Source organism: Pseudoalteromonas sp. BZA4 (genome assembly GCF_040104395.1).
GTDB lineage: Bacteria > Pseudomonadota > Gammaproteobacteria > Enterobacterales > Alteromonadaceae > Pseudoalteromonas.
The window spans coordinates 57,672-115,342 of record NZ_JBECOT010000008.1; the positions used below are offsets into that span (position 1 = coordinate 57,672).

The following is a 57,671-nucleotide window of genomic DNA, read 5'->3' on the forward strand; positions in this document are numbered from 1 at the left end:
GACTTTTTAAGGCCATCCATTACTTGCTCGATGCTACCTACTTTGATGCTTGATGTTTTATCAAAAGATTCGATAGCATCGTTTAGCATAGCTTGCACTTGTTTAGACTGTGAAAAACAGCTGTACATAGGGTAGTCTGCAAAGTCGCGTTTACTAATGTCGCTCTTATGCGCAAGTGGGTGGTTTTTAGCTACAAAAATAATCAGTTGATCAGGTAAATGTATATCACTACCAATGCTGTTCATTGCCTGCGAGCATACGCTAATATCAATTTCACCTAATTGCAGTTTACGTACAAGTTCACTTTGCTCTTGTAACTGCATCTCGATTTTTACATGCGGATACTGCGCTAAAAATTGGCCGCAAGAAACAGGCACAACCGTACTTGCTTTGTTGGTATAACCAATAACTAATTTTTCGCTAGTGCAACCGTTTAAAGATTCGAATAAACGTTTTTTGGTTTCTTCAAGGTTGTCGAGGGTTTGTTTAGCGTACTCAAGGAAAAGTTCACCTTCTTTGGTTAACTTAACTGAGCGTGTAGAGCGGGTAACGAGCTCATAGCCAATTTCATCTTCGAGCGTCTGAATACTGCGAGTTAACGCTGAAGTGCTGATTTGGGTTTTTTCTGCAGCTTGGCGGAAATGCCTTAGCACCCCGAGTGCCACAAATTGTTCAAGTTGTTCAAATCTCACTTTAATAGTCCCTTGTTATGAGTAAGCCTTTTACGTCCAGGCAATATTATACTTCACCTAGGCATAGTAAATTATTGTACCTTTTTTGGGAAGTGTTTTACAGAAAAGTTACATCTAGTCAGGGTAACGGTCTTTAATCTCTAAGAAAAGTGGTAAATTTTCAAGTAATAAGTCGACTAGAATTGGATCAAAATGTTTCCCGCGCTGATCTTTTATGAGTGTTAACGCCTCTTCCAATGGCCAAGCCTTCTTATAACAACGGTCGCTACAAAGGGCATCAAATACATCGGCGAGGGCGGTTATGCGGCCAACTATATTGATATCGTCTGCCATTAAACCTTGCGGATACCCTGAACCATCCCACTTTTCATGGTGTTGGTAAGAAATTAAAGCACCGCATGTCAATATCTCGTTACTTGAATTTTTTAATATTTCATAGCCGATTTCTGCATGGGTTTTCATTATTTCCCACTCATCATCAGTGAGCTTACCAGGTTTATTCAATATGCTGTCTGGAATGCTGATTTTACCAATGTCATGTAGTGGTGAAGCAAGCTTAATGATTTCACATTGAAATGGGTTAAGCTCTGAAAGCTGAGCAAGTAACTCACTATATAAAGCAACACGTTTAACGTGAGAGCCGGTTTCTTTAGAGCGTTTTTCTACTGCCTCTCCAAGAATGTACGACAGCTCTTTTTGCGAATCTTTGACCATTTCTCTGAGTTTTAAATTATCGTAAGCAAGCGCGATATTGTTGGCATAAAACTCTAACAGTTGATGTTCTGTGGCCTGTAACTTACTGCCTTTATGAACATAAAGCATGGTTTCAAGGCCGGCTTTGGTAGGAAAGTAACCAATATAATCATTACTTGTTTTTAGTGATGATTTTCGCTCATGTGCATCTATAAATAAGTTTTTTACTTCATCAGGAATGGTGTTTTGCTGTGGTGTGGGGCCCACGCCAGAAGCTGCGAGTAGCTGGAAATCCTTTGCTGGAGAGGATTGTAAGTTAACGGCTGCAGCACAATAAATTTGCGTGTCATTAATGCCCATCACGTTAGTGACATGGCTTAAAATTGTTGAAGCAAATTCATGAACACTGTCACATTTTAAAAAGTTAGCAGACGCGTTGATGATCTGCTCAAGACCATGCTTGTGGCGATCAATAATTTGAATATCGCGGTGTGCTCTTAAGGCGGAGTAAAGCAAGGTTTTAATTTTAATCGCGGTGAGCTCAGTTTTGTTTTTATAATCGTTGATGTCGTAATCGCGTATAATCGCTTCTTCTGGGGCTTCACCTGGCTGACCTGTGCGCAGAATTAAACGAATATCGTGGTTTTCTATTTCATCGCGAATGTATTGAATAAGCTCAAGACCAGCATGGTTGGTTTCCATTACCACATCAACGAGGGCAACAGAAAAGGGAATATCTTTTTTTAAAAACTCTTTTGCTTCGGCCGCAGAGTAGGCGTCATAAAAGCGCAGACCTTTATTTTCGAAAGTGAAGCCAGCTAATACTAGTTTCGTAACTTGATGGATATCTTCTTCATCATCAACAACAAGAATATGCCAGTATTCAGGCTCTTCAGTTTCTATATTATTTTCTTCTAACTGTTCTTCAGAAAATAAGAAATCATCCACAAAAACACCACTTATTGTTGTATCTCATACAATAAGTATAGAGGCAGAAATTTACTCTGCCTTATCTGAAACTGGTTTTTTTTCGATATTCTTTAATTCGATTTCAATAGCATCACAAGAAATGTGGATCTCATACAAAGAGGTGAGAAGTGATAAGGCTAAGCAAGCGAGGCTGATACCAAATAAAATGATTCCTGTGGTATTAAATTCTATAAATAATGCAAACATTGATAAGGTACACATCAGAAAAGAGGCAACACCATAAACCTGCATCACCCTAATGAGTTTAATGCGTTTTCTTAAATTGGTAATTTGTGCAACAACTAATGGGCGGATACTTTCCCCTTCACGTGCATTGAGCTCTCGAATAAGCTGAGCAAGCACCAAAAAACGGTTGGTGTAAGCAAGTAACAGTAAGGAAATTGCTGGGAATAACAATCCCGGTGTTGTTAAAGTCATGTGGCTACCTTGAAATAAGCATTGCAGCGAAGTTAGTTGCTAGCGTAGTTTAGGATTTAAAGATAGAAAAGTAAAAGGGAAGTGATTTGCAAAACAATAATTTAAATCAACCTGCTAAGCAGGACCCATTCGCTTGGGTGAAAGTGTTTCAGGCTGAAAATGGCTTAGAAGCCAACATTATTAAAGGGCTTTTAAAAAGTAAAGGGATCGAATCGCAACTGCAAGGTGAGCTTTTACAAGGGGCGCTTGGAGAGATCCCATTTGAACAAACAGGGGTCGATATACTCGTTTACGCATTAAAAGAGCGCCAGGCGCAAGAAATATTGCTAAACTACCGGCAATTAAAACAATCGGCTCCTGACTGGGTATGCCCTAAGTGTCATGAGCTTAACGGAGCAACATTTGAAATATGTTGGTCTTGTGGGACTGTAAAGAATGACAAAAGCGAATAATTTTCAACGTATTAGAGAATTAAACTATTTGCAAAAAGCGGTATTAGGTGGCGCATTACTTGAGCGTATGCTGCCTAATTACAGCTTATTTAGTGAAGCAACAGGGTTTGGTGATGCCGCGGTTTTTCGTAGCGCATTAAGTGTCTGCTGGGAAAAAATCTTACTTCCAAAAAGTAAAATCAGCCTTGAAAAGCAAATTGAAAAAATAGAGCCGAATGTGCCAGAGCTTACTGACTTTGACATGTTCGGGACTTATCCCGCAATCGATACAGCAACCGCTTTACTTGGCATGTTGCACGGTTTGATAGCTAAAGATGAACAAGAGTTTTTAAATATTAGTAAAATTTCACAGGCTTCAGTGGCTCGTTTTATTGAATATCAACTAACAGTAGATGGTGAAATTGCTGATAACAAAGCTGTTCGTGAACACCCTCTAATGCAGTATGAAATTGATGTACTTGCTGAGCTTATTGATTTTGTAGAGCAAATGGGCCGAATTACCTCCCAGAACGTAAAAGAGCTTAAGCAACTTGCAGTATCTGACGGCCAAACCAACATCGGTATTGCAATTTAATATTCAGTAATGCGTATTTTCACTGTAAAATACGCGTTTGTTTTTTCTTGGCGGAGTAATTGATGCGAATTTTAGGTATTGAATCATCATGTGATGAAACGGGTATTGCCATTTATGATGATGAACAAGGCTTATTAGCACATCAACTGTATAGCCAAGTAAAAGTGCATGCCGATTACGGCGGTGTGGTACCTGAGCTTGCGTCACGCGATCACGTACGTAAAACCTTACCTTTGATTGATGCTGCTTTTGCACAAGCTGGTTGTGGCCCAGAAGACTTAGATGGCATTGCTTACACCGCAGGCCCTGGACTTGTTGGTGCACTCCTTGTGGGAACCTCTATTGGTCGCTCATTGGCCTATGGTTGGAATATTCCTGCTGTTGCTGTTCATCATATGGAAGGCCACCTACTTGCGCCAATGCTTGAAGAGGACAAACCGGAATTTCCGTTTATCGCACTACTGGTGTCTGGCGGTCATACTATGATGGTTAAAGTATCTGGCATTGGTGAATACGAAGTGCTGGGAGAGTCAGTTGATGACGCTGCCGGTGAAGCATTCGATAAAACCGCGAAGTTATTAGGTCTTGATTACCCTGGTGGCCCACGTCTAGCAAAACTTGCGGAGCAAGGTACGCCTGAGCGTTTTGTATTTCCACGTCCGATGACTGATAAACCAGGCTTAGATTTTAGCTTCAGTGGCTTAAAAACAGCGGCGTCTCTTGCGATTCGTGATAGCGATGATGACGAGCAAACCAAAGCTGATATTGCTCATGCATTCCAAACAGCGGTAATAGATACCCTAATCATTAAATGTAAGCGTGCATTAAAGCAAACAGGTATCAAACGTTTAGTGATTGCCGGTGGTGTAAGTGCAAACGTGCAATTGCGTGCGCAACTTGAACGAGTAATGCAAGGCATGAAAGGGCGCGTTTATTACCCGCGCACAGAGTTTTGTACAGATAACGGCGCTATGATTGCTTATGCTGGTATGCAGCGTTTGAAAGCAGGTCAGTTTGCTAGCCTTGATATGAAAACTAAGCCGCGCTGGCCTATTGATTCACTCGAAGCACTTTAATTTATAACACTATTCCTGTTCTGGGGCTTTTTTCTTAGCCCCTACTTTAGGCTCTTCCCCTGCCATCAAGCGAGTAATATTTGCTCTGTGACGGAAAATTATCAACACGGTTAAAAAGGTAACTGGCAAGGTATACAAAGGTTTTATCCACCAAGTATAAAGAGGTGCTAATGAAACCGTAACCAGTGCCGCAAGCGATGAATATCGTGTGATAGCAACAATTATGAGCCAGGTTGCGATCAGCATCCCACCTAGCGATAAACCAATGGGTAATAACGTGCCAAAAGCGGTCGCGACAGCCTTACCACCTTTAAAGCTAAAAAACAGCGGATACATATGCCCTAAACAGGCTGCCACACCAATTAAACCTAGCATTAGCGGGTCTATTTTTAAAAAGTAGGCACCCCAGACAGGGATGGTTCCTTTTAAAATATCAAAGACAAGAACTAAAACAGCGGGGACTTTTCCACCAAGGCGATAAACATTTGTAGCACCAGGGTTATTCGATCCATGACTGCGTGGGTCTGGTAGTTTAAACAGCCGTGATACAAGGATAGCGGAAGAGACCGATCCCAGTATGTAAGCTAAAACTAACATTAAAACTTCTAACACGCGCTTCCTTATTTTTTAATCTGCACTTTTGGGCTATCATTGGCGGCAAAACCATCTGCCGCTCTCATCGAGTAGTATGTAAGCACCATATTGCAATGCATCTATCCGTTATTGTAGGGGTAATTTTTATATATTAAAACAGTATGACAGCTTATATAGCGCATTATTGTTATCAATAAGCGTTTAGTATGAGGAGTTGTTTTAATATTCATGTCACTTGGAGTATCAATGGACAAGGTATATATATCACAGCTACATGTAGACACCATTATTGGCGTGTATGATTTTGAAAAAGAAAGTAAACAAAGCCTGTATTTTGATATCGAAATGTTATGTGATATTTCTGCCGCAGCGGCAACTGATGATATAAATTTAGCACTTGATTACGCCAAAGTGAGTGAACGAGTGATTGAGCATACAACGGCAAAACCAGTTGAGTTACTTGAAACTTTAGTTGAGCAATTAGCTGCCATTATTTTAGCTGAGTTTGCGACTAACCAAGTCACTATACGTGTCAGTAAACCAGCCGCAGTGCCACAAGCGCAAACGGTGGGAGTTGAGATCACCCGTCGTAAGGCAAACTAACATGGCGCAAATTTTTATAAGCTTAGGCTCTAATGTCAATAAAGAGCATTATCTTCGACAAGCGCTTATTGCCTTAAAGCCTCACTTTCCAGACTTTATACATTCGTCTGTTTATGAAAGTGAAGCGGTGGGGTTTGCAGGTAGTAATTTTTATAATTCAGTGGTCGCAGCAAAAACAGATATGCCATTAGCTGATCTATGTAAACTACTGAAAAAAATTGAACTTGATAATGGCCGCACCCGTGAGGATAAAAAATTTAGCCCTCGCACATTAGACCTTGATCTATTGTTTTATGATGACATTATCTGTGATTCGCCTGCGCAATTACCGCGGGATGAAATAACCAAAAATGCCTTTGTATTGCAGCCTCTTGCTGAGATAGCTCCCGATTTTTATCACCCCGTAGCTAAGCTAACTTTGGCTGAGTTATGGAATAATTATAACAACCCACAACAAAAACTATGGAAGGTGGAGTTTTCTAACCCATGAGTATTATTGAGATAATTGTTTTAGCCTTAATTCAAGGATTGACTGAGTTTTTACCTATTTCGAGCTCAGCACATTTAATTTTACCCTCACAAGTTTTAGGTTGGCACGACCAAGGCCTAGCATTTGATGTTGCGGTACACGTAGGTACGCTAGGTGCTGTGGTACTGTATTTTCGTAAAGAAGTGGTGGATATTCTCGGTGCGTGGTTTAAATCGTTTGGTTCACAAGGCGCAACCGACGATAGTCGTTTAGGCTGGTGGATTATTGTTGCGACCATTCCAGCATTATTAATTGGTTATTTATTTAAAGATTTTGTGGAAAGCTACTCGCGTAATGCCTGGGTTATTGCTACTTCAACCATCGTATTTGGTTTGTTACTTTGGTATGCCGATGTAAAAGCAAAGCAAGTTAAGAATATTTACCAAGTAAACTTTTTCAGTGCGCTTTTATTAGGCTTTTCACAAGTTCTCGCTATGGTATTTCCTGGCACATCCCGTTCAGGTATTACCATTACTGTGGGCTTGATGTTGGGTCTAAACAAGCAAAGCGCTGCGCGCTTTTCGTTTTTAATGTCAATTCCAGTAATTGCAGCAGCAGGTTCATATTATGTGTATCAGTTGGCTACAGCGGGTGAGGCGATTGATTGGCATGCAATTTTACTAGGCGCAGGCTTATCATTTGTGTCGGCTTATGCCTGTATTTTCTTTTTCTTAAAAGTGATTGAGCGCATGGGCATGATGCCATTTGTTATCTATCGCTTACTATTAGGTGTAGGTTTGTTTGCATTCTTAATACTGTAAAATAGGCTTTAAACTTAATTAAAAAACACCTCAAGTTGAGGTGTTTTTTTATGTTGGCTATTTGGCAATACTCTAATGCCGTGTAGTAATGGTAAGTAAAGCTTATATTTGGCATTATAACGCCTTACTTATCTCTTATTCATTTTGCTCAGGACAGTAGATGCATATTCACATTCTTGGAATTTGTGGCACCTTTATGGGTGGTATTGCCGCAATCGCTAAATCATTAGGTCACACAGTGACAGGCTCTGATCAAAATGTGTACCCGCCGATGAGCACGCAATTAGAAGAGCTAGGAATTACGCTCACCCAAGGTTATGACGTTGCCCAACTAGAACCCGCGCCAGATATGGTGGTGATTGGTAATGCTATGAGCCGAGGCAACCCTTGTGTTGAATACGTTCTTGATAAAGGCTTGCCTTATACTTCTGGTCCAGAATGGTTAAAGCATAATTTACTGCAAAACTCGTGGGTGTTGGCTGTGGCCGGAACACACGGCAAAACGACTACAGCCAGTATGCTGGCATGGTTACTAGAATACGCAGGAATGAAACCGGGCTTTTTGATTGGCGGTATCGTACAAAATTTTGGGGTGTCTGCCCGTGTTGGCGAAACGCCATTTTTTGTTATTGAAGCCGACGAATACGACACGGCATTTTTCGATAAACGCAGTAAATTTGTTCATTACTTACCGCGTACCTTAATTCTAAATAATCTTGAATTTGATCATGCTGATATTTTTGAAGATTTAAACGCGATAAAGAAACAATTTCACCACTTGATGCGTACATTACCCTGTAGTGGCAAAGTGATTTGGCCAAGCCAAGATGAAGCATTACAAGATGTGATTGAACGCGGCCTTTGGAGCGAGAGCGAAACACTCTCGGGTGATTGGGATTACCGCTTACTTAAAGCTGATGGTAGCGAGTTTGAAGTGCTATTAAATTCGCAAGTGCAAGGTGTTGTCAGCTGGCAAGCCATGGGTGAGCACAATGTCAAAAATGCCATTATGGCCATTGCAGCAGCCAGACACGTAGGCATCGCGGTATCAGTCAGTATTGCAGGCTTAGCTGAGTTTATCTCTCCTAAGCGCCGTATGGAGCTTAAAGCCGACGTTAACTCAATAAAAGTGTATGACGACTTTGCCCATCATCCAACGGCAATTAAAACGACCTTAGCAGGGCTACGTGCAAAAGTAGGCACTGATAAGATAATTGCTATTTTAGAGCCTCGTTCAAACACAATGAAAATGGGCGTGCATCAACAAACCCTGATTGATTCACTCGATGCAGCAGATGATGTGTATTTATTTGAGCCAGAAAATTTAAGCTGGTCGTTAAAAGAATACGCAGACAAAGCAGGTATGCATTGCATGAAAAGCACTGAGGAAATCATTACTCAGGTTGTTGGCAACAGTGCGCCGTCACAACATATTTTAATTATGAGTAATGGTGGTTTTGAAGGTATTCATCAGCGTTTAATCACTGCCCTTGAACAAAACTAACCAGTATACGGAGCTTAACTGTATGCAATTTAAAGATAAAATAACGTTAGCTTTTAGTGGTGCCTCTGGGGCTCCTTATGGCTTAAGGTTATTAGAAGTATTACTTGAACAGCAGTTTCAGGTGTATGTACTGATCTCAAGTGCGGCAAGAGTGGTCTTTGATACAGAATCGAATATCAAACTTTCAGGTAATGAAGACAAAGCGACGGAGCAGCTTAGTACACTTTTTAATGCCGCTCCTGAGCAACTAAAAGTATTTGGTAAAGACAACTGGTTTAGTCCTGTTGCATCTGGCTCAGCCGCGCCGAAAAAAATGGTGGTGTGCCCTTGTAGTGCAGGTTCAGTATCTGCAATTGCGGTCGGGGCATCAGATAACTTACTAGAACGCGCCGCTGACGTGGTTATTAAAGAGCGTGGGCAGCTGATTTTAGTCCCGCGTGAAACGCCATTTAGCGAAATCCACCTTGAAAACATGTTGAAGCTAGCACGACTAGGCGTAACTATTATGCCTGCGGCACCGGGGTTTTATCATCAACCAGAGCAGATTTCCGATTTGGTTGATTTTATGGTGGCGCGAATTTTAGATCATTTAAACATTGAACATACTTTGACGAAACGTTGGGGTTATGGAGAGGGCAAACAGTGAGCGAAAAAACGATCGCATTAAATATTGAAGGCCTAAAAAAGGTTTATAAAAATGGTGTTGAAGCCGTAAAAGGCATTGATTTACAAGTTCAGCAAGGCGACTTCTTTGCCTTACTTGGACCAAACGGGGCAGGTAAATCAACCACTATTGGTGTTATCTCATCGTTAGTGAATAAAAGTGCCGGTCGTGTCCAGGTATTTGGTCACGATATTGATACAGACCTTGAAGCTGCTAAGTCTGAACTTGGCTTAGTACCGCAAGAATTTAATTTCAGTCAGTTTGAAACACTAAATCAAATCTTAGTTAACCAAGCAGGCTATTACGGTGTACCAAGAAAGCTGGCACATGAGCGTGCTGAAAAATACTTAAAGCAGCTAGGTTTATTTGAGAAAAAAGATAAACAAGCGCGCACCCTTTCAGGTGGTATGAAACGCCGTTTAATGATTGCTCGTGCACTGATGCATGAACCTAAATTACTCATTTTAGATGAACCAACAGCGGGTGTTGATATTGAGCTACGCCGCTCTATGTGGGATTTTCTTCGCGAGATTAATAAGCAAGGTGTGACCATCATCTTGACCACCCATTATCTAGAAGAAGCCGAGCTGCTATGTAAAAACATCGCGATTATCGACAGTGGTGTGATTGTTGAAAACACCACCATTAAAGCGTTACTTGCCAAGCTTGATAAAGAAACTTTCGTACTTGATTTAAAGCAACCAGTGCAGCCAATTAGCATTGAAGGTTATAAATACACACTGACCGATGATCACACTTTAGAAGTTGAAGTGGCGAAGTCTCAGGGCTTAAACCAGGTGTTTAGTGCACTGACTGAACAAGGTAATACTGTGCTGAGTATGCGAAATAAAGCAAACCGTTTAGAAGAGCTGTTTGTAGGGTTATTAGAACAAGGGCGAGGCGAATAATGTTTAAATATGGAGTAGCGCTAAAAAGTATTTGGATCAAAGAGTGTATTCGCTTTTTACGTATTTGGGTGCAAACCTTAGTTCCGCCGGCAATCACGATGAGCCTGTATTTTGTGATTTTTGGTAATCTGATTGGTTCTCGTATCGGTGATATGGGTGGCTTTAGTTATATGGAGTTTATTGTCCCGGGTCTGATTATGATGTCGGTGATCACCAACTCTTACTCGAATGTTGCCTCGAGTTTTTATTCGACTAAATTTCAAAAAAGCATTGAAGAGCTCTTAGTTGCACCAGTGCCAAACTACATCATTGTACTTGGCTACATGGGCGGTGGTATGACACGAGGTATGCTGGTTGGTTTAATTGTTACCTGTGTCTCTTTGCTATTTGTTGATATTCAAATTCATAATATTTTTGTGATTATGGCTACGGTTATTTTAACGTCGGCTGTATTTGCATTAGGCGGACTTATCAATGCAATTTATGCTAATAGCTTTGATGATATTAGTATTATCCCGACCTTTATTTTAACGCCGCTGACTTATCTCGGTGGGGTGTTTTACTCTATCACCTTGTTGCCAGAATTTTGGCAAGGCGTATCGCAAGTAAATCCAATTATTTATATGGTGAATGCATTTAGATATGGCTTCTTAGGTGTGTCTGATGTCGACTTATCGGTAGCATTTGGTGTACTTGGTTTATTTATTGTGGGTTTATTTACGTTAGCGTTAACCCTTATTAGACGTGGTGTGGGGCTTAGACACTAATGACGGATGCAAATTCGAGAAGTATTGTATCGAATCAACCTGGCTTACATGAAAAGCTAGACGAAATAGTTTTAAAGCACTTAAGTGCTGAATTTAAAAAGCCGATTGCAGAACATACGCAAGCGGCTTTTGATCAGGTAAACGAAAAGGTGCAAGCATTTAACGGGCCTATTATTCTTGATTCCTGTTGTGGTGTGGGTGAAAGTACTGCTAACTTAGCTAAACGTCACCCTGATGCATTAGTGATTGGTATTGATAAGTCATCACATCGTTTAGATAAGCATGATATTGAATACAAGCAAACAGATGCAGGGCAGTACATTTTAGTACAAGCTGATTTAAACGATTTTTGGCGCTTAGCAGTGGCTGCAAACTGGCAACCTAGTCATCATTACCTGTTGTATCCAAATCCTTGGCCAAAAGCAAAGCACTTGCAAAGACGCTGGCACGGCGCTGCAATTTTTCCGTATATCGTTAAATTAGGGGGCCGCTTAGAGCTGAGAAGCAACTGGGATATATACGTAAAAGAGTTCGCTCGCTCATTAGAGCTTGCTGGGCATAAGTGCGATGTTGAGCTGTATGAAAGCGATACTGCAATTACTCCATTCGAACGTAAATATTGGGCCAGTGGTCAACAAAGCCACCGTTTGGTGATCAACCTTTAATGAATATAGGGGGTCGGTGGTGCAAAATGACTCCCTTGCATTAAAGTAACACCCGCACGAGCAAGCGCATCTGCTATTTGTTCGTTATCAACTTGCTCAGCAATTACATCTAACTTTAGTTGCTGAGCATATTTCACCAAGTTTTCAATAAATAGATAGTTATCTGTATTGGTATGAATTTGGCTCACCAACCCTTTATCTAGCTTCAAGCCATCAATTTCTAGCTTCCTAATGTGGGGTAAGTTTGAAAAGCCCGCGCCGAATTCATTGATAATAACCTGAGCACCTTTATTTTTTAGGGTGTTAATAAAGGTTTTTACTTCACTAAAGTAAGCGATAGCATCACGCTCATAAAACTGAAAAATAATATTATGAGGCTGCGGATAGCGCCTAAGTTGTAACTCTAAAAACTCGCTTAAGCTTGGGTCGAGAATATCTTGTGCGGTAATGTTGATACTCCAGCGCACATTGGTTTTTCTAAACTGCTCAATGCATCGAGTGAACATGGTGCGTCTTAAAAGACCGTCCATACGTGAGCGCTTTAGTACCATCATAAAGTAATCTGGCGCATGAATACGACCTGTAGCACTGGCCATTCTGGCAAGGCATTGATAATGGTCAATGTGTTTGCTTTGGTTATTATAGACTGCTTGAAAGTAAGGTACGATACGGTTGTTATCGAAGGCTTCTTTTACTTCTTTGGCAAGCGTAACATTGCTTCTAAATTTCTCTTCAACCTGCTTAAACACATTTTCATAACGTACAATACGCTGATTATTAAGCTTTGCTTGTTGCAGCGCAACATGGGCGTTTTCAATCAACATTGACTTATTACCCGTGGCGATACCTGCGTACAAGCTCACGTAGATATAAGGCTCTTTCAACGCAGGAATAGCATAGTTAAAAGCATTAATTACATCATCGATATTACGCTCATCACTATGCGTTCGTAATAGCGCAATTTTATTAGTTGCTAACCGATAGACAAACCCTTCGCTAGGCATCCTTGATTGAAAATAGCTAAGCAAGTTAGCCATTACTTTGTCGCTCACTTCAGTGCCATAAAAACTGCTAATATCTTCTAGCTCATTAATGGCAATAACTGCCAGCTCCATACGGTGTTTGGTGGTTTTCTTTATGTAGTATTCCAGCGCGACATGGTTCGCAAAGCCGGTGCGGGCATCTGTTGATAGGGAGCGTTTTAGTTGTAAAAAATACAGCCCAGCAATTAGCGCTGCAATAAAGAAAAAGAAGCAGCCTGTGATCATTGCACGGGTCACACTGTGCTGCAGTTGCTGATTTAAGTCACCAATGGTTATGTCGGCACCAGTTATATAGGTGTGACCATTATCATCGACAAAAGTCACAAAGATGCTTTTAAAATAGCCCCATTGATCTTTTGATACCTCAAATACCGGCTCTGTTGAAAAAAAAGCTTCTTTGTTAAGTTCTGTCGCTTCAGGGTAGGCATCTAGAAACTGCGTTACGCGGCCATTGTTTTGATCTTTTTGCGTGTAACTCGAGGCACTAAAATAGACTTTGCCGTCGCGCAGTACCATTGCGTACACATAGGCAAGCTGCATTTGTTTTGCATACTCAGATAGGGCTCGGCTTTTGTCTTTATATATTGCCGAAGAGATTGGTAAGCCCGCATTAACTATATTGTGGTAGTCATCACCTAGGATATGTTTGACACTGACCGCGGCATTAAGCAATTTGGTATCGATATTTTCCATGATCTCACTACGCGTGGTTTCATAGGTATAATAGATATAGCCAAATAAGCTTATAAAAAATGCGGCGAAGCCATATAGCAGCCAGCTGGTTTTTTGCATTCCTTTGGGCATAGAGGTTCCCTTAGCAGTTATCATTTGATTATACTCAAAAAAAGCGTGCCTGATAGTATAAAATGACTGCAAAACTCATTAACTGATCACTTTTTTGTCATCGAAATTAGCGCTTTTTTGCTTTAAACGAGACATTTTCGTGATATTCCAGTAAAGTTAGCCAATTTCGTAGAAACAGTGCCGCAAAAGTGCTTACCTAGATGTCCCATCATCGGGTGCATTTTTAGCTGCTAATTATGGGTATTAGGATGGATCAAAAGCGTTGTGCCGTCGCCTCTAAAGAAAGCTTGATTCGTATTTTTACGGTGCCAGAAGCACCAGACTCGACATTAAGTAAAATCGAATCTGAAATTTCTAGCAACTTAGCTGGGTTCTTAAATGAGAACATAGCTGCTATCGAAAAGCCTTTGCACGAAATTGAAAAAGACTTTCAAACGGCTACTATTCCAGAAGAGCCGACCTTTGTTTCAGACTATGCTCAAGACATTATGGAGCAGTTAGTTGCCCATTCTGTGCATACCGCTGCGCCGAGCTTTATTGGTCATATGACCTCAGCATTACCGCATTTTGTGTTACCGCTTTCTAAGTTAATGGTTGGTCTTAACCAAAACCTAGTAAAAATTGAAACTTCTAAGGCATTTACGCCTCTAGAAAGACAAGTTTTGGGCATGATGCATCACCTTGCATATGGTGAAGACGACAGCTTTTATAGTAAATGGATGCACAGCGCGAAAACGTCATTAGGCGCATTTTGTTCAGGTGGCACTGTTGCTAACATTACTGCACTATGGATTGCCCGCAACCGTTTATTAAAAGCGGATGGTGACTATAAAGGTATTGCTGCACAGGGTTTAATCGCTGGAATGCTGCATTATGGTTATAAAGGCTTAGCTGTGCTTGTTTCTGAGCGAGGCCATTACTCATTAGGCAAAACCGTTGATTTACTGGGTATTGGTCGCGATAACATTGTCGCAATTGCAACTGGCGAAAATAATAAAGTCGATGTTGATGCGATGCGTAAAAAGGCTCATGAGCTTGAAGCCTCTGGCATTAAGGTAATGGCACTCGTGGGTGTTGCTGGGACGACTGAAACAGGCAGCATAGATCCACTAAATGAAATGGCTGATTTGAGCGAAGAACTTGACTGTCATTTTCATGTCGATGCTGCATGGGGTGGTTCAACCTTATTATCTTCAAATTACCGCCACCTATTGAGCGGTATCGAACGCGCTGATTCAATAACCATTGATGCACACAAACAAATGTATGTACCAATGGGGGCTGGTCTGGTGTTATTTAAAGACCCAGCTGCGACGGATGCTATTGAGCATCATGCGGAATATATTCTTCGTAAAGGCTCAAAAGATTTAGGCAGTCATACCCTTGAGGGCAGCCGCCCAGGTATGGCAATGTTAGTGCATGCTTGCTTACGTGTTATTGGCCGTAAAGGCTACGAGATGCTAATTGATCGCAGTATCGTGAAAGCTCGCACTTTTGCCGACATGATCAAGCAGGATGAAGACTTTGAACTAATCTCAGAGCCTGAGCTTTGCTTATTAACCTATCGTTACGTACCAAAAGAAATCCAAGCGAAGCTTAAAGATGCTGACGAAGAAACGAAATTAGATATTTACGCTTCGTTGAATCGCTTTACTGCAAGCATGCAAAAACGTCAGCGTGAAGCGGGTCGTTCTTTTGTATCGCGTACTCGTTTAACTCCTGCAAAATATGACCATCAACCTACCGTGGTATTTCGCGTCGTACTAGCCAACCCGTTAACCTCTAAAGCAATTCTAAAAGATATTTTAGCGGAGCAAAAAGAGCTGGCGAAAACTGATCCGGTATTTAAAAAATATTTAAGTAAGTATATGGATTAGAAAAGGGAGCGTGATGCTCCCTTTAAAAGCGATTTATACTGCGTTATTGATTTTAACAATAGAACCACTATTATTTGCAATCAATGCCTTGCCTAAATCGCTTTTTATTCCAACTGAAACTCGCATCTTGAGGTGGTTTGGGTATATTCACTAAAGCAGCTTGCTTTAATCATATTACTGATAATCGCTTGCGAAGGTTTAATTTTTTCCATCGCCAAAAACTCATCTGGCTGGTGGGCTTGGTTAATTGAGCCGGGCCCCATGACGATGGTTTCACAGCCAAGCTGTTGAATAAAAGGGGCTTCTGTACAATAGTTTACAGCGACAGCTGGTTGACCTGAGACTTTTTCGGCCAGCTTTACAAGTGCTGTATCAGTGCTACCACTAAATGCTGGGATAGGTTCATGCATGTCGATAACGCTCACTGCATTTGGGTATTGGGCATTAATCTCTTCTGCGGCTGTTAGCAAAATCGCTTGTAGCTCTTGCACACTTAAACCAGGTAAAGGCCGCATATCAATGTGCATTTCACAGCAACCACAAATGCGGTTGGCATTATCGCCACCATGGATATGGCCAAGGTTCAAAGTAGGGTACGGAATTTCAAAGTGATCAACTGAATATTTATTCTTTAATTCTTCTTTGATGATTAACAATTTTGTAATCATTTTATGCATGACTTCGATGGCGTTTAAACCACGTTCAGGATCTGAACTATGCCCTGAGCGACCAATTACCCGGATCGCTGTACTCATATGGCCTTTATGAGTAAATACTGGTGTCATATCAGTTGGCTCACCAATAATACAGCGCGCTGGTTTTAAGTTCGGATGGCGGCAAATTTGTTGTGCTCCCGCCATTGTGGTTTCTTCATCGGCTGTTGCTAGAATTAATAGTGGCTCTGTTTGTTTAGTTTCATCGAGCTCACTAATTGCTTGCAATACAAAGGCAAAAAAGCCCTTCATATCAATACTACCCAAACCGTAAAGTTTATTATCATGCTCGCTAAGTTTAAACGGATCGTAGTTCCAGCGGCTATCATCAAATGGCACTGTGTCAGTATGACCTGCAAGCATTAAACCGCCATCTCCTTCACCGCGTTTCGCTAATAAGTTGTAACGGCCCTTACCGTTTTCAAGCTCTGTGATTTCACATGTAAAACCAAGGCTTTCGCACCAGTCTGCGAGCAAGGTAATAACTCCTTTATTGCTCATGCACAAAGAATCTTCAATCGCACTAATTGAAGGGGCAGCAATCAGCTGCTGATACATAGATATAAAAGAGGGTAGCGACATAAAAAAATCCAAAAATAATTATTCAATCTAATTGCATAACAATATAAAAGTATTTATGATGAATATCAATTCACTTTTTAAGCATAAATATTAGTAAAGCTGTACGATGAACACGAAACGACGATAACCTGATTTCATTACTTTAGACAGTGTTTTTATTCGCAATTGAGCGAGTAATTTTAGGCGTATCGATAAATAGATTTAATAGGTAAAAGTAAGCAATGAATGTAGTGATTATTGGCGCAAGTGGTTATAGCGGCGCAGAGCTAGCAAGTTTAGTTGCTAAGCATCCAAAACTGACCCTACAAGCATGTTATGTGTCTGAAGGGAGTTTAGATAAAGGTAAGTTATTAAGCGATTTATACCCTGAGCACCTTGGATTGTTAGAGTACCCACTACAACCTCTAACTTCTGAAGCGTACAAAGATATCGAAAGCAATGCTGACTATGTATGCCTGTGTACAGATCACAAGGTCAGTGTTGATCTTGCTCCGCAATTTTTAGCCATGGGTAAAAAAGTATTCGACCTATCTGGTGGTTTCCGTTTAGCTGGGAATGAGGATTACCTGACTTATTACGGTTTCGCACATGAACACCCTGATCTTTTAGCACAAGCAGCATATGGTTTAGCTGAATGGAATAGCGATGCGATTAGTAAAGCGAACCTTGTTGCTGTAGCGGGTTGTTACCCAACCGCGGCTCTTAATTCTTTAAAACCACTTAAAGAAGCGGGTTTATTAGCTGATCAAGCCATTATTGTTAATGCGGTGTCAGGTGTTACAGGTGCTGGTAGAAAAGCCAGTGTTAATACCCACTTTTGCGAAGTGTCACTTGCTCCTTATGGCTTGTTTAACCACAGACACACACCTGAGATTGAGCAGCACCTTGGTCACCCTGTGCTATTCACCCCACATTTGGGTAACTTCCCCCGTGGAATTTTAGAAACTATTTATGTGCAATTAAAACCGGGTGTAACAGCAGAGCAAGTGAGCGCGGCATATCAAGTGTTAGCAAACGAGCCGTTAATTCGCTTACTTGGCAATAAAATTCCAAGCATCAAAGGTGTCGCTAAACAACCATTTGTTGATATTGCATGGCAACAAAAAGGTGAGCAACTCATCGTTATGTCAGCGATTGATAACCTCCTAAAAGGTGCGGCAGGGCAAGCATTGCAGTGCATTAATTTAGCCATGGGTGAACCTCACCATACTGGTTTAGTAGGAGCGCTGTAATGAAAACTTGGATCATTAAAATCGGTGGTGCTGTGTTAAATAGCGCAGATGCCGCAAAAGCGCTTTTTGATGTTTTAGCCTCTGAACAACAAGATAACTTTGTGATTGTTCATGGTGGTGGAGCCTTGGTTGATGCTTGGCTTAAAGACGCCGGCTTTGTAACTGCAAAACATCAAGGTTTACGTATCAGCCCAAATGAGCAAATGCCATATATTGTTGGTGCTCTTGCCGGTTGTGCCAATAAACAATTGATGAGCCAAGCAATCAGCGCTGGCCATAAACCTGTGGGTTTAAGCCTTTACGAAGCGGGTGTACTGGTATCTGAAAAACTTAAAGTATTGGCGCAAGTAGGTCAGTGCTCAGGTAGTTGTGACAGCGTGCTACCTAGCATGCTTGAACAAGGTCGTTTACCCCTAGTGAGCTCTATTGGCTTTGGAGAAGATGGCCAATGGTACAACGTCAATGCAGATGAAGCTGCAGCGGCTATCGCTAAAGAGCTTAATGCAGAACTTATTTTTATGACAGACGTAGAAGCTGTGCTTGATGCCAATAAGCAGCCTCTACATCAACTTAATACGCAGCAAATCGAAACACTTATCCTTGAAGGAGTCATTCAGGGCGGGATGGAGGTCAAAGTAAAGACCAGCCTTCTTGCTGCCCAACATTTACGACGTGGTGTGTATATCTCAAGCTGGCTGAAGCCAGAGAACTTAGTCGCTTTATTAAAAGGCGAACATGTAGGAACGAAAATTACACCATAGGTATTTCATGTTAAAGAATTTCTTAAATGGTCTTGAGTTAGACCAAAAAGGCGCACTTAAATTACTAAACTTAGCGCAAAAAATTAAAGCAAACCCAGCAGATTTTAGCCAAGCATTAGCGGGCAAATCAGTGGTTACATTGTTTGAAAAGCCAAGTTTACGTACTCGTTTATCATTTGATATTGGTATTAATAAATTAGGCGGTCATGCGGTTTATTTAGATTCACAAAATGGTGCTATGGGCGCTCGTGAATCAGTTAAAGACTTTGCTCTTAATATCTCAACTTGGGCAGATGGCATTGTTGCTCGCGTGTATGCACACAAAACACTGACTACACTTGCTGAGTACTCATCGGTGCCTGTCGTTAATAGCCTGTGTGATTTATATCACCCATGCCAAGCGCTTGCTGACTTTTTAACACTGCAAGAAGTGCATGGCGATGTTAGTAAACTAAAGCTTGCTTACTTAGGTGAAGGTAACAACGTCACACACTCTCTAATGCTATTAGCAGCCACTTTAGGTACTGATTTTGTTGCAGTTTGTCCTAAAGGCAGTTCGCCAGATTCGCAAATTCTTAAGCAAGCAGAGCAAATTGCAGCAATGAATGGTGCCTCTGTCATGGTGAGTGACAGAATTGAGGCGGCAGTTGGCGCAAATGCAGTCTATGCTGATACCTGGGTTTCAATGGGTGATAAAACACCGCTTGAGCAGGTTAAAGCTAAATATATGCCATATCAGCTTAACCAAGCCCTACTAGAGAAAACCGGTGCGCAAACTGTACTGCATTGTCAGCCAGCGCATCGTGAGTTTGAAATTACCTCTGAGGTAATGGATGGCCCAGCATCAAAAATTATTCAACAAGCAGAGAATCGTATGCACGCGCAAAATGCTCTACTTGTCACATTATTAAATCCAAATTTTGTTTAAGGAACACCAATGAGTTCAATTAAAAAAGTCGTATTAGCCTATTCTGGTGGTCTTGATACATCGGCAATCGTGCCATGGTTAAAAGAAAACTACGGCTGTGAAGTAATCGCGTTTGTTGCTGATGTAGGCCAAGGCGCAGAGGAGCTTGAAGGCGTTGAAGAAAAAGCCATAGCTTCAGGTGCGTCGGAATGTCATATCGTTGACTTAAAAGACGAAATGGTCAGTGACTATATTTACCCAACTTTAAAAACGGGTTCTATTTACGAAGGCACTTATTTATTAGGTACGTCTATGGCGCGTCCAATCATTGCTAAAGCGCAGGTTGAAATTGCCCGTAAAGTAGGTGCTGATGCGCTTTCACATGGTTGTACTGGTAAAGGTAACGACCAGGTGCGTTTTGAATCATGTTTCGCAGCCCTTGCACCAGATCTAAAAGTGATTGCACCATGGCGTGAGTGGGACTTATCAAGCCGTGAATCATTACTTGATTACTTAGCTGAGCGTAATATTCCGTGTTCTGCATCAGCAACAAAAATTTATAGCCGTGATGCTAATGCTTGGCACATTTCTCACGAAGGTGGTGAGCTTGAAGATCCATGGTGCCAACCAAGTGATCAAGTATGGACTTGGACTAACTCGCCAGAGCAAGCACCCAATGAAGCAGAATATGTAACATTGAATGTGGTTGAAGGTGAAGTAGTTGCTGTTAATGGTGAATCACTAAAACCATATGATTGCTTAGTTAAATTAAATGACATTGCTGCGCCGCATGGTGTGGGTCGTGTTGATATCGTAGAAAACCGCTTAGTGGGTATGAAGTCGCGTGGCTGTTATGAAACACCTGGGGGCACTGTGATCATGGCTGCTCTTCAAGCTATTGACGAGCTAGTGCTAGATAAATCAAGCCGTAAATGGAAAGAAGTACTTGGTGGCGAATTCTCTCACTTAGTCTATGACGGTCGTTGGTTTACGCCATTAAAAGACTCGATTCTTGCAGGTGCTGAATCACTGTCTAAGTTAGCAACGGGTGAAGTAGTGCTTAAGCTTTATAAAGGCCAAGTCACTGCGGTACAGAAAAAATCACCTAATAGCTTATACAGCGAAGATTTCGCAACCTTCGGCGAAGATGATGTATATGACCAATCACATGCTGAAGGCTTCATTCGTTTATTTTCGCTATCTAGCAGAATCTCAGCACTAACGAAAAAGTAATTTAATTATTGCCCTGCATTGCAGGGCAATAGCCGAATTTGGAGACAGTTCAATGGCACTATGGGGCGGACGTTTTTCTACGGGTCCAGATGAAGCGTTTAAACAATTCAACGATTCACTTCCTTTTGATTATCAACTTGCAGAGCAAGACATTATTGGTTCAGTTGCTTGGGCTGGGGCGTTAAAACAAGTCAACATTCTAAACCAGCAAGAATACGATGACCTCGTTGCAGCACTTAATAAGCTGTTAGATGAAGTTAAAGCAAACCCACAAGCAGTGGCTGTAGCTGGGCATGAAGATATTCATTCTTATGTTGAATCAGCACTGATTGATAAAGTGGGTGACCTTGCTAAAAAGTTACACACCGGTCGTAGCCGTAACGACCAAGTTGCAACAGATTTCCGCTTGTGGTGTCGTGATACAGCTGAGCATATTCTTGAAGCAATCGCAGAGCTTAAAGGTGAATTTATTGCCTTAGCTGAGCGTGAGCTTGGCACTATTTTACCGGGTTACACACACTTACAACGCGCACAACCTGTGTTATTTAGTCATTGGTGTATGGCCTATGTTGAAATGCTTGAACGTGATGAAAGCCGTTTAAGTGATGCCAAAAAACGTATGAATTATTGCCCACTTGGTAGCGGTGCATTAGCCGGGACTGCGTACCCAATTGATAGGCAAACTCTTGCCGAAGGGTTAGGTTTTACCGGTGCCACACGCAATAGCCTTGATGCTGTATCAGATCGTGATTTTGTAGTTGAGCTATTAAGCTGTGCATCGATTTCGATGATCCACTTGTCGCGCATGGCTGAAGATTTAATTTTCTATAACTCGGGTGAAGCGGGCTTTATTGAGCTTTCTGATGGGGTAACATCAGGCTCTTCACTAATGCCGCAAAAGAAAAACCCAGATGCACTTGAATTAATCCGTGGTAAAACAGGCCGTGTTTTTGGCGCATTCAGTGCCATGATGATGACACTTAAAGCGCTACCACTTGCTTACAATAAAGATATGCAAGAGGACAAAGAAGGCTTATTTGATGCGATGCCAACTTGGCTGGCATGTATTCATATGGCGCAAGCGTGTATCAAAGGCATTAAAGTTAATGCAGATAAAACATTAGCAGCTGCAAAAGGTGGTCACTCAAATGCGACTGAACTTGCTGACTATTTAGTGGCTAAAGGTATTCCATTTAGAGAAGGTCACCACATTGTTGGTACGCTCGTGCAAATGGCTATTGCACAAGGGAATAACTTAGAAGATTTAAGTTTAGAGCAATTTAAGTCAGTGCATAGCATTTTCGAATCAGATGTATATCCTGTATTAGAAATAGACGCCTGTATTAAAGCAAGACAAGCGCAGGGTGGTACCTCTCTTGAGCAAGTAACAAGTGCCATCAAATACGCAAAAAAAAACAGCAAATAGCGGTACGTGACGCAACCTTAAATGATGTTGAGTCCATCGCTAAGCTTATCCAGCATTGGGCTACCGTAGGTGAAAACCTACCACGAGCTAAAAGCGACATGATTCACTCTATTAATGAGTTTGCTGTCACTGAAATTGAAAACCAAGTTGCAGGATGTGCCTCGCTGTATATTTACGACACTGGCCTTGCTGAAATTCGCTCGCTCGGGGTGGACCCCGAGTCACGAATTGCCGGCCAGGGGCGTCAACTTGTTGAACATTTGCTAAAAAAAGCCAAAAGCTTGGCGCTTAGTCGGGTAATTGTCCTGACAAGAGTGCCAGAGTTTTTTGCAAGCCAAGGTTTCAGCTTTTGTAGCAAAGACGGTTTGCCAGAAAAAGTGATCAAAGATTGTGAGCTTTGCCTTCGCAAAGAGAACTGCGATGAAGTGGCAATGGAATATATTTTAAAGCCAAGTAATAGCGCGGTGATCCCGTGTAAACACGTGGCTTAAATTCCCTGGATGAGAAAAACGCACGGTTACCCCTGTGCGTTTTTTTATGCCTGAAATTTAGGTTTGCTGATTTTTATGATCAAAAAGATCAAAATTAATAAAAGTTGGATCGTTAATTGCTTTTATTATCAGCGCGGTGGCAACGTCGCAATGAAGTACAAAAAAGCGTCAAAAAAATGAGAACGCTTAACTCAGCTTGCAAGCTATTGTAAGCTGTATTGAAAAAACAATTAACTTAAAGGAATTAACTTATGCAAATTTCAAACAATAGCCAATTGCAAATGCAAGCATACAGCCAAATGCAACAAACAAAGCCTGCTTTGGAACAAACTACTAGTAATAAAACCCTGCAATCTGATACAGTAACTTTATCAAGTGAAGCGCTGTCTTTATCAGGTGGTGCAGAGATTCAACGCGGTGGCGGTGTAATTCTTCCTCCTAGTAAGAAGGAAGAATGATTATAGGAAAACAATGTTTTTAACTGAGCAATTTGGATTTTTTTCATTATCAGCCCTATCTGCTTGGGGATTTTTAATGGCATTTTTCTTTAACGTTTTTGTTTATAGTTTAGATGTCAAGCGTCGTACTACCTTGTTGCTCAGCTCTTTTATAATGATGCTTTCTTATATGGCTGGTGATTATTTCTTCACTTGGATTTCTTCTACCGCCGCAACTTATTTTGATTGGGTACTTTACGACTTAGCAACAGTATTAGCGCTCTTAACTGGGTATTATTTCATAAATAAAACGACCCCTTCCTTTTTATATTTAGTCGTTGGTTTAGCCGTTAACATTACTCTTTTTATCTCTTTGTATATAGATGTTGAGTTAAATAGAAATTCAACTCCATGGCTACTATGGGATATTTATGCATTTGGAGTTAACTTCGTTGATTACAGTATGATTGCAGTTCTGATTATCGATAGAGACATATACGGTCTGCATAAACTTAAAAAATCTATCAAATCTCACTTTAGGAATAAAAAAGTAGTAAATACCTCTAATGTATCTTGATTCAATTACTGGCCAGCTGGTTGGAATTTTTATTGAATGGGGGGTACTTATGGCTTTCTTATTTAATCTATCGACCAGCATTAATAAAGTTGATAAATCTCCTCTGATTTTATCTGCGATTATGGCCTTATCATATTTTGCTACGGATGTTATTAAATTATCTGACGCGCCATACTTGAATTGGTTTCTATACGATTTGATAACAATATTAGTGCTCTCTTTTTGGTTGTTAGTAAAAAGTGTAAAACTCTTTACAGCTTCAATTTATGTAATTGCTGGATTACTGCTTAACGCAAGTTTTATGCTCTCGATGCATTACGATATTTTCATACTAGGTAATCGAGAACCTTGGCTTTTGTGGAGTGTATTTTCGATAGGTGTAAATTTACTAGATTTAATGATGATAATTGCTATTGCATCCAATAAAGACTTTTTACTACTCAAAAAATTTGTTAAGTATCCTATGTCGTCGAGCGAAAAACCTGAAGAAAAGTTGGAATTGATCTAATCAATGATTGGAGTGGTTCAAGAAAACATAGGTTTATATCTAGCTACATTTATTATGTGGGGATTTTTAATGGCCTTTTTATACAATATGGTCAAAAAATCTTCATTTCCAGGTGGTGATGGCACCAAGATGTGGATCTCATTCACAATGTTTATTTCATATATGGCTAGTGATCCGTTGCTGAATATCACTTTTGGATACGATATTTTGGATACAACATTAGCTTATCTAATCTGGGCTTGTTCTGATATTGTCATTTTTTTTATAGTGTGGCTAATTTCAAAAAGTAAAAGCATTTCTGATGAGCCTGTAAAGCTCTATATTTCAATTGGTCTAAGTGTAAATATATCACTGTTTTTAGGCATGTATTTCGATATTAACTACGCCTATACAGGAAGCTGGTGGTTTTGGGATGTCTACAGTATCACTGTGAACCTGATGGATATCATGATGCTCATCGCACTTTTCAGTAATAAAGACTTTTTAGGGCTTGTGAAACTATACAGGAAAGTTCGAGGTCAAGCTGAACTAGCTTGACCCCAATTGGTTAGAAACGATATTCCCAGCTAGTTCTAAGGGCTGTATTTGTTTCTGACTCATCACCTATTTCATCTTTTGAAATAAGCCCTGTCACTTTCCACAGGCCGTTAAACACAGATTGCTGATAACCGAGTTCTAACTGCAGCTGACTCCTATCTGATGCGAGCTCAGCGTGTTTGGTTTCGCTTTCAATCCAACGAAGCTTAGCATGGCCACCATAACCATTTAGAGTGTGGTAATAGGCGCCAAGGATAGCAGATTTACTTTGTTGCGGTGTTGAGCTGCCAATTAAGCGCGAGCGTTGTGTATAGCTACCAGAGCCATATACGCAATTACTAATTTGCTCACAAGTTTGCTCTGTATTTGAATATTCAAAATAGCTTTTTAATAGACTTTCTTTCGAGCCAAAATAGCTTTCAACACCCAGTGTATAAAATGGCTCGCTCGGTGCTAAGCCACTTTCATTTCGGCCCATTACCTCAGCATAAAAAGCAATAGGTTGCGCCGCTAAAGTGGTTGAGTACTTAACATCTAAACTAGTTAAACGATGTGTTGATTCATTGCTTTCAAGTGTAACTGGGTCAATTTCTAGGTTAGTCAAATAATCAGAGCCAGCACTGTTAATTGCTATTTCAAGGCCTGTTAATGGGGTGCTTGCAAATCGGAGCGCCCAAAAGTCACCGTCATCTGAGCTATTTAGATATGGTTTTTGTTTGGCGTAAATACCTGTTAACTGCCAGTTACCGATAAACGACAACCAACTTGGGCCTACATATTGTGTATTTGCTCTGGTAAAGCGCACGCCTTTCATGGGCGCCGCATTATTTGATAGTAGTAGGGCGTTATCGTTACTTGGCCCCCACCAATGGCTAACTTGCTCTGCACTAAGTGACCAATTACCCAGAAGTACGGCTAAATAGCTATCTTGGTAAGTAACATGCTGCTTATCAAGGGCGTCATCGGCGTAATTTACACTGACTTTAGCGCTAACACGCTTTCCTGTGATTGAGCCATAACTATTTACACCGCTTTCTTGCTGGTGGCGTTTACCAAACCCTTGCTGAGAGAGTGGCTCGCTGTTGTAGTTTAGGCGAATACCTGAGCTGGTTTTGTGTTTAGCATTATCAAGGGCATGCTTAACATGCTGATAAGCAAATAAGCCTCGTTCATCTAGTTGGCTGGTATTGGCAACGTCTAGGTCGCGTGCGATACCTTGCCACATTAATGGGTAGCTATTAATAGGCTGTTTAATAATGCCTTGGTTAAATAGCATTTCGATTGAAGCGCGAAGTAAAGGGTCGTCACTTTCTATCCATGGCCCAGCAACACTTGGTGCAGAGATCATTAGTAATGCAGTTAATCTAATGAACTTTTTTAATTTCATCCGTGAATTTTATCCTGTAAGGCTTTAGCTACAATAGGGTCAACAAACTCGCTCACATCGCCATTGTGGCGTGCGACTTCTTTGACGAGAGTCGATGAAATAAATGAATTTTTTTCTGCCGGTGTTAAAAATACACTTTCTAGATCTGGATTCAGGCGACGATTCATATTAGCTAACTGAAATTCATAGTCGAAGTCAGACACCGCACGAATACCACGAATAAGCACTTCGGCATTATGGTCGCGAGCTAAATCAGCTAATAAGCCTGAAAAACCAATTACATTCACGTTATCAAGATGCGCCAAAATTTTATTAGCAAGCTCAACGCGCTCATCAAGGGTAAAGCAGGGTTGTTTACTTGGGTTATGCGCAATGGCAACAATTACTTTATCGAACATTTTTGCCGCGCGATGAATTAAGTCTGTATGGCCATTTGTAAGTGGGTCGAAAGTGCCCGGATAGATTGCAGTAACGTTCATAACTATCAGCGATTTATAAATTTGCCTGCTATATTAACAGTGTTTTCTCGACTATGCAGCTTAGAAAATACGCGTATCGGATTAGGAACCTTCACCTATATAAGGTACTAAGCCGATTGAGGTTAATATTTTTCAAGGTAGTATTTAATTGTCGCGCATTTGTTTATACTGCTCGGCTGGGGACCGTAATAATCATAAAAAACAGAGTAAATAGTCTATGAGCACAAAGGACAAGATCATACACACCAGCATCGAATTATTTAATCGCCACGGTGAGCGTGCCATAACAACCAATCATATCGCTTCGCATATGGGGATAAGCCCAGGTAACTTGTATTATCACTTTAAAAATAAAGAAGATATTATTCGCCACATATTTGCTTTGTATAGCGACCATTTACATACTCACTTTAAGCCATTGGCTCCTGATGATGATGCGTTAGAAAACCTAGCCGGTTATCTAGATTCACTGTTTGAATTAATGTGGCGTTTTCAGTTTTTTTACGACAATTTAGGCGATATTTTATCTCGTGATGAAGAGCTGAAAAAAGGTTACATTGCGTTTCAAGCTGAGCTTTTAGAGCAAGTCAAAGATGTACTGTTTGCATTACGTGAAGGCGGTGTTATTTGCATTGAAGATGAAGATGTCACAGAACTTGCGCACATGCTTAAAATGACCGTGAGCTTTTGGACGCCTTACATCAAAGCTCGCCGCTTAAGTGGTGAACTTGCCAGAGCTGATATTTACAATGGTATTTTAAAAGTATTACTGCTATTAAAAGCTCATTGCACCGAGCAACACCTAGAGCAAGTAAACCAATTAAGAGCTAAGTATTTAGCCCTAGCTGAAACAGAGCAAAGCGAACAATAATCCCGCAAAGCAGTTTATTTCCTAGACGCTATAATTTTTGTTATAATCGCGCGCCCTTGAGGTTGCTATACCTTAGGGCGTGTGAAATCCACAGTCTAAGAGTGAACTATGCTTAAATTTATCGTCAAATTACACCCTGAAATCGCGATCAAGAGTAAATCTGTTCGTAAGCGTTTTACCAAGTTATTAGAAAATAACATTAAGATCGTTTTGCGTCGTGTTGACGAAAAAGTTCAGGTAAGAAACAACTGGGACAATATCTCTGTTGTTAGCTTGCTAGAATCTGAGCAAGTTCGCTTAGATATTATCGATGGCTTAAAACGCATTCCAGGTATCGTACAGTTTATTGAAGTAACAGAAACAGACTTCGACTCAATCGACGATATTTACCAAAAAGCACTTGAACTAATCGGCCACACGATTGCGGGCAAAACATTCTGTGTGCGTTGTAAACGTTCTGGTAAGCATGATTTCACATCGAGCGATGTAGAGCGCTACGTAGGTGGTGGTTTAAACCAGCATGTTGAAGGCGCGCGCGTTAAGTTATCTCACCCTGAAGTGACTGTTCGCTTAGAAGTGCGTGATGATAAAGCATACATTGTTACTCAAACTCACTTAGGTATGGCGGGCTTCCCGCTGCCAACACAAGAAGATGTATTGTCGCTTATGTCGGGTGGCTTCGACTCTGGTGTTGCCAGCTATCAAATGATCCGTAAAGGTGCGCGTACTCACTTCTTGTTCTTTAACTTAGGTGGTGCGGCTCATGAAATCGGTGTTAAGCAGGCGAGTTATTATATCTGGAAACAGTTTAGCTCTACTCATAAAGTGAAGTTTGTTACTGTTGATTTTGAACCTGTTGTTGCTGAGATTTTAGAAAACGTTGAAAACAGCCAAATGGGTGTTGTGCTTAAGCGCATGATGATGCGTGCCGGTAGTCAAGTTGCAGAAAAACTAGGTGTACAAGCACTAGTAACTGGCGAAAGTATTGGCCAGGTATCAAGCCAAACATTGGCTAATTTGAGTGTGATTGACCGTGTGACGGAAACTTTAATCATTCGCCCGTTAATCCAACACGACAAGCAAGATATAATCAATATTGCGCGTCAAATCGGCACGGCTGAGATGGCAGAAAGCATGCCTGAATACTGTGGCGTAATTTCTAAAAAGCCAACGGTTAAAGCGAAAATCAAAACTATTCTTGCCGAAGAAGCTAAATTTGACTTCGACGTGCTAAATACAGTTGTTGAAAATGCGCGTGTGATGGATATTCGCGATATCGACACCGAAGCAAAAGAAGAAGTGAAAGAGGCTGAGTCTGTATCTGATTTACCTGAAGGGGCGGTTGTTGTTGATATTCGCTCACCTGAAGAGGAAGACGCAAACCCATTAGAGTTTGAAGGTATTGAGGTTGTACATTTACCTTTCTTCCGCTTAGCGACTAAATTTGGTGACTTACCAAAAGATAAAGAATATTACTTATATTGTGCTAAAGGTGTGATGAGCCAGCTACAAGCGCTGATCTTGCACGAAGAAGGCTTTAGCAACGTCAAAGTGTATCGCCCGTAAGGGATGCTAATAAAAGCGCGATATGTTCGCGCTTTTTTAATGTCTGAAATCATTACGAGAAACTTTACTCTTTCCCCTAGTAACTAGCAGCTAATTAACTTTTTATTTTTACCATGCTCAGCATGGCCTGATTATAGGGGGTTTTTATTCCTAACTTAGCGCCTTGCTCGCACACATAACCACAAATTGCATCAATTTCAGATTCTCGATTATGGCTGATGTCTTGCTGCATAGAAGAAAAGTTTTCAGCGGTGGCTGTCATCACAGAATAGGCTTGCTCCAGCGCCTCGCTGAGTTTTACTTTAACTCCTTGTTTATTAGCAACCAGGCACGCTTCACTAAGTAAATTGATTATGCGCGTGCTAAATTGCGGTGCACGTAGCTGGCCATTTTTTACGTTATGAATCGCTGTTAACGGGTTAATAGCAATATTCACTAACAGTTTTTGCCATCGCAATGAGTGAATATCATCGCTCACAGAAAAGTGTGGTAAGTAACTAAACTGCTTCTTAAGTTCACCGAGGTTTTCGCTTGCAGCTGCATTACATGCACCTAACACGCTTTCGCCATTACCAGTATGGCTAACACTATAAGGCGTTGTTTTAAAACCAGCTAAACGCGTTGTTAAAAACGCTAACCCTTGCGTTTTTAACAGCTGGGCATTGAGCTCATCGACATTCCCCATGCCGTTGTGAGAAAGAACGATTTGGCATGTTTTACTGAGGTAAGGTTTTACTTGTCCAAAGGCAGTTTGCACCTGAAATGCTTTAACTGTGATTAACACCAAGTCAAAGGGGGCGGATTGACTTAGCTCTTTGTGGTGAATAAGGCGAGCTTTAATTGGGTTTGATTTACCATTACTCGCTTGATAAAAACGCGTGGTCAGGGTCGGTTTACGGGTCAGCAATGTAATGTCATGTTGTGCAGATAAAAGATGGCTAAACAACAAGCCAATTGCACCGTCGCCAACAATTAAAATGTTAGCCATTACGTTGTTTACTACCTAAATGAAACCCAAGTTTTATGATAAAGTAGCTAACTGCACCGATAAAATCAGCGACAAAATCCCCAACCGAAGCTTGACGGTAAGGCAGCATATCTTGCATAAACTCTATGGCTGCACCATATCCGGCTAACAGTAAAATTTGCACCATAAGTGGCAATTTAAAGGCTTTGTCCATCACCATGGCCAGTACAAAGAAAATACCAAAATGCGCCACTTTATCTACGTGTGGAAAGAGGTTGCTCACCCCTTTAATTTCTTTGGCAAATAAAATTGTAAAGCCAATAATGCTAGCTAAAAAGATAACTTGGTAAACACGCCTTGTCACAATAACCCCTAAAAATGCCGAAATTGAATGGTCAGTATATCAAACAATTTTTGCATCGCACCTGAACAAGTTGGATAAAAATAGAAAGAATCGATAAATAAGCGTTATAATTGCCAACCATAAATGAATTTAAAAAAGACTATGTTAGGAGAACCCCATGCCTTCATTTGATATTGTTTCTGAAGTAGAAATGAACGAAGCGCAGAATGCAGTAGATAATGCAAAGCGTGAACTAGAGACGCGTTTTGATTTTCGTGGTGTTGATGCATCAATCGAACTAAGTGATAAAGTAATTAAGTTAAAAGCAGAAGCACCACAACAAGTTATGCAACTTTTTGACATTCTTGCTGCGAAAATTTCAAAGCGTGGCTTAGATGTATCTAGCCTTGAGCTTAAAGATGAGTCGCGTAGCGGTAAATACGTAATGCGTGACGTTGCTCTTAAGCAAGGTATCGAAAAAGACGTAGCGAAGAAAATCGTTAAGCTAATCAAAGACTCAAAGATCAAAGTACAAGCTGCTATTCAAGGTGAAGAATTACGTGTAACTGGTAAAAAGCGTGATGATTTACAAGAAGCAATGCAAGTTGTTCGTACTGCTGATTTAGGTCAACCTTTCCAGTTCAAAAACTTCCGCGATTAATACTCTATGTTTTTAGCTTTAAGCTGTAAGTTTTAAGCTATAAGCCTACAAGTTTCTGAACTTTACAAGGAGCGTATTTTGAGACAAATATTAGGTTACAGAGAAAAAGATATCTTCTAGCTATTTTCAGCTAGAGGATATTTATGTCAGTAAAAAACAAAGCAATAGACCGTAATAAACACGGTAAAATAAACAGAAAATACACAGGCCCACACAGTACTTATTTTTACCAACAAACACCAAGTTGGTGGGTGAAAATGACGATGACCAAGCCAAGAAGACGTTTAAATAAAGCTCTTTGTAAGCTTGTGCTGAATGGTGCTGACCCAGAAGGAATTGTTTTTCCGTTAGGAAACTCGAAACCTCATGAGTATTTCTGGTAATCATTGTTTTATAAAAGCCAATCAGCCATGCTGATTGGCTTTTTTACTTTCGGCTTACACCTTAAAGCTTAAAATTTCATTTTAGCAGTATAGCCGTCCATTGACTTTCTTCCCCAAAATCATCACAATAACGGCCTATTTTCGAGGTGCTTGCTGTATCTTCTGATACGTTTTATTTCAAAGGGTGAAATAGTCGCAAGATAATCGGGAAGTCGGTGCGTTTTCAGGGAGAAAACAATGCCAACACTGCCCCCGCAACGGTAATGTATATGCCATGCATGTACAGAGTCCGGAGACCGGCCTTGAAGTAACTTACTATTCGCGTGTGCGGTGGGCACAGGCTAGGGGATATCATGCTAAATAAATCTGCGTTAGGCGTAGCGGTTGCTGCTGCGTTGTCTTTTTCTGTATCTGCTGGCGAGCAATCGATCGAGCATATCACAGTTACTGCCAATAAATTCGAACAATCAATTAATGATGTATTAGCCAGCGTTACTGTTATAGACCGTGCTGATATTGAAGCAAGCTATGTTCGTGACTTACCAAGCTTACTGGCCACCCAAGCAGGCTTTCAAATTAATGCCAATGGTGGTTTTGGGCAAAGCTCAGGAGTTTCATTACGTGGTGCAAGTTCTCGTCATACGCTAATTTTAATTGATGGTGTACGCACCGGCTCTGCAACACTTGGCTATAAAAGTATTAGCAATATTCCTTTAAACAGTATTGAGCGTGTTGAAGTAATTAAAGGCTCACGTGCTGCTGTATATGGTTCTGATGCGCTAGCAGGTGTGATTAATATCATTACCCGTAAAGCACAAAACACGACCCTAGATGTTACTTTTGGCTCAGACTCTTACCAAGAGTACCAAGTAGCGACAGGTGGTCAGTTTGCGGGTGTTGATGTTGCCGTTAATGCCGGTTATGAAAAAACAGATGGATTTGATGTTCTGCAAGGCTTAGCGCCTGATGAAGACGGTTACGAGAACAAAAACCTTGGCTTTAATCTAGGTTATCAAAATGAGCAGTTAGGTGAGTTTTTAGCGCAAGCACAATACTCAGAAGGCGAAGCAAAATACGATAGCGCTTATAGCCCTGCAGACAGCACTGTAGAAAAAGGCGAGTTCGAAAATTACCAAGCTTCACTAGGTTGGAAAAAAGCTTTCGAAAAACACAGCCATGCCATTGATATTGCCATATCAAGTGATAGTTCAGATGACTCACGTATTGATTACACAGGCGCAACGGTGGTCGATAAGTTTGAAACTGAGCGTGAGCAAATTGATTACAATGGCCAATACTTTTTCAATCAAGCGCTGACTCTTAGTGGCGGTTTGAATTGGTATAAAGATGAAGTGAACACTAACTCAGGTACTTACTTAAAAGACAGCCGTGAAGTATTCGCTGCGTTTGTTGGCGCTTATTATGACGACGAACAAGTACTGGCAAACCTAACCGTTCGCCAAGATGATGATCAACAGTTTGGTGATGAAACAACTTACACCGCAGCTGTTGGCTATCACTTAAATGACATTGCTACATTCCGCGTAAGTCAAAGTACGGGTTTTAAATCTCCAACATTTAATGACCTATATTACCCAGGCTCAGGTAACCCAGAGTTAAACCCTGAAACATCAGATAACCAAGAGCTTGGCTTATCACTCAATGTGAATGATATCAGCTTAGATATTGCGATTTTCCGCAGTGAAATCGACAACAAAATCGCTTGGGCACCAAATGCATCAGGGCAGTGGATCCCAACAAATATAAACGAAGCTCGCCACGAAGGTGTTGAGTTTAGCTTTAAAAACCAAGTGTTTGGCTTTGATCACAGCTTTAACTTTACCTACCTTTCAGCGGAAGATACTGAGACAGGTCAGTCACTAACCTATGTGTCAAATCACACTGTGAATTGGTCATTAAACAAAGCATGGGGTGATTTTGATGTCGGTATCGATATGCAATACCGTGGTGATCGTGATGGCAAGTTAACGCACTTACCTTCGTATACGTTATGGAATTTAGTTGGTCACTACCAAGCAACTGACAACTTAACTGTGTCACTACGTGTAGAAAACCTATTCGATAAAGAGTACAACGCCGTTGATGCCTATGGTACAGACCTAGATGGTGATTACATCAACGACGAATTTTATTACTACAACACGGCCGAGCGTCGCCTGTTTGTAGGTGCCCGCTATCAGTTCTAATAACCACTAAGGTCAGCTGAGTTGTTTACTTATAGCGAGTAATTGACATTAATTTGCCCGATGATGTCATTAGTCTTAAGTTAAAACAAGCTCAGCGTTATTATTAGTTCTGCGTCTAAAAGCTCGCTACCTACTTAGCGGGCTTTTTTCATTTTAGTTTATCTGCGTAATACTGTTCGAACTTTGCAAGCTTAGGGGCAATCAGAATACTGCAATAACCTTGGTTTGGGTTTTCATTGTAATAGTCTTGATGGTACTGCTCTGCAGGGTAAAAGTTTGTAAGCGGGCTAAGCTCGGTTACAATCGGCTCACGAATTTGCTTTTGTAAGGCATCAATCATGGCTTGAGATTCTGCTTTTTGCTTTTCATCATGATAGTAAATAACACTTCGATACTGGGTGCCGACATCATTACCTTGGCGGTTTAACTGTGTGGCATCGTGTAAAGTGAAGAACATTTCAAGTAGGGTGTTATAGCTTACAATACTGCTGTCAAAATCGAGCTGAACAACTTCAGCGTGACCCGTTAAGCCAGTACAAATTTGCTGATAACTTGGGTTTTCAATCTCACCGCCGGCATAGCCAGAGCTGACATTAAGCACGCCTTTTACACGTCTAAATGCAGCATCAATACACCAAAAGCAGCCGCCGCCAAAAGTGGCTATTTGTATGTTGTTATCCATATTTCACTCCCTTACCGTTTTGCTGACTATAGCCGAAAAAACAAAACGCCGTAAAGACGGCGTTTTGTTAAAGCTCAAGCTTGTTTAAATTTCTTCTAACGGCTTGTCTTTTGCTTGTTGTTCTAACCTGCTCTGCAAGTACTCTGGCGACTGGGTATTTCGGGCAAGTGCGCTGTATGCTGCAGGTACTACGAACAAGGTAAGTAAGGTTGCAACAATAACACCTGTAAATACCACCACACCAATTACCATGCGACTTTCTGCACCTGGGCCACTTGCAAGAACCAGTGGTACCGAGCTCATTACTGTGGTCAATGAGGTCATAATAATTGGGCGTAAACGTTGTGTCGCAGCTTGGCTAATTGCTTCGTTAAACTCAACACCTTTATCGCGCAGCTGGTTTGCAAACTCAACAATCAAGATACCGTTTTTCGCACTTAAACCTATCAGCATTACGATACCAATTTGGCTGTAAATATTCAGAGTAAGTCCGGTGTACCACAAGCCAAATAACGCACCCACTAAACCAAGTGGCACAGTAAGCATGATCACAAATGGGTGAATAAAGCTTTCAAACTGGGCTGCAAGTACTAAGAAGGTAACTGTCAGTGCCAGTATGAATACATAGGTCATTGCCGATGCACCTTCATAGAACAGCTGCGATTCACCCTTGTAGTCAATTGCACCGTCGATGTCGTTTTCTTCTGCTGCAACTTGATTTAAGAAGTTAAGCGCTTCTTCTAGGGTATAACCATCTGCTAAGTTCGCACTTAACGTAATTGCGCGCATACGGTTATAACGGTTTAAACGCGATGCAGTGGCTTCTTCTTTTAAGCTAATTAAGCTATCAAGCGGTACTAATTCGCCACTACGTGATTTTAAATAGATATTTGAGATATCAGTCGGGTTAGCAAAGTCTTCTTTGGTGCCTTTTAAAATCACATCGTATTCTTCACCACGATCGATAAAGGTTGTTACGCGGCGTTGCCCTAACATGGTTTCGAGTGTGCGGCCCACATCCGATACAGAAACCCCTAAATCAGCGGCTTTGTTTTTATCAATGTTGATTAAAAACTGCGGGAATGTTTCTTTGTAATCGTGGTCAATTCTTACCAAGCCCGGGTTTTTCTCAGCACGTTTGATAATACGGTCTCGCCAATCGGCTAGTTGGTCGTAATCGTTACCTTGCAGTACAAATTCAATCGGGCGAGATGAACCACCGCCACCAATACCACGGCGCATAATTGCAAACGCACGCACATCGGTCACTTCAGTCATTTTACCGCTGATTTCATCCATTACTTCCCAGGTCGAGCGCTTACGCTTATCCCAGTCGGCCATACCAATGATAGCAACACCACCTTGGCCGCCCCATCCAGGTACACGAACAAGCACTCGGCTCAATTCACCAGACTCAGAGTAAGGCATTAAACGTTCTTCAATTTTAGCCATGTTTGCAGCGTTATTTTCATAACTTGCGCCCTCTGGGCCACTCATCATGATAAAGAAAGTACCGCGGTCTTCTTTTGGAGTAAGCTCTGAAGGCACTTTTTGAAACAGCATAAAGCTGGCAACACCAGCCAAAATCATAGTCAGTAGTAAGCTCCACTTACGGCCCATATTTGAAGCGAGAGAGTTACGATAGGCGTTTTCGATTTTGTTAAAGGTTCTATCCATCCACTGGCTAAATTTACTCTCTTTTTCTGAAGCTTTTAATACTTTAGAACAAAGCGCCGGAGAAAGGGTTAATGCAGTAATACTCGAGAAGAACACCGCGGCACTTACTGCCATCGCAAATTCGGTAAAGAGGGCACCGATACGACCATCCATAAACACTAGCGGTACGAACACCGCAATCAGTACGAGTGTGGTGGCAATAATCGCAAAGCCAACTTCACGGGCACCACGAAACGCAGCAAGCAGTGGTGGTTCACCGAGCTCTATACGGCGGTGAATATTCTCAAGCATTACAATCGCATCATCTACCACTAAACCGATAGCAAGCACGAGTGCCAGAAGAGTTAACAAGTTGATTGAGTAACCCATAGCGAGCAAGAACATAAAGCTGCCTACTAACGCCACTGGTACGGTTACAGCAGGTACTAGGGTTGCGCGGATATTGCCTAAAAATAGGTAAATAACCAAGACAACTAGCGCCATTGAAATCCCAAGGGTTCTATACACTTCATCAATAGACTCTTTGATGAAAATTGATGAGTCATAGCTGTCTTGAATGGTGGTGCCTTCTGGCAGGTTACGCTTAATTTTTTCAAGCTCTGCGCGGGCATTATCAACCACGGTTAGGGTATTGGCTTTGGCTTGCTTGACGATACCTAAACCTATCATATTACGGCCATTGCCACGGAATAAGCTTTCGTCGTCAGCAGCTTCTAAGTGAACATCAGCCACTTCACCTAAACGTACTAAATAGCCATCATCGCCACGTTTGATTACTAGGTTTCGAAAGTCTCGCTGATCTTTATAACTACGCGCGGTACGTACTGTAAAATCACGGTCGATAGATTCGATTTCACCGGCAGGTAATTCAACGTTTTCAGTGCGTAAGGTGTTTTCAATATCGCTACTGGTAATACCGCGTGCTGCCATCGCTTTACGGTTTAACCAGATTTTCATTGCGTATTTACGCTCGCCACCAACGCGTACATTAGAGACACCATCAACAACCGCTAATCGGTCAACAATAAAGCGCTGTGCGTAATCAGATAACTGCAATGAATCCATAGTGGTACTGTTTAGTACGAACCAGGCAATTGGGCTTTCATCACTGTTTGATTTAGAGACCTCTGGTGGGCGAACTTGCTCTGGCAAGCTATCAAGGGCACGGGCTACACGTTCACGTACATCGTTTGATGCAGCATCAATATCGCGGCTGATATTAAACTCAATGGTTATATTTGAGCGGCCATTTCGGCTTGATGAGTTAATACTTTTAATGCCTTCGATACCCGAAATGCGGTTTTCGAGTACTTGGGTGATTTTAGTTTCAATAATCTCTGCGCTGGCACCAGTGTAATCGGTGCTAACGCTGACAATCGGTGTTTCAATATCTGGGTATTCACGCAGGGGTAGCATAGAAAAAGCCACCAAACCAAAGGTGAGTAACAACAGGTTTATTACGATCGCAAAGACCGGGCGTTTAACGCTAGTATCAGTAATTTTCATGGTTTAGCCCTTGATACTTACTTTGCTGCCAGTACGGATCTTAATGATGCCTTCAGTCACAACTTGCTGACCATTTTCAAGGCCTTTATCAATTGCTACCCAGCCATTGTGACGACCAGCCACATGTACTTCGACTTTGTTAGCAACGCCATCTTCAATTTGGAACACGTAGTGTTTGTCTTGCTGAGGAATGACGGCTTTCTCTGGTACCATTAGCGCTTGGTTTGAGCTTAACTCTAATGCGGTGTTTAACAGCATACCTGGGCGTAATAGACCTTTTTCATTGATAAAGCTTGCAGTCACTTCAACGCTACGAGTGACTGAATCGATACGCGAGCTAATATGTGTCACTTTACCGTTAAAGGTTTTATCTGGGTAAGCATCGTTTTGCGTCATCACTTTCATTCCTAGCTGTAACTGCGCTAGGTATTTTTCTGGTACTTTAAAGTCGACTTTAATGATGCTGATATCATCAAGGGTGGTGATGTTTGTAGTATTGCTAACATAAGTACCAATTGAAATTTCGCGCTTACCAAGTAAACCAGTGAACGGTGCTTTAATCGTCATTTCGGCAAGTTTTGTTTTAGCGCTTTCTAGTTGTGCTTCGGTTGCGTCAACGCGAGATAGCTGCTCTTCTAGTAACGATTTAGCCGTAGCTTGTGAGCGAGATAGCTCAGTAAGACGTTCAAGTTGACGGCGTTCTTCACGTAAATTAATGCTTAGCTCTTTCACTGCTAACTCTTCTTCTTGAGATTGCAATTGAACCAGTTTTTGACCTTTACTGACTAAGTCGCCATCATTGAAAAAGATATCGGTAACATAATCGTTTTGTGCACTGCGAATATAAATAGCTTGGTTAGCACGAGCACTACCAATTGCTTCTATTAGCACAGCATTTTCTTCGGCTGTAACAGTGTGCGCTGTCACTTGAGTTGCACGGTCGCCAAAGTTGCTTTGCTCACCTTGGCTTGAAGGTAAATACAAATAAATACATAACCCTAGTAAAAGGGTAATAATAAAAGGAAAAAGTGCTTTACCAGATTGTGTAGAATACATCATCGTGTTACCAGAAAATTAGTTGAGTGTAGTGTACAAAATTAGTACGTGCCCAGTATGTCAGGTATCTCATAAATTTGTGCATTTGGCGTAAAAGTTAAAAGTTCGGCTAATTTGTTCCTTTATTGTGACTAAAAGAGAGGTTTTAGTATGGGTAAAGAGCCAAAATGTAATTATTGTTTAACGCTTAGAAAGATAGTTTTGGTCACAATTGTGATGTTTATTTTTTACTTTTCTGTTTATGGATAAGAAACCACCTGCACTTAGAGTGCGCGCACAAGCATCCCGCCATGGCAGTGAGTTTTTAATTGTTGGTGGTATTGGGCTAATCATTATTATGCTAGTTAACTTATTGAGACCCGGTGAAATTAGCATTGTTGAGATTTTTTTAGCCACAACCTGCATAGCGGCAATTTTTATTGGCTTTTTAAAAACTCAAGAACCATACTTTAGCCTAACATTTACTCAGAATTTACTTATTTATCATCACAAAGTTGGGAATTGGCAGCTAAATCGTGCTAATTTTCATCATAGTGGTATACCAAAAGTGGAACAGGGCTTAGAATACCTTGAGTTAAACGCAGTTGGTATTAAACTCAATAACATAGATGAATTTTTAACTCAGATTTCCCCGAGAATTGCCGGACGATTACTAATAGAGCAACGTCATTTATTTATGCAAGTCATTCAAAAGTATTGCAAAAATGGTGATTGCCCATCAGAATGGTTAATAGAAGAGACGGACTACACTGCCCCTAGTGGTCAGGTTTACAAAGGATTGATTGCCATGTTTGCTAATCGCACGCAACATTTAAGGCAATTAACAGGATACGATTTATTATTGCCAGCCAATGTTCTTGATGTTGATATTTGGCAATTTAGTACAAATTTAAATCGTTGGAAACTGAACCCTAATGAGTTTATTGAGACTCGCTTACAGAAAAAGTAAGCAGTTAGGTGCAGTAAGTAGCAGGATAAGACTATGAGTCAAGAACGTTCTTTTATTAAAAGCGGTCGAAACACAATTATACATAAAGATAAAAAACTCGACTTAGTGGTTGTGAATGGTGAGAACCACCCACGCATTAAAGTTACTCAAAATGGTTTAGAGCCGTTTAAAGAAGACCTGCCAAAAAACCGTCGTGAAGCCAAAGAGCGCTACTTAGAAATGGTGTATGTATCAAGCCCAGATGTATTTGCAGAAGAAAAACGTTTGTTGTTTATCCAAGCCTTAGATGGCAGAGAGTACAAAGTAGATTACAGTAAGATAGGCACTAAGCTCTTCGTACGTATTCATCAAGAAAGTTATTTATAACCTCGACTCTGGCACTTTAATTGCTTGTTATTAGCTTATTTGGCAGTCGGCCATGACCGACTTTGCATTTTAAGGTGGTAAACATGAGATTAGTGCCTCTTACCCTAGTTGCATTAACGACATTAACAGCCTGTGGCGGCGGTGGCGGTTCGAGTGATTCGAATCCAGTGGCAGCAACAGTTAATGCAGGCTCAGATCAGCAAATTATTGAAAAAAGTGAATTTACTGTCTCTGCCCAAGGCTCACCAGCTGATGGCACCTTTACTTGGGAGCGAGTCAGTGGCCCCGCACTAGAAGGGTTCCCTGCAGAGGGCGCTGAACAAACCATTACCGCGCCTGATATTAAACTCGACTCTGAACTTGTTTTAAAAGTGAATTATCAAACCGATGGGCAACTTGTTTCCGATCAGGTTAGTATTTTTATTACATCAAATAACCAACTGCCTGTTGCAGTGATCACGCAAACAGCTCCTGAAGAGTTACCATCGCAATATAATGATGTTATTACATTAAGTGGCGAAGAGTCTGCTGATATTGATGAAAATGGCTCAGTTGACAGTTACTTGTGGACTCAACTTGATGGCCCTGATTTAACGGCTGACAGCTACAACAATCAAACCATTAGCTTTACTCACCCACTACTTGAATCAAATACAGCGATGACGTGGCGTTTAACTGTAACGGATGATGAAGGTGGCTCAGCAAGCACTGAGGCGTCGTTTACCTTAAACAAAACCGTTGAAGTAATTATTGCGGATGCAGGCGAAGATCAGCAGGTTATCGAGTTTGATACCGTTACCCTTGATGCCAGCAATAGTGAAATTGTGACGGCAACAAAGTCATGTTTTTGGCAGCAATTAACAGGCGAAACCGTGACCTTGGCAAATCAGAACCAGTGTATCACGACGTTTGTAGCCCCTGATGTTGATACCGATTCAGAGCTTAGTTTTGAAGTTACCGTGACCGACAGTAAATCGCGAAGCGACACTGATACTGTGATTATCGATATTAGCCCAAAACCACTTGGTTTAATTAACGATACAGGCATGAGTGATTGCTATAACAACTCACAAAAAATTAATTGTGACAGCGAAGACTTCCCAAGCCAAGACGCCGATGTAGGTCGTGATAGTGTCGCAAACCAACTAGATAAAGTAGGTCAGGGTGACTTAGCGTTTGATTTTACTAAAATGAACGAATATGCCGACGAACTACCTGATGATGCGACCAGCTTTAGTTGTGTACGCGATAACGTCACGGGTCTTATTTGGGAAGTAAAAGAAGCCAGTTCAACATTACCACCGTCGACAGCTGATCGTGCAGCAACAAACCATTATACTTGGTATTTAAATGGTTCAAGTGGTGTGCAAACAGGCAGTGTGCAAGGGGCTGCGAGCTCTACTTGCCCAAGCACCAGCGACTGTGGCCTGCAAACTTACATTAATTATGTGAACAGCAACGATTTTTGCGGTGGTACAAATTGGCGTGTGCCAACTTACACCGAGTTATTAGGGTTATTAGATTATGCCAAGCAAGGTGAGTCTACGTTACTTAATAGTGATTTCTTCCCAAATCAACCAAGTGATACTCAGCTAAGCAGTGATAGCAGCTCATTTATGCCTTATTGGACTTCGCAAACAGCGGCAGATGGTACGAGTTTATCGCAAGCTTATATTATCGATATGAGTAGTGCTAATGACTTAGCATATCCAAAAAGTAATACCGCCTTTGTGCGCTTAGTTAGAACGCCGGGAGAGTAATATGCGAAAGTTACCTTTAATCACAGTAATTACCGGTATTGCTCTGCAATCGGGTTTTGCTGCTGCGCAAGTATGTTACAGCGCCGTCAATGAGACGACCCCTGATAGCCGTTTTGTAATTAATGAAGATGGCACTGTAAGTGATAGCGAAACGGGTCTTATGTGGCAACGTTGTACGTTTGGTCAAAGCTATGATAGTGACACAGATACTTGCGAGGGCACGAGCCAGCAACTTACTTGGGGCGAAGCTTTACGCGGGGCTGAAAATGCAACTTTTGCTGATTACACTGATTGGCATGTACCAAATGTTAAAGAGTTAGCAAGTATTTTAGAGCATAGTTGTGTGCAGCCTAGCATTAACGAAAACGCATTTTTATCGACTAAGCTGCAAAACTACTGGAGTAGCACTTCAGGAATCAGTCGCACTGATCTAGCTTGGGTGTATCAATTTGATAAAGGCATCAACAGCCTTCACGCAAAAACGTCCGATGTTTATTTGCGTTTAGTGCGCTACGAAAAGTAGCCTTTAATAATCTCTAACCGCGCTTGCTCAAGCGCGGTTTTTATTTCTGCGCCTTTAATACCTTGTGCAATAAACTGTTGCGGGCTGACTGCTCGTGCTTGCGTGGCTGCATTTACTAAAGAGTCATAGCGGGCTACTGGCTGTTGTTGACTTATCTCTAACACCTTTAATACTTGCTCAAAACGTTCAGGACGACGCCATAAATCAAGTTGGTTAAAGCAAGCAAAAACGGCCTCGCTAGATGGTTTTTCTGCACTTAACGTTGTTTGATGTGTTTGGCTAAATAGCGCTAAATCGCGCACTTCATTAGGTAAGCGTATCTTACTAGCCATCGCTTTTATCTCGTCGCTTGAAAGCGCTAAGGTAACTTGGCTAAATAATAACGCAGTGTCACTAACTTGCAGTTTATTCGCATAGGCAAAGCGAGCTTGTAAGGTATGGTAAAGCTCATCACACCATTTACTTTCAAGCTCAGAGCTAATTACATGCAGGCCGCCAATACTATCAAGTACATTTAAAAACTCGCTAAATGCGCCATCACTGAGGGATTTTTCGCATTCTAACCAAACGCGTTCAGCAGTTAGTGTGTTTAGCTCTTTGGCTTTGACCATATTAATTAAAAGCGCCTTGGTTTCTGGCGCAATAGCAAAGCCGAGGTAATGATAACGAGCAGCAAAACGCGCTACGCGTAATATGCGTAGAGGGTCTTCACTAAAGGCATCGGAGACATGACGTAACACACGATTCTCAAGGTCTTGTTGGCCAGAAAAAGGGTCAACTAAGCTGCCATCTTGAGCTTGAGCAATGGCATTTACGGTGAGATCTCGACGAATTAAGTCTTGCTCTAATGTGACATCTGGCGTGAAATCACAAATGAAGCCGGTGTAACCTTGGCCTTGTTTTCGCTCGGTGCGCGCTAGCGCATATTCTTCTTTACTTTGTGGGTGTAAAAATACCGGAAAATCTTTACCAACTTGTTGATAGCCTTGGCTGATCAGTTGCTCAGGCGTTGCACCAACTACCACATAGTCGCGCTCTTTAACGTCACGACCAAGTAGGGCGTCTCTGACTGCGCCACCGACTAAATAAACCTGCATAAAACACCTATAATTTTGCCTTTTCGCTATTTTACGATATTTAACCAATAAAATGTAAACAAGGTTTTAAGTAGCGATGTTTTTTGCCATTATAGACCGTGATTTTAAACGCAAGGAATAACACGGTGTATTTAAGCTATTTTGGCTTGTCAGAAAAACCCTTTTCGATTGCCCCAAATCCTGAGTATTTATTTCTTAGTGAGCGCCATAAAGAGGCGTTAGCGCACCTTACCTATGGATTAGGTGAAGCGGGTGGCTTCGTTTTGTTAACAGGCGAAGTGGGTACAGGTAAAACAACACTAACTAGAAGCTTGCAAGAGCAGTTACCTGAAAACACCCAAGTGGCACAAATTCATAATCCGGCTTTGTCACAGCTTGAACTGCTTGCCAGTATTTGTGACGAATTAAAGATTGAATATGACAGTACTAATGCGACTTTGAAGACCCTTACTGATGTGATTAAAAAGCACCTTGAGGCAAACAATCAAGCGGGCGGTCACACCATCTTAATTATTGATGAAGCACAATTACTCGCACCTGATGTGCTAGAGCAGCTGCGCTTGTTAACCAATATCGAAACAGATCATAAAAAGCTGCTGCAAATTGTATTAGTAGGGCAACCTGAGCTTCAAGAACTACTAAAACGTACTGAATTAAGGCAACTTGCCCAGCGTATTACTGCGCGTTATCACTTATTACCACTGACAGAAGGGCAAGTGTTTGCCTATGTTAAGCACCGTTTATTTAAAGCGGGCACAGAGCAAGCATTGTTCTCAGGGGATGCGTTAAAAGCGATTTATCAGGTTACTCAAGGCGTACCAAGATTGATCAATTTATTATGTGAGCGCTGTTTAGTGGGAGCTTTTTCACAGCAAAAATTGAGTATCGACAGCGAGCTTGTGATGCGCTCAGCCGCAGAAGCACTGCCGCCAACCAGCACTCCTGTTGCTGTAGCAAATAAAGAGCCGAGTTATGTTTGGCTTTACCCAGTTTCATTTTTAGCCGTATTAGGAATGGGTATTGGTTTATCCTACCTAATATAACGAGTGTTCATTTATGTCATTATTACTAGATGCAATTAAACAATCTGATCAGCACGCACAAACTGCCGTTGATCATGACCAAGCCGCACTTGCGCTCAAACAACAGCAAGAATTAACACGGTATCGACGCTTAGCTTTTTCATTTGGGCTATTACTGGCGGCTATATTAACGCTTATGGCAGGATTTTCGATTGGTAAATGGTTACAGCAAACTAAACCTGTTGCTGAGCAGCCAAAGCTTGTTAATAACAGTAATGAAACCACAGAAAACGTTGCCACTGAGGTTCAGGCAAGTCCTGAAACACAGCAACCCGCTAAGCAACAGCAAGTAGCGCAAAGCCAAAACCCGCAAGCGACCAATAACCCAGCCCAAGTAACAACGATGCAACAAGGGCAAGTGCAACAATCTGTACCGCAACAAATGATGCAGCAGGTGCCAGTGCAAGGTCAGCAATATCAGTGGGTACAAGTTCCGGTAAATTCAGCCCCTGTGTATGCAAATCAAGGTTATCAAGTACAACCTCAGTACCAGCAACAAGCTGTGTATCAAAATCAGCCAGTGTATCAGTCACAGCCACAGTTTTCGCAGCCAATGCAACAAATCAATCCGCAGCAAATGAGCAGTAATGGCATTGATTTAAGTAAATACAAGGTGCTCGGCAAGCCACTTAATGGTCAGTCAACTCAACCTGCTTCTCAATCATCAACAAATGATGAGCTCAAAGATGTACCAGATACATTGAAAGATGCTTTTGCTAAAGCGGTTGAAGATGTTGATAACAAACATAGTGTTGATATTACCCGTAGCACTAAAAACACGTCTTATGCAGAGCCAATTGAGCTCTTACCTGATGCATTACAAAGCCTTATTCCTACCATTAAATACCAAGCGCATATTTATGCTTCAGAAACATCGAAGCGCTGGATCAAGTTAAATGGGCGTGAGTTATACGAAGGAGATAACATCGGCGTGTTATCAGTCATTGAAATCACACCAGAGCAGAGCTTATTAAGCTACGATGGCTATGAGTTTACGTTAAAAGCATTACAAGACTGGCCTGAGTAGCCAGTCTTTAGTTTAAGGGCTAAGGTAGAATTGCACTTTTAAAAAAGCGGATCAGGTCGATGTTAAAGTCTCTCGGCCTGACTGCTGATTCTAAGCTATCGTGACAACGGCTGTTAGCCAAATCAATATCTTGCACTTCGGTATAGCGTGCATGTTTAGCGTTATAAAACACTTTAACTTGAGGTTTTAAAGGGCTTGTAGGGTTACTGTGAGTGACCACACCTAATTTTTGGCTTTCAAGTTTCACTAAGGTGCCGACTGGGTGAACACCGATGCACTGAATAAACTTAGTGACTAGGTCTCCGTCAAAGCTATCTGGGCAGCCATCTTTAAGTATTTTAAACGCCTTAATTGGCTCCATGCCTGCTTTGTAGACCCGCTCAGCGGTTAATGCATCATACACATCAACAATCGAGGCCATACGTACGTACAAGCTTATCTCTTCACCACTTTTACCAAATGGGTAGCCACTGCCGTCTAAGCGTTCGTGATGGAATCCTGCTATATCAACAGCAATCCCGCTCAAGCCTGCTTGTTCTAAAATTTCTTTACTAAAACGAGCATGATCTTGAATAGCTTGGTACTCTTCGTCAGTTAACTTGCCAGGCTTATTGAGTATCTCATCGGGAATATTGATCTTGCCAATATCGTGAAGTAAAGCACCGGTCGCAAGCTCTTCAATAATGGCTTTTTCAATACCTAAGTGCTTAGCAAAAATACTCATCAAAATTGATACATTGATAGAATGCTCAAGTAGGTAAGCATCTTTTTCACGCATACGAGTGATACAGGCAAGCGCATCTTGATTACGAAAAACCGAATCAATAAAGCCACTTGCGAGTTCTTTAAAAGGGGCTATATCAATTTTGTTGCCATCGCGGATATCGTCAAAGGCTTTGCTTTGTAATGACCTTGCTTCGTTATATAAGCTGTTTGCTTTGCCCATTTCTGCCGACACACTATGGGTTGTGTGCCAAGGGTCAAAAGCACTAGTCTCGCCAACAGGTTGCGGATTATTTTGCTGCTCAACCACTTTATTCTCACTGTCTAAGGTCAGTGTTTTGTCTGGGTCTATTGCTATTTCTAATATGCCAGCCTTGATCAGCTTATCTATACTTCCCTGTGTTTTTACCCAACCTTGGTTTTTTATACGGATCTTGCCTGTTTGTTTTGTCACACTTTGGACAAACATGCCGGGCTTAAGTTGATTGATAGGGAGTGTTTTCAAAGCCTTTACTTCTAGTCGAATACATTACTATAAAACTAGCAGAAAATTTGTAGCTCGGTAAACAAGAATAATAAAAAGGTATCTGTAAAATCAAAAGCCCCCGCAAATGCGAGGGCTTTTAAGTAGCTCAGGAAAGTTTAATTTCCTTTAACTTATACGATTACTCGTCGTCTTCAACTAAGGTCATTAGTGATGTGTTACCACCTGAAGCGGTTGTATCAACACTGATTGTTTTCTCAGTTAGTAAGCGCTTGATTAGCGTGTCGTAGTACTCAGAGCTGATCACTGGCAGGATTGCACCTTTACGTTGTGCTAGCTGCTGGCTGAAGTAGCCTAAGCGTGATGAACGAGCTGCAACAACCGCACCTGCAAGGTGAGGGTGCGCCAAGATAGCTTGTAACTGATTAGGTTTAGCTACTTGGAATACACCTTCAGCGATACCTGTTGAGATAAACTTGTCTCTGAATGCAACTGCTTCGTCAAAGAATAACTCAGAAGCAACCGTGATTACTGTGTTACCAGCAGCAAGTGCTGTGATAATCGAAATTGCCCAGAAGTTAAATGACGTACTCTTATCAGCATAACAAACCACACAGCCACGAGGCTCTAAGTGAAGTGTGTTTGACTCACCCGTTGGTCCAGGTAACACAGTGTGCTTACGCATGTGTTTTTCAAGACGGTTAAGTTGCGCACGGGCATCAGCTAGCGTTAATGCTAAATCATCTGCAAGCTCGTCGATAATTTCTACAGTCGCTACTTTTGCAAGTAATTGACGTACAGCAGAAACTCGGTCGTTCAGTGGTGTTGCGCGCCAGATTTTCTCGTCGCGTAATGAGTTATCCATTAACGTAGCAACCTGCTCAGCTGCACCTGAATAGTGGTGAGTATCTAACTCATCAGGTGTTAGGTTTGTCATTTGTACGTTATCTGGTGATGCTTTTTCTTTCACTAGACGTTGTAGGTAGTTAGGGCCACCCGCTTTAGGGCCTGTACCAGATAAACCACGTCCACCGAAAGGTTGTACGCCAACAATCGCACCGATCATATTACGGTTGATGTAAACGTTACCTGCACGTGACATTTTCGCTAGGTATTCACAGCGCTCTTCGATACGCGAATGCACACCCATTGTTAAGCCAAAGCCTGTGCCATTGATTTGGTCAATCACGTTATCAAGCTCTGTGCCTTTAAAGCGGATGATATGTACACATGGGCCAAATACTTCGCGCTTAAGTACAGATAAATCTTTGATTTCGTATAAACGAGGCGCAAAGAAGTAAGCACCATTTTCATTGTTATCAGGAATAGCACACTCATAGTGAAGTGTTGCATTACCTTTTAAGTATTCAACATGGTCATTTAAATTTTTCAGTGCTTTTTCGTCGATAACAGGACCGATATCCGTTGAAAGCAATGACGGGTCGCCAACGTGAAGCTCTTTTAAAGCACCTTTGATCATCTCAATGATGCCATCAGCAACGTCTTCTTGTAAGAATAATACACGCAGTGCAGAACAGCGTTGACCAGCACTTTGGAAACCTGAACTGATCACATCGTCAACAACTTGCTCTGGTAGAGCGGTTGAGTCAACGATCATACAGTTTTGACCGCCTGTTTCAGCGATAAGCGGTACTTGAATATCATTACGCGCAGCAAGTGTTTGCGAAATAACAGTACCTGTTTCTGTAGAACCTGTGAACATAACAGCTTGAATGCGCTCATCAGGAACGATGGTTTTACCTACTTCGCTACCACGAGCAATAACAGGTTGTACAACGTGCTCTGGTAAGCCTACAGATAGCATAAGTTCAATGGTACGAAGTGCGATTAAGCTTGTTTGCTCAGCAGGTTTAGCAATAACTGTGTTACCTGTCACGATTGCTGCAGCTACTTGACCTAAGAAGATTGCAAGTGGGAAGTTCCATGGGCTGATACATAAGATCACACCACGTGCTTCGAAGCGCTCATCTTCAGAAAGTTCCTCAGCGCGTGCAGCGTAGTAGCGGCAGAAATCCACTGCTTCACGAACTTCATCGATACCATCTTGAGTTACTTTACCTGCTTCTTTGATACATAGTGCCACTAACTCATCGTGGTGACGCTCTAAGATGTCAGCAACACGACGTAATAAGTTTGCGCGCTCTTTTACTGGCGTTTGTGACCATGACTCAAATGCTTTTTCTGCATTTTCTAAAAGAGCAGTCATTTCGTCAGAAGATTGTAGTTTCACATGACCAATGATTTCTTTGTGATTTGCAGGGTTCTTCACAGGAAGAGAGCCTTCTGGCACATCGCTTAATTCAATGCGGTGCTCAGCAAACCAGGTATCAAGGTTTTCTTTAAATGGTGTGATTACATTGATATCAGTTAAGTCCATGCCTTTTGAGTTAGCACGTTCTTCACCGTATAAATCAATTGGCATCTTGATTTGCGTGTTGTACTTGTTACGTAAACCTTGCAGTGTTTCTACAGGGTCAGGTAATAGTGACTCAACAGGCTTTGTGGTATCAACAATCGCATTTACGAATGATGAGTTAGCACCGTTTTCTAATAAACGACGTACTAAGTAGGCAAGTAAGTCTTCGTGTTGACCCACAGGTGCGTAAACACGACATTGAATTTTCTCTTGGGTTACGATTTGGTCGAATAACGACTCACCCATACCGTGTAGGCGTTGGAATTCAAAACCTTCGTTATCACCTTTTGCAACTTCTAAGATTGTTGCTGCAGTGTAGGCATTGTGTGTAGCAAATTGCGGGTACAGTACATCACGAGCTTCAAGTAATTTGATAGCACAGGCTTTATAAGAAACGTCAGTGGTCGCTTTACGTGTAAATACCGGGTAATGATCTAAACCATCTTGTTGAGTGGTTTTGATTTCTGTATCCCAGTATGCACCTTTTACAAGGCGAACCATTAGTTTACGACCAACGCGACGAGCTAGCTCTGCAACCCACTCAACGACAAAAATAGCGCGCTTTTGGTATGCTTGAACTGCTAAACCAAAGCCGTTCCAGTTACCTAAATCGTCATCACTGAATACCGCTTCAATAACATCTAAAGAAATATCTAAACGGTCAGCTTCTTCAGCATCAACAGTAAAGCCGATATCGTAGCTTTTCGCTGCAAGTGCAAGTTCTTTTAACTTAGGTACGATTTCAGCAATAACTCGTTCACGATGTGTGAACTCATAGCGTGGGTGAATTGCAGAAATTTTAACTGAGATACCAGGGCTCTTGATTGGACCACGGCCATTTGCTGCTTTACCAATCGCGTGGATAGCTGTCATGTAGCTGTTGAAGTAACGCTCTGCATCTTTCATTGTGCGTGCGCCTTCACCTAGCATATCGTATGAGTATACGTAGCCTTTTTGCTCTTTATCGGCTGCACGTTCAATTGCTTCGTCGATAGTACGACCCATAACGAATTGCTTACCCATGATCTTCATCGCGAAGTTCACAGATTTACGAATAACAGGCTCACCTAAACGACCAATTGTTTTCTTAAGAACACCGAATTGCTGCTCTTTTGACTTGTCGCTGTAGTTAACCATTTTACCGGTTACTAACAGACCCCAAGAAGAGGCGTTTACAAATAAAGAATCGCTGCTACCTAAATGCGAGCTCCAGTCACCTTTAGCAAGTTTGTCACGAATTAGTGACTCTTGTGTTGCTTTATCTGGAACGCGTAATAGTGCTTCTGCAAGACACATTAATACAACGCCTTCCTCACTTGAAAGTGAGAATTCATTTAATAGTGCATCTACACCGCTTTGACCATCCTGATCGCGACGGATATTTAAAACCATTTGACGAGCACGTTCCCACGCTCGGCTACGCGCTTTCACGCCTACTTCAGCCAAAGGCAAAATATGATCAATAACCGCATTTTCGTCAATACGGTAGAAATCACGGATCTTTTGTCTAATTGGACATTCAGTTGTCAAATCGCCATTAAATAGCATATGTAACCCTCTGGTATGTGGAGTCTAGAAATGAACTTATTGCATTTCTTACCATTGATATAATTCGTGCATTCTAATTAAAATCCAGCAGAATATGCTGGTTAAATTTTTCGATTTACGATAATTTACAGGGCATACCGTTAACTTAGCCGCATAAAATTCTGTTATGACCAGTCCGAATAGATTACGCATGTTAGATCGCATCGATTTAGCAATTTTAGACGCTCTGCAAAAAAATGGCAGAATATCGAACGTAAACCTCGCAAAACAGGTAAATCTGAGCCCAAGCCCGTGTCTAGATCGTGTAAAACGTTTAGAGCAAGAAGGCTACATCGAAGGCTATTACGCAAAGCTTAGCGAAGCAAAGCTTAACCAGAGCTTGTTAGCACATGTGCAGGTATCGTTAGTGACCTCGAATACATCGGTATTTAAAGTCTTTCGTGAATATATTTTAAATATTCCACAAGTGGTTGAATGCGACATGGTTGCTGGTGGCTATGACTACTTATTAAAAGTACGAGTGTCTGATATGGATGAATACCGCCAAGTGCTGGGGGATTTAGTTGATATCCCAGGGGTAGGTACGCATCACACCTATATGGTGATCGAAAAAATTAAACAAGATACCGGACTAAGGTTCGATATATAGATACAAAAAAAGCACCATCAGGTGCTTTTTTATTGACTATTTAGTGGCTTATGCCCAGCCGTCGTAACGTTTACGGCGAGATAACACCACGGTTAAGATAATACCTAACAGTAAGCCGATAAATGCAATTGCGCCGCCATATGTCAGTAGCTGACGCTTCTCTTTAGCACTGGCTGTTTGCTTTGCATTGCGCTCAGACTCAATGGTGTTCTTAAGTGTTTCGATTTGCTTGCTAAGAGCTAGGTTTTGCTCTGTTAGTGATTTGTTCTGCTCTTGTAGTTGTGGCAACTCAATTTCAGCTTGGCGAAGCTGTTCTTGCATTACCGTCATGTCGTTATTCAGCGCTTGAAACTGTTGTTGAATACCCGCGTTTTCAGTAACAAATTTTGACTCTACCCAACCTTCACGATCTTTATCATCACGAATTTTAAAGTAGCCATTATCTTCACCTGACAACAACACAACTTGCGTACCAGCATCAACTGAACCCAAAATGCGGTAGTTTTTGCTTGGGCCTGAGTGCATAAAGGTATACAGGTTATCGACTATGTATGCGGTGTTTTGGCTGTCGCTGCTTGGTGCTTCTTCTGCGTAGCTAATAAAAGAGGTGGCCGCAAGGAGCAACCCAAAAATACACTGTTTTAACATCAATCTACCTTGTTAATGTGATCTTGCCTAGAAGTGGCTAAATTTATAATTTCTTTATGTATAGAGATAGTAGGGATTTCAACTATTAATAGCAAGGCTGATATTGTAATCCGTGCGTGAGCTTAACCGTAAAAAACAGGAAAAAATTTGCATTAACAGTCTGCTTTGTTTATTTTGATCACTTATTTATTTTAAATGTACTCCGCAAAGCGAATGGATACTGAGATAGAACTGAAGTTTTTGGTGTCAGATGCCGTTGTTCCACTGATCCCCGCATTAATTACCCAATTTGCAAAAACCGTTACTAACAAACCGTCACGCAATTTACAAAATGCTTATTACGATACGCCAAGCCGAGAATTACGTGCTTTAGATATTGGCCTTCGTACTCGCTGTTGTGATGGTGAGTGTGAACAAACTATCAAGCTTGCTGGCGAAGTGGTTGGCGGCTTACATCAGCGCCCAGAATACAACTTACCACTGTCAGGTAACCGCCCCGATTTACTCGCATTTGATGCTGCTATTTGGCCGCATGGCATGCAAGTGTCTGGTATTGCAGAAAACCTATACCCAATTTTTAGCACTAACTTTATACGCCGTACTTGGTTACTCGAAACCGAAAATGGCGCAAAAATTGAAGTGGTGTTAGACAAAGGTGAAGTTGCTGCGTCGGGTCAGGTTGAGCCAATCTCTGAACTTGAAATCGAACTGATTGAAGGTAGTCGTAATGAGTTGTTTGCTTTGGCAGATAAACTGGTTAGTGAAAGCCAAGTTCGCTTAGGGCTTTATTCTAAAGCTGCTCGAGGTTACCGTCTTGCAGATGACAAACCATTAAAAGCAAGCAAATCAATTGGTTTTGTGCCACTAAAACGTGGTGCAACCCAAGAACAAGCTTTAGTAGAAAGCATTAACTACGCGATTCGCTTTGTACAAAAACATGAAGCCTGCTACTTCATAAAACCAAGCTTAAAAACCCTTAAGCGTGTCACCGACGGTATTCGTTTAATTCGTCATACATTTTGGCTGTTTGACGATATTGTTAGTAAAGACGATACCGACTCATTGCGTACAGAGTTAAAGTGGTTATTGAGCGAATTAGCGTGGGTTGAAAATGCTATTCAGCTAAAAACCTACACATCTAAGCGCCACGCATACTACAAAAAAATCAACAGTGCGCCTGAGCTCACTCAAGTTATTAATGACTTAAAAGAGTTACAGCCAAGTATTGAAGATATCGAAACTCTTTTTCATAGCACCCGATACAACCGCTTATTGTTACAATTAACAACCTGGTTAATTGAAAAACAGTGGCGCAAATCATGGGGGCAAGCTGAGTTTCAGGCAGCAGAAAAACCAGTTGCCGATATTGCTAAGCGTTTATTTGCTAAAGATTGGCACGACATGCACGAGCTTATTCCTGAGCAGCAAGTGTTTACAGATAAAGACTATTTGGCACTACGCACCCGTCTTGAAAACTCATTACTCAGCGGCAACTGCTTAGGTGCCTTGTTCGATAAAGAAGACAGAAATGAGTTCCGTATGCCGTGGGTTGATATCTCCCATGGTATTTATGAGTTAAGCACTCTTGAGTACTTAAAGCAGTTATGCGCAGGGCAAGACGACTTAGAGCTGACAAAAATTCAATCATGGCTTGATCAAAAGTCAGAGTTTTTGGTTAGTGCGATGGAGCAAAGTCGCCACGCGTCATTTAATACAGACCCTTATTGGTTTTAAATAAATGCGCTTGTGCCTATGGATAGGGTTAGCATGTTTGAGTCTCGCGGCAGTAGCTAACCCTATTGAATGGCAAACCTACAAACAGCAAAACGGCATAAAGGTTAGCTATAAAAAGCACGAAACTGGTATTTTAGAAATTAATGCTTCTGTGCTGGTAAAAAATGCCAAGGCCAGTGATTTTATGGCATTGCTCAGTGATACCGACAACGCCGCAAACTGGCTCGAAAATGTCAAAAGCGTGACGCTAATGGAGCGCTTAAGCCCTTCAGAAACCCTTGTTTATACCCACTTTAACTCGCCTTGGCCGGTATCAGATAGAGATTTAGTCAGTTATTCTTGTTATCGGGCATTAGATGAGCACAAAACTGAGTTACAAATCAAAAGTCAGCCTTATGCAAAAGCCGAAGTCTCTGGCGTTGTACGTATTGAGGACCTCACCGCTTATTGGCGTTTAGAGCAGCAACAAAGTAATTTGTTGGTCAGCCATCAAGCCTATGCTGATCCAAGTGGTTCCATTCCGCATTGGTTAAGTAACAAGGTTTCGCTAAAAAGCGTTTATAAAACGCTACAAGCACTGAGAGAACAATTAACTAACAATCAGTTTTCCCGCGCAAACACCAGCAGCATTCCAGGTGATTGCTAGTTTTTAATCAAGCGTATTTGGGTGACAGAGTAAGAATTTATCATTATGATCAGGCTAATTCTGAGCGGGTAGGTAAAAAATGAAAGAACCAAAAATTCCCCTAGTTAATAAGCCAAATGGTATTGGCTTTGGGCGTATTTTAAAAGCAACCAAGTGTTCTATTAAAGGCTTTAAAGCGGCATTTAAAGAAGAGTCGGCATTTCGTTCTGAAATCTATTTAGGGGTGTGTTTATTACCCTTGTCAGTGGTTCTTGCGCAGTCATTAAATCATTGGTTAGTGTTGTTTATTCCTTACTTGTTATTATTAATTGTTGAGTTACTGAACTCGTCGATAGAAGCGCTCACTGACCGAGTAGGGATTGAGTATCATGTATTATCGGGACGAGCTAAAGATATGGCTTCTGCGGCAGTGACATTGAGCTTGCTAATTCTAGCCTTAGTTTGGGGTGTCGCAGTTTACGAAAAGATAGTTACCTACCTTTAAATCAGACACAAAAAAAGCGCCAAAAGGCGCTTTTTTCATTTTATCTAACCTATTACAGGCCAGCAGCTGCGCGAAGTGCGTCTGCTTTGTCTGTACGCTCCCAAGGGAACTCATCACGACCGAAGTGACCGTATGCCGCAGTCGGTTGATAGATAGGACGCTCAAGATCAAGCATTTGGATTAAGCCGTAAGGGCGTAGGTCGAAGTGCTCACGTACTAATTCGATTAGACGCGCTTCTTCTAATTTACCTGTACCAAATGTCTCGATGCTGATAGATGTTGGCTCTGCAACACCGATAGCGTAAGAAACTTGTAGCTCACATTTGTCAGCAAGGCCTGCAGCAACCACGTTTTTAGCAACGTAACGAGCAGCATATGCAGCTGAACGGTCAACTTTTGATGGATCTTTACCAGAGAAAGCACCACCACCGTGACGAGCCATACCACCGTATGTATCAACGATGATTTTACGACCTGTAAGACCACAGTCACCCATTGGGCCACCGATTACGAAACGGCCAGTTGGGTTGATGAAGAACTTAGTTGCGCTTGAGATTAGCTCTGCAGGAAGAACCGGCTTAATGATCGTTTCCATTACCGCTTCAACTAAGTCGTTTTGTGAGATTGAATCACAGTGTTGAGTTGAAAGAACAACGGCATCAATACCAACAGGCTTGCCATTTTCGTATGCAAACGTTACTTGAGATTTTGCATCTGGGCGTAACCAGTTAAGCTCACCGCTTTTACGAACTTCAGCTTGGCGCTGAACTAGACGGTGCGAATAAGTGATTGGTGCAGGCATTAAAACGTCAGTTTCATTACATGCGTAACCGAACATTAGACCTTGGTCACCAGCGCCTTGCTCTTCAGGGCGAGCACGGTCAACACCTTGGTTGATGTCTGGAGATTGTTTACCGATAGTGTTTAGGATTGCACAAGAGTCAGCATCGAAACCCATGTCTGAGTGCGTGTAACCGATTTCACGTACTGTTTTACGTGTGATTTCTTCGATATCAACCCAAGCGCTAGTTGTGATTTCACCACCAACCATCACCATACCGGTCTTAACGTAAGTCTCACATGCAACACGGGCATGAGAATCTTGCTCAAGGATAGCATCTAGAACCGCGTCAGAGATTTGGTCCGCGATTTTATCCGGATGACCTTCAGAAACAGATTCAGAAGTAAATAAATGTTTTGCCATTGTATTTCTGCTCACAAATATTGCGCTTCACAAACGTCGGTAATAGCGCTAAAAAATTAAGGGGCGTATTTTATCTAAAACAAATATGTTTGCATAGTAATTTTACGCCTAGACGTCTATTTAAAATTACTAATAACGTATTGTTCTTAACAAACGCCCATAATTGGTGCATTTAATGCGGATTTTTAATTGCACTGTACCCTTACAATAAGTAAGAATGGGGCTTCATAAACAACCAGCGCAAATACATAAAGGTAGGAGAATTCATGCCATCACGCAAAGAACTTGCAAATGCTATTCGCGTCTTATCAATGGACGCAGTACAACAGGCCAAATCTGGTCACCCTGGCGCCCCTATGGGCATGGCAGATATCGCAGAGGTACTATGGCGCGATTATCTAAAGCACAATCCAACGAATCCAGAGTGGGCAGACCGAGATCGATTTATTCTTTCTAACGGCCACGGTTCAATGCTGATCTATTCTCTACTGCACTTAAGTGGCTATGACTTACCACTAGAGGAAATTAAAAACTTCCGCCAAATGCACTCAAAAACACCAGGTCACCCAGAGTATGGATATGCACCAGGTATTGAGACTACTACGGGTCCATTAGGTCAAGGGATCACAAATGCAGTGGGCATGGCAATTGCCGAAAAAGCGCTAGCTGCACAGTTTAACCGTGAAGGCCACGATATTGTTGATCACTTCACGTATGCATTCATGGGCGATGGCTGTTTAATGGAAGGTATTTCACACGAAGCCTGTTCATTAGCCGGTACATTAGGCCTAGGTAAACTAGTTGCATTTTGGGATGACAACGGCATCTCAATTGATGGTGAAGTAGAAGGTTGGTTCAGCGATGACACACCAGCGCGCTTCAAAGCATATGGCTGGCACGTAGTAAGCGATGTTGATGGTCATAACCCTGATGCAATTCGCGCCGCTATCGAAGAAGCGCGTAGCATCACTGATAAGCCATCATTAATCTGCTGTAAAACAGTGATTGGTTACGGTTCACCTAACAAATCAGGTAGCCATGACTGTCACGGTGCACCACTAGGTGAAGACGAAATCAAAGCATCTCGTGAGTTCCTAGGTTGGACTGGCGATGCATTTGAAATCCCAGCTGATATCTACAGCGAGTGGGATGGCAAAGAAAAAGGTAAGCAACTAGAAGCAAGCTGGGACGAAAAGTTTGCCGCTTACGCAAGTGCACACCCTGAACTTGCTGCTGAGTTTAAACGCCGTACAAATGGTGAGTTACCAGCTGATTGGGCTGAAAAGTCACAAGCCTACATTGAAGAGCTACAAGCAAACCCAGCAAACCCAGCAACACGTAAAGCATCACAAAATGCATTAAACGCGTTTGGTCCGTTACTACCAGAATTCATGGGTGGCTCTGCTGACCTTGCAGGTTCTAACTTAACACTTTGGGATGGCTCAAAAGGCCTAGAAGCAAACGATGCAAGCGGTAACTACATTTTCTACGGTGTACGTGAATTTGGT

General features: G+C 41.6%; 54 protein-coding genes, 1 pseudogene and 1 riboswitch (2 of these 56 cut by a window edge). Of the genes and pseudogenes, 37 read left to right on the forward strand and 18 right to left on the reverse strand.

Annotation, left to right across the window (positions count from 1 at the left end):
* The 3 genes from ABMY41_RS05345 to ABMY41_RS05355 form a co-directional block, all read right to left on the reverse strand.
* Window positions 1-692: the 5' portion of a LysR family transcriptional regulator gene (locus tag ABMY41_RS05345; RefSeq protein ID WP_217875793.1), read on the reverse strand. It extends 196 nt beyond the left edge of the window; 692 of the gene's 888 nt are visible here — the first part of the coding sequence; it begins with the start codon at window positions 690-692; its stop codon lies off the left edge, out of view.
* Between the two features lie 114 nt (window positions 693-806).
* On the reverse strand, window positions 807-2,333 hold the full coding sequence (locus tag ABMY41_RS05350) for a response regulator (RefSeq protein WP_287246068.1): 1,527 nt from the start codon (window positions 2,331-2,333) through the stop codon (window positions 807-809).
* 51 nt (window positions 2,334-2,384) lie between these two features.
* Complete coding sequence (locus ABMY41_RS05355; RefSeq protein WP_054560956.1) at window positions 2,385-2,792, reverse strand: DUF2721 domain-containing protein; 408 nt, start codon at window positions 2,790-2,792, stop codon at window positions 2,385-2,387.
* An 86-nt stretch (window positions 2,793-2,878) separates the two neighbouring features.
* On the opposite strand from ABMY41_RS05355, the gene ABMY41_RS05360 reads away from it, so the two are divergent.
* The 3 genes from ABMY41_RS05360 to tsaD all read left to right on the forward strand — a co-directional run bounded on the left by ABMY41_RS05360 (window position 2,879) and on the right by tsaD (window position 4,894).
* Window positions 2,879-3,244 (forward strand): DUF2007 domain-containing protein, encoded by a 366-nt coding sequence (locus tag ABMY41_RS05360; protein ID WP_055198283.1) that lies wholly within the window; start codon window positions 2,879-2,881, stop codon window positions 3,242-3,244.
* Window positions 3,228-3,818, forward strand: coding sequence for a YjaG family protein (locus ABMY41_RS05365; RefSeq protein ID WP_058585822.1), 591 nt, complete (start codon window positions 3,228-3,230; stop codon window positions 3,816-3,818). The genes ABMY41_RS05360 and ABMY41_RS05365 overlap by 17 nt, the downstream gene beginning before the upstream one ends.
* Window positions 3,819-3,880: 62 nt before the next feature.
* Window positions 3,881-4,894 (forward strand): tRNA (adenosine(37)-N6)-threonylcarbamoyltransferase complex transferase subunit TsaD, encoded by a 1,014-nt coding sequence (gene tsaD / locus ABMY41_RS05370; RefSeq protein ID WP_054560954.1) that lies wholly within the window; start codon window positions 3,881-3,883, stop codon window positions 4,892-4,894.
* Between the two features lie 9 nt (window positions 4,895-4,903).
* Here tsaD and plsY read toward each other — a convergent pair whose 3' ends face one another.
* Window positions 4,904-5,506, reverse strand: a complete 603-nt coding sequence (gene plsY / locus ABMY41_RS05375) for a glycerol-3-phosphate 1-O-acyltransferase PlsY (protein ID WP_287246069.1) — start codon at window positions 5,504-5,506, stop codon at window positions 4,904-4,906.
* Between the two features lie 228 nt (window positions 5,507-5,734).
* Between plsY and folB the strand changes: the two genes are divergently transcribed.
* The 8 genes from folB to ABMY41_RS05415 all read left to right on the forward strand — a co-directional run bounded on the left by folB (window position 5,735) and on the right by ABMY41_RS05415 (window position 11,889).
* The gene (gene folB, locus ABMY41_RS05380; RefSeq protein ID WP_055021570.1) at window positions 5,735-6,091 is read left to right on the forward strand and encodes a dihydroneopterin aldolase; all 357 of its coding nucleotides are present in this window, start codon (window positions 5,735-5,737) and stop codon (window positions 6,089-6,091) included.
* A 1-nt stretch (window position 6,092) separates the two neighbouring features.
* Complete coding sequence (gene folK / locus ABMY41_RS05385) at window positions 6,093-6,581, forward strand: 2-amino-4-hydroxy-6-hydroxymethyldihydropteridine diphosphokinase (protein ID WP_349274299.1); 489 nt, start codon at window positions 6,093-6,095, stop codon at window positions 6,579-6,581.
* Window positions 6,578-7,381, forward strand: coding sequence for an undecaprenyl-diphosphate phosphatase (locus ABMY41_RS05390; RefSeq protein WP_349274300.1), 804 nt, complete (start codon window positions 6,578-6,580; stop codon window positions 7,379-7,381). The genes folK and ABMY41_RS05390 overlap by 4 nt, the downstream gene beginning before the upstream one ends.
* A gap of 160 nt (window positions 7,382-7,541) precedes the next feature.
* The gene (gene mpl, locus ABMY41_RS05395) at window positions 7,542-8,885 is read left to right on the forward strand and encodes a UDP-N-acetylmuramate:L-alanyl-gamma-D-glutamyl-meso-diaminopimelate ligase (protein WP_252949567.1); all 1,344 of its coding nucleotides are present in this window, start codon (window positions 7,542-7,544) and stop codon (window positions 8,883-8,885) included.
* A 22-nt stretch (window positions 8,886-8,907) separates the two neighbouring features.
* Window positions 8,908-9,531, forward strand: coding sequence for a flavin prenyltransferase UbiX (locus ABMY41_RS05400; protein WP_054551081.1), 624 nt, complete (start codon window positions 8,908-8,910; stop codon window positions 9,529-9,531).
* Window positions 9,528-10,457 (forward strand): ABC transporter ATP-binding protein, encoded by a 930-nt coding sequence (locus tag ABMY41_RS05405; RefSeq protein WP_054551082.1) that lies wholly within the window; start codon window positions 9,528-9,530, stop codon window positions 10,455-10,457. Before ABMY41_RS05400 ends, ABMY41_RS05405 begins: the two co-directional genes overlap by 4 nt.
* Entirely contained in the window at window positions 10,457-11,224 is a 768-nt protein-coding gene (locus ABMY41_RS05410; RefSeq protein ID WP_251601015.1) for an ABC transporter permease, read from the forward strand. The genes ABMY41_RS05405 and ABMY41_RS05410 overlap by 1 nt, the downstream gene beginning before the upstream one ends.
* Complete coding sequence (locus tag ABMY41_RS05415) at window positions 11,224-11,889, forward strand: SAM-dependent methyltransferase (RefSeq protein WP_062566421.1); 666 nt, start codon at window positions 11,224-11,226, stop codon at window positions 11,887-11,889. The genes ABMY41_RS05410 and ABMY41_RS05415 overlap by 1 nt, the downstream gene beginning before the upstream one ends.
* On the opposite strand, the gene ABMY41_RS05420 is transcribed toward ABMY41_RS05415, so the two are convergent.
* Window positions 11,886-13,736 carry a GGDEF domain-containing protein gene (locus tag ABMY41_RS05420; RefSeq protein ID WP_349274301.1) on the reverse strand — a complete coding sequence of 617 codons (1,851 nt, stop codon included), beginning with the start codon at window positions 13,734-13,736 and terminating at the stop codon, window positions 11,886-11,888. The genes ABMY41_RS05415 and ABMY41_RS05420 overlap by 4 nt on opposite strands.
* Window positions 13,737-13,984: 248 nt before the next feature.
* Between ABMY41_RS05420 and panP the strand changes: the two genes are divergently transcribed.
* Window positions 13,985-15,613, forward strand: a complete 1,629-nt coding sequence (panP, locus tag ABMY41_RS05425) for a pyridoxal-dependent aspartate 1-decarboxylase PanP (RefSeq protein ID WP_252949572.1) — start codon at window positions 13,985-13,987, stop codon at window positions 15,611-15,613.
* A 104-nt stretch (window positions 15,614-15,717) separates the two neighbouring features.
* Here panP and argE read toward each other — a convergent pair whose 3' ends face one another.
* On the reverse strand, window positions 15,718-16,908 hold the full coding sequence (gene argE, locus ABMY41_RS05430; RefSeq protein WP_287246073.1) for an acetylornithine deacetylase: 1,191 nt from the start codon (window positions 16,906-16,908) through the stop codon (window positions 15,718-15,720).
* Between the two features lie 221 nt (window positions 16,909-17,129).
* Between argE and argC the strand changes: the two genes are divergently transcribed.
* The 9 genes and pseudogenes from argC (at window position 17,130) to ABMY41_RS05475 (ending at window position 25,017) form a co-directional block, all read left to right on the forward strand.
* A complete protein-coding gene (gene argC, locus ABMY41_RS05435; protein ID WP_287246075.1) occupies window positions 17,130-18,140 on the forward strand; it encodes an N-acetyl-gamma-glutamyl-phosphate reductase in 1,011 nt (336 codons plus the stop codon).
* Window positions 18,140-18,901 (forward strand): acetylglutamate kinase, encoded by a 762-nt coding sequence (argB, locus tag ABMY41_RS05440; protein WP_287246076.1) that lies wholly within the window; start codon window positions 18,140-18,142, stop codon window positions 18,899-18,901. Before argC ends, argB begins: the two co-directional genes overlap by 1 nt.
* A gap of 7 nt (window positions 18,902-18,908) precedes the next feature.
* Window positions 18,909-19,829 carry an ornithine carbamoyltransferase gene (locus tag ABMY41_RS05445; protein WP_287246078.1) on the forward strand — a complete coding sequence of 307 codons (921 nt, stop codon included), beginning with the start codon at window positions 18,909-18,911 and terminating at the stop codon, window positions 19,827-19,829.
* 9 nt (window positions 19,830-19,838) lie between these two features.
* The gene (locus ABMY41_RS05450) at window positions 19,839-21,041 is read left to right on the forward strand and encodes an argininosuccinate synthase (protein ID WP_054551091.1); all 1,203 of its coding nucleotides are present in this window, start codon (window positions 19,839-19,841) and stop codon (window positions 21,039-21,041) included.
* Between the two features lie 52 nt (window positions 21,042-21,093).
* Window positions 21,094-22,958 (forward strand): annotated as a pseudogene (gene argH, locus ABMY41_RS05455) (argininosuccinate lyase).
* A 251-nt stretch (window positions 22,959-23,209) separates the two neighbouring features.
* Window positions 23,210-23,416 (forward strand): hypothetical protein, encoded by a 207-nt coding sequence (locus ABMY41_RS05460; RefSeq protein WP_287246080.1) that lies wholly within the window; start codon window positions 23,210-23,212, stop codon window positions 23,414-23,416.
* 13 nt (window positions 23,417-23,429) lie between these two features.
* A complete protein-coding gene (locus tag ABMY41_RS05465; protein ID WP_105181289.1) occupies window positions 23,430-23,972 on the forward strand; it encodes a hypothetical protein in 543 nt (180 codons plus the stop codon).
* On the forward strand, window positions 23,962-24,480 hold the full coding sequence (locus tag ABMY41_RS05470; RefSeq protein WP_287246082.1) for a hypothetical protein: 519 nt from the start codon (window positions 23,962-23,964) through the stop codon (window positions 24,478-24,480). The genes ABMY41_RS05465 and ABMY41_RS05470 overlap by 11 nt, the downstream gene beginning before the upstream one ends.
* 3 nt (window positions 24,481-24,483) lie before the next feature.
* Window positions 24,484-25,017, forward strand: coding sequence for a hypothetical protein (locus ABMY41_RS05475; protein ID WP_287246084.1), 534 nt, complete (start codon window positions 24,484-24,486; stop codon window positions 25,015-25,017).
* A gap of 10 nt (window positions 25,018-25,027) precedes the next feature.
* Here ABMY41_RS05475 and ABMY41_RS05480 read toward each other — a convergent pair whose 3' ends face one another.
* Window positions 25,028-26,404, reverse strand: coding sequence for a capsule assembly Wzi family protein (locus ABMY41_RS05480; protein WP_349274302.1), 1,377 nt, complete (start codon window positions 26,402-26,404; stop codon window positions 25,028-25,030).
* Complete coding sequence (gene coaD, locus ABMY41_RS05485; protein WP_058585805.1) at window positions 26,401-26,883, reverse strand: pantetheine-phosphate adenylyltransferase; 483 nt, start codon at window positions 26,881-26,883, stop codon at window positions 26,401-26,403. Before coaD ends, ABMY41_RS05480 begins: the two co-directional genes overlap by 4 nt.
* A gap of 217 nt (window positions 26,884-27,100) precedes the next feature.
* Here coaD and ABMY41_RS05490 point away from each other — a divergent pair, with 217 nt between their 5' ends.
* Together ABMY41_RS05490 and thiI are read left to right on the forward strand one after the other, a co-directional pair.
* On the forward strand, window positions 27,101-27,754 hold the full coding sequence (locus ABMY41_RS05490) for a TetR/AcrR family transcriptional regulator (protein ID WP_063529113.1): 654 nt from the start codon (window positions 27,101-27,103) through the stop codon (window positions 27,752-27,754).
* A gap of 108 nt (window positions 27,755-27,862) precedes the next feature.
* Entirely contained in the window at window positions 27,863-29,320 is a 1,458-nt protein-coding gene (gene thiI / locus ABMY41_RS05495; protein WP_349274303.1) for a tRNA uracil 4-sulfurtransferase ThiI, read from the forward strand.
* 94 nt (window positions 29,321-29,414) lie between these two features.
* Here thiI and ABMY41_RS05500 read toward each other — a convergent pair whose 3' ends face one another.
* Together ABMY41_RS05500 and ABMY41_RS05505 are read right to left on the reverse strand one after the other, a co-directional pair.
* Window positions 29,415-30,308 (reverse strand): 2-dehydropantoate 2-reductase, encoded by an 894-nt coding sequence (locus ABMY41_RS05500; RefSeq protein ID WP_289096946.1) that lies wholly within the window; start codon window positions 30,306-30,308, stop codon window positions 29,415-29,417.
* On the reverse strand, window positions 30,301-30,651 hold the full coding sequence (locus tag ABMY41_RS05505) for a VanZ family protein (RefSeq protein ID WP_055021578.1): 351 nt from the start codon (window positions 30,649-30,651) through the stop codon (window positions 30,301-30,303). Before ABMY41_RS05505 ends, ABMY41_RS05500 begins: the two co-directional genes overlap by 8 nt.
* 157 nt (window positions 30,652-30,808) lie before the next feature.
* Here ABMY41_RS05505 and ABMY41_RS05510 point away from each other — a divergent pair, with 157 nt between their 5' ends.
* The 3 genes from ABMY41_RS05510 (at window position 30,809) to ABMY41_RS05520 (ending at window position 33,881) form a co-directional block, all read left to right on the forward strand.
* Window positions 30,809-31,291, forward strand: a complete 483-nt coding sequence (locus tag ABMY41_RS05510; protein WP_054551104.1) for a YajQ family cyclic di-GMP-binding protein — start codon at window positions 30,809-30,811, stop codon at window positions 31,289-31,291.
* Between the two features lie 143 nt (window positions 31,292-31,434).
* The gene (locus ABMY41_RS05515; protein ID WP_054551105.1) at window positions 31,435-31,674 is read left to right on the forward strand and encodes a hypothetical protein; all 240 of its coding nucleotides are present in this window, start codon (window positions 31,435-31,437) and stop codon (window positions 31,672-31,674) included.
* 165 nt (window positions 31,675-31,839) lie between these two features.
* A riboswitch (cobalamin riboswitch) is annotated at window positions 31,840-31,994 on the forward strand.
* Window positions 31,995-32,027: 33 nt separating this feature from the next.
* Complete coding sequence (locus tag ABMY41_RS05520) at window positions 32,028-33,881, forward strand: TonB-dependent receptor (RefSeq protein WP_349274304.1); 1,854 nt, start codon at window positions 32,028-32,030, stop codon at window positions 33,879-33,881.
* 148 nt (window positions 33,882-34,029) lie between these two features.
* On the opposite strand, the gene msrA is transcribed toward ABMY41_RS05520, so the two are convergent.
* The 3 genes from msrA to ABMY41_RS05535 all read right to left on the reverse strand — a co-directional run bounded on the left by msrA (window position 34,030) and on the right by ABMY41_RS05535 (window position 38,802).
* Window positions 34,030-34,563: a peptide-methionine (S)-S-oxide reductase MsrA gene (gene msrA / locus ABMY41_RS05525; RefSeq protein WP_054560929.1), complete on the reverse strand. Its 534-nt coding sequence runs from the start codon at window positions 34,561-34,563 to the stop codon at window positions 34,030-34,032.
* An 84-nt stretch (window positions 34,564-34,647) separates the two neighbouring features.
* Entirely contained in the window at window positions 34,648-37,746 is a 3,099-nt protein-coding gene (locus ABMY41_RS05530) for an efflux RND transporter permease subunit (protein ID WP_349274305.1), read from the reverse strand.
* Window positions 37,747-37,749: 3 nt separating this feature from the next.
* Window positions 37,750-38,802 (reverse strand): efflux RND transporter periplasmic adaptor subunit, encoded by a 1,053-nt coding sequence (locus tag ABMY41_RS05535; protein WP_058585979.1) that lies wholly within the window; start codon window positions 38,800-38,802, stop codon window positions 37,750-37,752.
* A 241-nt stretch (window positions 38,803-39,043) separates the two neighbouring features.
* On the opposite strand from ABMY41_RS05535, the gene ABMY41_RS05540 reads away from it, so the two are divergent.
* From ABMY41_RS05540 to ABMY41_RS05555, 4 genes are all read left to right on the forward strand, one after another.
* The gene (locus ABMY41_RS05540; RefSeq protein ID WP_252949583.1) at window positions 39,044-39,751 is read left to right on the forward strand and encodes a DUF2982 domain-containing protein; all 708 of its coding nucleotides are present in this window, start codon (window positions 39,044-39,046) and stop codon (window positions 39,749-39,751) included.
* A gap of 33 nt (window positions 39,752-39,784) precedes the next feature.
* The gene (locus ABMY41_RS05545) at window positions 39,785-40,117 is read left to right on the forward strand and encodes a hypothetical protein (protein WP_054551111.1); all 333 of its coding nucleotides are present in this window, start codon (window positions 39,785-39,787) and stop codon (window positions 40,115-40,117) included.
* An 83-nt stretch (window positions 40,118-40,200) separates the two neighbouring features.
* On the forward strand, window positions 40,201-41,877 hold the full coding sequence (locus ABMY41_RS05550; RefSeq protein ID WP_349274306.1) for a DUF1566 domain-containing protein: 1,677 nt from the start codon (window positions 40,201-40,203) through the stop codon (window positions 41,875-41,877).
* 1 nt (window position 41,878) lies between these two features.
* Complete coding sequence (locus tag ABMY41_RS05555) at window positions 41,879-42,400, forward strand: DUF1566 domain-containing protein (RefSeq protein ID WP_252949585.1); 522 nt, start codon at window positions 41,879-41,881, stop codon at window positions 42,398-42,400.
* Here the strand turns inward: ABMY41_RS05555 and ABMY41_RS05560 are convergent.
* A complete protein-coding gene (locus ABMY41_RS05560) occupies window positions 42,388-43,497 on the reverse strand; it encodes a tRNA nucleotidyltransferase (protein WP_349274307.1) in 1,110 nt (369 codons plus the stop codon). The genes ABMY41_RS05555 and ABMY41_RS05560 overlap by 13 nt on opposite strands.
* Before the next feature lie 125 nt (window positions 43,498-43,622).
* Here ABMY41_RS05560 and ABMY41_RS05565 point away from each other — a divergent pair, with 125 nt between their 5' ends.
* Window positions 43,623-44,540 (forward strand): AAA family ATPase, encoded by a 918-nt coding sequence (locus ABMY41_RS05565; RefSeq protein WP_058585795.1) that lies wholly within the window; start codon window positions 43,623-43,625, stop codon window positions 44,538-44,540.
* Between the two features lie 13 nt (window positions 44,541-44,553).
* Window positions 44,554-45,606 (forward strand): general secretion pathway protein GspB, encoded by a 1,053-nt coding sequence (locus ABMY41_RS05570; RefSeq protein ID WP_175082418.1) that lies wholly within the window; start codon window positions 44,554-44,556, stop codon window positions 45,604-45,606.
* A 19-nt stretch (window positions 45,607-45,625) separates the two neighbouring features.
* Here the strand turns inward: ABMY41_RS05570 and ABMY41_RS05575 are convergent, their stop codons facing one another.
* Both ABMY41_RS05575 and putA read right to left on the reverse strand, forming a co-directional pair.
* Window positions 45,626-46,834 carry an HD-GYP domain-containing protein gene (locus tag ABMY41_RS05575; protein WP_287246100.1) on the reverse strand — a complete coding sequence of 403 codons (1,209 nt, stop codon included), beginning with the start codon at window positions 46,832-46,834 and terminating at the stop codon, window positions 45,626-45,628.
* Between the two features lie 160 nt (window positions 46,835-46,994).
* Window positions 46,995-50,798 carry a bifunctional proline dehydrogenase/L-glutamate gamma-semialdehyde dehydrogenase PutA gene (putA, locus tag ABMY41_RS05580; protein ID WP_062566400.1) on the reverse strand — a complete coding sequence of 1,268 codons (3,804 nt, stop codon included), beginning with the start codon at window positions 50,796-50,798 and terminating at the stop codon, window positions 46,995-46,997.
* Between the two features lie 166 nt (window positions 50,799-50,964).
* Between putA and ABMY41_RS05585 the strand changes: the two genes are divergently transcribed.
* Complete coding sequence (locus tag ABMY41_RS05585; protein ID WP_054551119.1) at window positions 50,965-51,447, forward strand: winged helix-turn-helix transcriptional regulator; 483 nt, start codon at window positions 50,965-50,967, stop codon at window positions 51,445-51,447.
* Between the two features lie 48 nt (window positions 51,448-51,495).
* Here the strand turns inward: ABMY41_RS05585 and ABMY41_RS05590 are convergent, their stop codons facing one another.
* Complete coding sequence (locus ABMY41_RS05590; RefSeq protein WP_054560918.1) at window positions 51,496-52,095, reverse strand: TIGR04211 family SH3 domain-containing protein; 600 nt, start codon at window positions 52,093-52,095, stop codon at window positions 51,496-51,498.
* Window positions 52,096-52,308: 213 nt separating this feature from the next.
* On the opposite strand from ABMY41_RS05590, the gene ABMY41_RS05595 reads away from it, so the two are divergent.
* The 3 genes from ABMY41_RS05595 to ABMY41_RS05605 all read left to right on the forward strand — a co-directional run bounded on the left by ABMY41_RS05595 (window position 52,309) and on the right by ABMY41_RS05605 (window position 54,959).
* Window positions 52,309-53,829 carry a CYTH domain-containing protein gene (locus ABMY41_RS05595; RefSeq protein ID WP_349274308.1) on the forward strand — a complete coding sequence of 507 codons (1,521 nt, stop codon included), beginning with the start codon at window positions 52,309-52,311 and terminating at the stop codon, window positions 53,827-53,829.
* A gap of 37 nt (window positions 53,830-53,866) precedes the next feature.
* Window positions 53,867-54,475, forward strand: a complete 609-nt coding sequence (locus ABMY41_RS05600; protein WP_349274309.1) for an START domain-containing protein — start codon at window positions 53,867-53,869, stop codon at window positions 54,473-54,475.
* A gap of 79 nt (window positions 54,476-54,554) precedes the next feature.
* Window positions 54,555-54,959: a diacylglycerol kinase gene (locus tag ABMY41_RS05605; protein WP_054560915.1), complete on the forward strand. Its 405-nt coding sequence runs from the start codon at window positions 54,555-54,557 to the stop codon at window positions 54,957-54,959.
* A 52-nt stretch (window positions 54,960-55,011) separates the two neighbouring features.
* Here the strand turns inward: ABMY41_RS05605 and metK are convergent, their stop codons facing one another.
* Entirely contained in the window at window positions 55,012-56,163 is a 1,152-nt protein-coding gene (metK, locus tag ABMY41_RS05610) for a methionine adenosyltransferase (RefSeq protein ID WP_054551125.1), read from the reverse strand.
* A gap of 266 nt (window positions 56,164-56,429) precedes the next feature.
* On the opposite strand from metK, the gene tkt reads away from it, so the two are divergent.
* On the forward strand, window positions 56,430-57,671 hold the 5' portion of the coding sequence (gene tkt / locus ABMY41_RS05615; RefSeq protein WP_349274310.1) for a transketolase. It continues 750 nt past the right edge of the window; only the first 1,242 of its 1,992 coding nucleotides appear in the window; the start codon lies at window positions 56,430-56,432; the stop codon falls past the right edge of the window.

What these genes read in the sequence shown, in the direction of transcription:
- ABMY41_RS05445 (WP_287246078.1), top strand. Translation starts at nt 18,909, where the DNA reads ATGTTAAAGAATTTCTTAAATGGTCTTGAGTTAGACCAAAAAGGCGCA.
- ABMY41_RS05415 (WP_062566421.1), top strand. Translation starts at nt 11,224, where the DNA reads ATGACGGATGCAAATTCGAGAAGTATTGTATCGAATCAACCTGGCTTA.
- ABMY41_RS05550 (WP_349274306.1), top strand. Translation starts at nt 40,201, where the DNA reads ATGAGATTAGTGCCTCTTACCCTAGTTGCATTAACGACATTAACAGCC.
- ABMY41_RS05545 (WP_054551111.1), top strand. Translation starts at nt 39,785, where the DNA reads ATGAGTCAAGAACGTTCTTTTATTAAAAGCGGTCGAAACACAATTATA.
- ABMY41_RS05590 (WP_054560918.1), bottom strand. Translation starts at nt 52,095, where the DNA reads ATGTTAAAACAGTGTATTTTTGGGTTGCTCCTTGCGGCCACCTCTTTT.
- ABMY41_RS05390 (WP_349274300.1), top strand. Translation starts at nt 6,578, where the DNA reads ATGAGTATTATTGAGATAATTGTTTTAGCCTTAATTCAAGGATTGACT.
- ABMY41_RS05400 (WP_054551081.1), top strand. Translation starts at nt 8,908, where the DNA reads ATGCAATTTAAAGATAAAATAACGTTAGCTTTTAGTGGTGCCTCTGGG.
- ABMY41_RS05555 (WP_252949585.1), top strand. Translation starts at nt 41,879, where the DNA reads ATGCGAAAGTTACCTTTAATCACAGTAATTACCGGTATTGCTCTGCAA.
- ABMY41_RS05605 (WP_054560915.1), top strand. Translation starts at nt 54,555, where the DNA reads ATGAAAGAACCAAAAATTCCCCTAGTTAATAAGCCAAATGGTATTGGC.
- ABMY41_RS05480 (WP_349274302.1), bottom strand. Translation starts at nt 26,404, where the DNA reads ATGAAATTAAAAAAGTTCATTAGATTAACTGCATTACTAATGATCTCT.
- putA (WP_062566400.1), bottom strand. Translation starts at nt 50,798, where the DNA reads ATGCTATTTAATGGCGATTTGACAACTGAATGTCCAATTAGACAAAAG.
- argE (WP_287246073.1), bottom strand. Translation starts at nt 16,908, where the DNA reads ATGTCGCTACCCTCTTTTATATCTATGTATCAGCAGCTGATTGCTGCC.
- folK (WP_349274299.1), top strand. Translation starts at nt 6,093, where the DNA reads ATGGCGCAAATTTTTATAAGCTTAGGCTCTAATGTCAATAAAGAGCAT.
- mpl (WP_252949567.1), top strand. Translation starts at nt 7,542, where the DNA reads ATGCATATTCACATTCTTGGAATTTGTGGCACCTTTATGGGTGGTATT.
- ABMY41_RS05585 (WP_054551119.1), top strand. Translation starts at nt 50,965, where the DNA reads ATGACCAGTCCGAATAGATTACGCATGTTAGATCGCATCGATTTAGCA.
- ABMY41_RS05595 (WP_349274308.1), top strand. Translation starts at nt 52,309, where the DNA reads ATGGATACTGAGATAGAACTGAAGTTTTTGGTGTCAGATGCCGTTGTT.
- tsaD (WP_054560954.1), top strand. Translation starts at nt 3,881, where the DNA reads ATGCGAATTTTAGGTATTGAATCATCATGTGATGAAACGGGTATTGCC.
- panP (WP_252949572.1), top strand. Translation starts at nt 13,985, where the DNA reads ATGGATCAAAAGCGTTGTGCCGTCGCCTCTAAAGAAAGCTTGATTCGT.
- ABMY41_RS05570 (WP_175082418.1), top strand. Translation starts at nt 44,554, where the DNA reads ATGTCATTATTACTAGATGCAATTAAACAATCTGATCAGCACGCACAA.
- ABMY41_RS05475 (WP_287246084.1), top strand. Translation starts at nt 24,484, where the DNA reads ATGATTGGAGTGGTTCAAGAAAACATAGGTTTATATCTAGCTACATTT.
- ABMY41_RS05515 (WP_054551105.1), top strand. Translation starts at nt 31,435, where the DNA reads ATGTCAGTAAAAAACAAAGCAATAGACCGTAATAAACACGGTAAAATA.
- ABMY41_RS05520 (WP_349274304.1), top strand. Translation starts at nt 32,028, where the DNA reads ATGCTAAATAAATCTGCGTTAGGCGTAGCGGTTGCTGCTGCGTTGTCT.
- ABMY41_RS05510 (WP_054551104.1), top strand. Translation starts at nt 30,809, where the DNA reads ATGCCTTCATTTGATATTGTTTCTGAAGTAGAAATGAACGAAGCGCAG.
- argB (WP_287246076.1), top strand. Translation starts at nt 18,140, where the DNA reads ATGAAAACTTGGATCATTAAAATCGGTGGTGCTGTGTTAAATAGCGCA.
- ABMY41_RS05410 (WP_251601015.1), top strand. Translation starts at nt 10,457, where the DNA reads ATGTTTAAATATGGAGTAGCGCTAAAAAGTATTTGGATCAAAGAGTGT.
- ABMY41_RS05535 (WP_058585979.1), bottom strand. Translation starts at nt 38,802, where the DNA reads ATGTATTCTACACAATCTGGTAAAGCACTTTTTCCTTTTATTATTACC.
- ABMY41_RS05470 (WP_287246082.1), top strand. Translation starts at nt 23,962, where the DNA reads ATGTATCTTGATTCAATTACTGGCCAGCTGGTTGGAATTTTTATTGAA.
- ABMY41_RS05460 (WP_287246080.1), top strand. Translation starts at nt 23,210, where the DNA reads ATGCAAATTTCAAACAATAGCCAATTGCAAATGCAAGCATACAGCCAA.
- ABMY41_RS05465 (WP_105181289.1), top strand. Translation starts at nt 23,430, where the DNA reads ATGTTTTTAACTGAGCAATTTGGATTTTTTTCATTATCAGCCCTATCT.
- argC (WP_287246075.1), top strand. Translation starts at nt 17,130, where the DNA reads ATGAATGTAGTGATTATTGGCGCAAGTGGTTATAGCGGCGCAGAGCTA.
- ABMY41_RS05450 (WP_054551091.1), top strand. Translation starts at nt 19,839, where the DNA reads ATGAGTTCAATTAAAAAAGTCGTATTAGCCTATTCTGGTGGTCTTGAT.
- metK (WP_054551125.1), bottom strand. Translation starts at nt 56,163, where the DNA reads ATGGCAAAACATTTATTTACTTCTGAATCTGTTTCTGAAGGTCATCCG.
- msrA (WP_054560929.1), bottom strand. Translation starts at nt 34,563, where the DNA reads ATGGATAACAACATACAAATAGCCACTTTTGGCGGCGGCTGCTTTTGG.
- ABMY41_RS05420 (WP_349274301.1), bottom strand. Translation starts at nt 13,736, where the DNA reads ATGCCCAAAGGAATGCAAAAAACCAGCTGGCTGCTATATGGCTTCGCC.
- thiI (WP_349274303.1), top strand. Translation starts at nt 27,863, where the DNA reads ATGCTTAAATTTATCGTCAAATTACACCCTGAAATCGCGATCAAGAGT.
- ABMY41_RS05500 (WP_289096946.1), bottom strand. Translation starts at nt 30,308, where the DNA reads ATGGCTAACATTTTAATTGTTGGCGACGGTGCAATTGGCTTGTTGTTT.
- folB (WP_055021570.1), top strand. Translation starts at nt 5,735, where the DNA reads ATGGACAAGGTATATATATCACAGCTACATGTAGACACCATTATTGGC.
- ABMY41_RS05530 (WP_349274305.1), bottom strand. Translation starts at nt 37,746, where the DNA reads ATGAAAATTACTGATACTAGCGTTAAACGCCCGGTCTTTGCGATCGTA.
- coaD (WP_058585805.1), bottom strand. Translation starts at nt 26,883, where the DNA reads ATGAACGTTACTGCAATCTATCCGGGCACTTTCGACCCACTTACAAAT.
- ABMY41_RS05365 (WP_058585822.1), top strand. Translation starts at nt 3,228, where the DNA reads ATGACAAAAGCGAATAATTTTCAACGTATTAGAGAATTAAACTATTTG.
- ABMY41_RS05490 (WP_063529113.1), top strand. Translation starts at nt 27,101, where the DNA reads ATGAGCACAAAGGACAAGATCATACACACCAGCATCGAATTATTTAAT.
- ABMY41_RS05355 (WP_054560956.1), bottom strand. Translation starts at nt 2,792, where the DNA reads ATGACTTTAACAACACCGGGATTGTTATTCCCAGCAATTTCCTTACTG.
- ABMY41_RS05540 (WP_252949583.1), top strand. Translation starts at nt 39,044, where the DNA reads ATGGATAAGAAACCACCTGCACTTAGAGTGCGCGCACAAGCATCCCGC.
- ABMY41_RS05560 (WP_349274307.1), bottom strand. Translation starts at nt 43,497, where the DNA reads ATGCAGGTTTATTTAGTCGGTGGCGCAGTCAGAGACGCCCTACTTGGT.